This is a genomic window from Aminobacter sp. DSM 101952, from assembly GCF_001424795.1.
In the GTDB taxonomy this organism is placed as follows: Bacteria; Pseudomonadota; Alphaproteobacteria; order Rhizobiales; family Rhizobiaceae; genus Aminobacter; species Aminobacter aganoensis.
Genome location: NZ_LMCL01000032.1, coordinates 1 through 56,692, shown reverse-complemented (window position 1 = coordinate 56,692; position 56,692 = coordinate 1). Strand labels below are relative to the sequence as shown.

Sequence of the window (56,692 nt, the reverse complement as noted above, 5' to 3'; positions counted from 1 at the left end):
CAGCATGATCATGCGGTGGAACGCCTTGACGATGGCCGTGTTGAGCTCGAAGGAGCGGCGGACCTCGCCGGCCTTCATGAGTTCATCTTCCATTGCGACGGTGTTGTCGGAGGGCAGGACCGCGTGCCTGGGCTCTTCGGGCTTCACCGCAAAGCCGGCTTCGGTCGCGCCGCCGGTGAGGTGGCCCGCCTGGGTCGACGTCATGGCGACGCGGGAACGGTCGAGCACGCGCTCGAACGGCTCGATTTCGTTGGTCCGGTAGCCTGGCGTGTTGGCGTTGGCGACGTTGCCGGCGATGGCGTTCTGGCGCACCGAGAGCCAGCGTGCCTGCTGGGCGGCCAGATCGAACAGATTGACGGGGTCCATGGAAATCTCCGAGCAGATTTCCAGACACTATTGGGTCAGTCTTGCGCGGGCCTTGCGCGGTACGGCAAGCGTACCGGCGTCAGCGCGCGACCTGGAGAACCTCTTCGCGCGAGGTGACCAGGACCCACTTGCCGTTGCGCTGCTCGATCGAGGCGACCTTGCTCGAATCCGGCAGGACCGAGCCCTGCTGAACGACCCACAGGCCGGCATTGTCCTGGATCATGGCGCGGCCATTGGCGACGTGGACAAGGGTGAAGTCGATCTTGGGACCGGGGAACGGCTGTTCGACCGCACCGGGGACGCCGGCCTCGTCGTCCTTGCCGCGGCGCAGCGAACCGGTGGCGAAGAGGTCGAGCTTCATCGCCGGGATGTCCTCGACCGACATCGGCGCGCCGACGCGCTCGGGCTGCTGGCCCAAGGCGAGCGGGATCGGCTGCTCGTTCTGGCCGCCGCCCGAGAACTTCATGGCGCGGATGCCGAACTTCTCCTGGTTAAAGAAGATGTACCAGGGGAACAACGCGCAGGTGAGACCGAGCGTGATGCCGAGGCAGGCGACCACGAAGTCGCCGCTGTGGTCGCGCTTGTTGCGCCTGGCGGCCAGCGGCCTGCTCTTCGGGGCCGGCCGCAGGCGCTGGAACAGCGAGCGCGGCTTGTCATCCTTCGCCTCGATGATGTCCAGAAGCTCGCGCGCTGGGTCATTCCGCCTGAACATGGGGTCTTTCCTTGGCTCTCAGATAGCTGGCGAGGTCGGAGAACGGGTCAGGCGAAGGCCCGTCGGCAGGCGATTGCGCCAGCGCTTCGTAGATCACCGGAACCTGGCGCACGGCCAGGTCGAGTTCGGGGTCGGCACCGGCCTGATAGGCGCCGAGCAGGCGAATGTCGCGCGTGTCCTCGAAGCGCGAGATCATGGCCTTGAGCTTGCCGACGAGCTGGCGCTGCTCCGGCGTCCAGGCCTTGCCGGCGAGGCGCGAGATGGACGACAGCGGGTTGACCGGGGGATAGCGGCCCTGCTCGGCGATCGAGCGGTCGAGCACGATGTGGCCGTCGAGGATGCCGCGGACGGAATCGGCGACCGGATCGTTGTGGTCGTCGCCGTCGACGAGGACGGAGATGATCGCCGTGATCGAGCCCTTGCCTTCCATGCCGGGACCGGCGCGTTCGAGCAGCTTGGGCAGGTCGGTGAAGACGGAAGCCGGGTAGCCGCGCGCGACCGGCGGCTCGCCGGCGCCGATCGCCACCTCGCGCAGGGCATGGGCGAAACGGGTGATCGAATCGAGCACCAACAGCACGCGGTCGCCCTGGTCGCGGAAATGCTCGGCGACGCGCATGGCGGTGTCGGGGGCGCGGCGGCGCATCATCGCGCTCTCGTCGCTGGTGGCGACGACGGCGACGGTCTTGGCCATCGAGGCGACGCCGATGGTGTCTTCGAGGAATTCGCGCACCTCGCGGCCGCGCTCGCCGATCAGCGCGACGACGACGGTGTCGAAGGCGTCGGCACCGGCGAGCATGGCCAGCAGCGTCGACTTGCCGACGCCGGAGCCGGCGAAGATGCCCATGCGCTGGCCGAAGCAGAGCGGGGTGAAGATGTCGATGACGCGGACGCCGGTCATGAAGCCGGTGTCGACGCGCTGGCGGGCGAGGGCTGCCGGCGGCAGGGCTTCGACGGTGCCCTGCCTGGCGCTGCGGACCAGCGGCGCGCCGCTGTCGATGGAGCGGCCGAGCGCGTCGATGGCGCGGCCGCGCCAGCTGCCATGCGGGGTGATGGCGATCGGCCCGCGGGTGAAGACGGCGTCGCCGACGCCGACCTCGCCGCTGCTTTCATAGGGCGCGACCAGCACCTCGTCGCGGCCGATCTGGACGATCTCGCCGCGGCGGTTGCGGTCCTTGCCGCGATGCTCGACGATGTCGCCGAGGCGCGCGCTGGAGGACAGGCCGCCGACCTTGTAGTGGGTGGGCGCGATTTCCGTCACTTTGCCGCCGCGCCTGACCAGCAGGCGGTCGTCGGCGAAGCGGTGCTTGATGCGCTCCAGCGCTTCCAGACGGTTGTCGTGCACGAGCGCGGGCTCGGTGCGTATGGCGGTCAGGGACGTGCTCACTTACTTCGAACCGAGCGTCTTGATGGCGTCGGAGAACGAGGCGTCGGTCTGGCGGATCAGGGCGGCGGTGTTCTCGAAGGCGCGCTGCACCATGATGAGCTTGGTCATCTCCTTGATCGGATTGACGTTGGACTCCTCGACGAACCCCTGGACCATGCCGGCTTCCATGCGGTCGACCACCGGCTCGGGTGTCGATGGCGGCACGACGCCGGAATTGCCGTAGCGGACGAAATTGGCGCCGGGGTTGAATTCGAACAGCCCGATGGCGCCGATCAGGCGGCCGTCCTGGCGCAGCGAGCCGTCAGCGCCGGCCGTGGGCGGACCGGCACGCGGATCGAGCTGCATCGGCGCGCCGCCGGCATCGAGCACCGGGTAACCCTCGACGGTGACCAGCTGGCCGTCCTGGGTCATGGTGAAGCGGCCGTCGCGGGTCATGACGGTGCCCGCCGGCGTGTCGATGCCGAACCAGGCGTCGCCGCGAATGGCGAAATCGAACGGGTTGCCGGTCTCGCGCATGCCGCCATGCTGGGTCGAAAGGTAGGTGTCGCCCGCCGAGGCGAAGGACACCGATTTGGAGCCGAGTCCGGAGACGACGTCCTCGAACTTCACGCCGGTGGCGCGAAAGCCGACGGTCGAGGCATTGGCGACGTTGTCGGCGATGGTGTTGAGGCGCTTTTCCTGCGCGACCTGGGCGGAGAGGGCGACGTAGAGACTGTTCTGCATGGTGACCTCAGAACCTCAGCTTCTGCATGGCGAACATCAGGTCGGTCGACACGCCATAGGCTGGCGGCATGCCGAACAGGATGCCGACCGAAGCCTGCACCGGCGACGACGGGTTGTTGATCTCCCAGAGGCTGGTGAAGCGCTTGAGGAAATCGCCGAGCTTCTTGGGGTTGGAGAAATCCGAGATCTTCAGCTTCTCCTCGAACAGCTTGACCTGGCGGTCGATGTCGGCCGACGCAAAGGCTTCAGGCAGGCCGAGCGCGGTGCGCACGACCTTGGCCAGTGCGGGGTCGGCGAGCACGTCGTAGAAGCTGCCGATGGAGGATGCCTTGCGCTCGAAATAGAGCGCCAGCCGGACGCCTTCATTGTCCTTGCCGGCGTCTTCTTCCAGCGTCTGGCGCAGGAACTTGTCGGTGGACGGTTGCTGGGACGGGTTGATGGTGGTGGCGTCGGCGCTATAGGCCTCGAAGTTGAAGGCGGTGGCGAAAGCGGCGTAGCGCTTGTCCGCCATCTCGTTGGCGAAGCTTTTCGGGTCGCGGACGCCGCCGGCAAGGACCTTCTCCATCATCTCCTTGTTGGGGATGGAGGCTTCGATGCCGAAGGATTTCATCGCGAATGCGTAGAGCCTGGCGTCGGCCATCAGGTCCTTGGCCGACGTCACCTTGACGATGTTGTCGAGGTAATACTTCACTTCCTTCTGGACGGCTTCCGACTGGGTGTTGCCGCCGTCCATCCCGACCCGCAGCAGGTATTTGTCGACGGCGCCCTGCTGGGCCTTGTTGAAGACGGTGGTGCGCTCGCCCAGCTCGGCGAAATTGAAGCTCTTGACGAATTCGGCGTAGCGCTTGTCGGTCAGCTTGTTGGCGAAGCTGTCCTTGTCGGCGACGCCTTCCTTGAGCGCCTTGACCATGAACGCCTTGGCATAGGCCATGTCCTGCAGGCCGTGGGCCTTCATGGCATATTTGAACAGGCGGTCGTTCTTGACGAACTCATCAATGGTTTTCACCTTGGTGATGTTCTTGAGGTAATATTCGGTCTCGCGCTCGATGATGGGCTGCTTCTCGACGCGCTCGAGCGCCTTGCCGATGTCCCTCGCAATCAGCTGGTAGCTTGTATAGGTATTGAGCACGACAACGCCCTTCCGCCGCAGGATAGACTGGGAAGGCTACGCCCAAATGCTTGCGCGAGGCTGAATCGTTTTCCGCATCGTCTTTCAAGCCTCACACAAGGCACGGCCGCTATCTGTGCCTGATAGTGCTTTGAATGCGGAAGGACCGGCTTGTGGGCATTCTGATCGGACTCGTCGTGACGCTGGGCTGCGTGCTTGGCGGCTTCATGGCGATGGGCGGCCACCTCAACGTCCTGATGCAGCCGTGGGAACTCGTCATCATCGGCGGCGCCGCGCTCGGCACGTTCCTGGTCGCCAACCCGATGGCGACCGTCAAGGACACCGGCAAGGCGATGGTCGAGGCGCTCAAGCAGGCGGTGCCGAAAGAGCAGGACTATCTCGAGACGCTGGGCGTGCTGCACTCGCTGATGCGCGAGCTGCGCACCAAGACGCGCTCCGAGGTCGAGGCGCATATCGACAATCCCGACGAGTCGGCGATCTTCCAGGCGTTTCCGTCGGTGCTGAAGAACTACGACCTGACGCATTTCATCTGCGACTACTGCCGCATCATCATCATCGGCAATGCGCGCTCGCATGAAATCGAGGCGCTGATGGACGAAGAAATCCAGACCATCCGCTCGGACAAGCTCAAGTCCTACCACGCGCTGGTGGCCGTTGGCGACGGCCTGCCGGCGCTGGGCATCGTTGCGGCGGTGCTGGGCGTGGTCAAGGCCATGGGTGCGCTCGACCAGTCGCCGGAAATCCTCGGCGGCCTGATCGGCGCGGCCCTGGTCGGCACCTTCCTCGGCATCTTCCTGTCCTACGCGGTGGTCGGTCCCATCGCCACCAAGATCAAGACTGTGCGCGAGAAGAAGAACCGCCTCTATGTCGTGGTGAAGCAGACGCTGCTGGCCTACATGAACGGCTCGCTGCCGCAGGTGGCCATCGAGTTCGGCCGCAAGACGATCTCGTCCTACGACCGCCCGTCGATCGACGCGGTGGAGCAGAGCACGCTGAACACGGGCAACCTCGAAAAGAAGGCCGCCTGAGCCGATGAATACCACCGCAAGCCCGGCGGAACCGCGCGACCTCGTCATCGAGCGCCTGCTGGGCGACACCGGCGAGCCGGCCAAGGTGCATGCCGCCGCCCGCCGCCTGGCGGAACGTTCGGCGACCGCGATCGCCGCTGCCGTCAACGAAGTGCTGCCTTCGCCGATCTTCGTCGAAGTCGCCGAGGTCAAGCTCGGCCGCATGGCCGACGCCAAGGCCGGCAAGAACAACCAGGCCATGTGCGTGGCGGCGACCCGGACCTCACCCGACGGCCTGGTGATGACGTTCGATCCGCAGGCGATCGCGATCCTCGTCAACGTCATGTTCGGCGGCGATCCGGACCGCGACGTCGCGGCCATCGAGCGCGAGCTTTCGTCGATCGAACTCGGCGTCGTGTCGCTGCTGATCCAGGACGTGGCGCGCGCGATGAACGCGCAGGGCGCCAATGGCGGCCTCGGCGTCAAGCTGCCGGTGCCGGATGCGATGACCAGCACGGTGATGAAGAAGCACGTGTTTCGCGACGGACCCTCGGCGCGCGTCGTGCTGTCGGTCTCGACGGCGGTGTCGCGCGGGACGCTGACCCTGACGCTGCCGCAACGCGTGCTGGTCGAGGATCGGCGTGACAAGAGCGAGGCGGAGGCCGCGCCGGCGACCGAATGGAGCTCGCGCTTCTCCGATGAGCTGATGCGCTCGACCGTCCGGCTCGAGGCGTCGATGCCGCTCGGACGCATGACCCTCGGCGACCTCTCCGTGCTCGAGCTGGGGCAGGTCATCGAACTCGCCGAAAACACCCAGTCCAATGCCGTGATCTCGGCGCGCGGAAAGACACTTTTTGCCTGCGAATTCGGCAAGCTCGGCCAGAACTACACCGTCCGCATCAGGCGTCCGTTCGACGCCACCGAAGAAACAATTGAAGGGATCGTGGCGGGTTGAGCCGATGCGCTGCGACGCAGTGCCCGGCACCGTGAACGACAGAACTGGAGAACACCGATGAGCAAGGCGCAGCCCAAGCCTGAGGTCGAAAAGCCCGAAGTCGAAGTCGAGGACGACCAGCTGAACCGCGCCATCGAGGAACTGCGCGGCGTGCTGAGCGAGGAAGAGAAGCGCCCGAGCGCTGCCGCTCCCGCCGCTGCCGCCGGCAACAGCGTCATCTTCGACATCCCGGTCGAGGTGCAGATCGTGCTCGGCAGCACCGAGATGCCGGTGTCCGACCTGATGACGCTGCAGAAGGGCTCGACGGTTGCGCTCGACCGCCGCATCGGCGAACCGGTCGATGTCGTGGTCAACGGCCGCCGCATCGCGCGCGGCGAGATCACCGTGCTCGAAAGCGATCCGTCGCGCTTCGGCATCCGGCTGACCGAGATCGTCGCGGCAACCAAGAGCGCCTGAGGAGCCAGCCTGTGCTTTCCCCTGCTTCAAGAAAGGCCTCCGCATGACATTGCTGGCGACGCTGACGCGGCCGCAGAAGGCGGCGGCCATTCTGGTGGCGATGGGCAAGCCGTCGGCGAGCCGGCTGCTGAAGTTCTTCAAGCAGGACGAACTCAAGGCGCTGATCGAGGGCGCGCGGCTGCTGCGCACCATTCCGCAGGCCGATCTCGAACGGATCGTCGCCGAATTCGAGGCCGAATTCACCGAGGGTGCCGGCCTGCTCGATTCGGCCGACAAGATGGACACGATCCTCAACGAGTCGCTGTCGCCGGAAGAAATGAACGCGCTGATGGGCAAGGACGAGCCCGCGGCCAAGAAGGACACGACGCCCCCGGTCTGGCCGCAGCTCGAAAAGCTGGAGCCGGCGCAGATCGGCACCTTCCTCTCCAACGAACACCCGCAGACCGCGGCGATGATCCTGTCCAATCTCGCGCCGACCTATGCCGCAAGCGTGGTGCTGACGCTGGACAAGCCGCAGCGCAGCGAGATCATCAAGCGGATGATGGAACTGGCGAGCGTGCCCCAGGCCGCGACCAAGCTGGTGGAGGACCAGATCCGCACCCGCGTGCTGGCCGAAAGCGCCCAGAAGGATACGTCCGTCGGACAGACGCGCGTCGCCAGCGTGCTCAACGAACTCGACAAGTCGCAGCTCGAGGAAGTGATGAACGACCTGCGCGAGGTCGGCATGGCCGATCTCGACGCCATCCGCGCCCGGCTGTTCTCCTTCGACGACGTGCCCGTCATGTCGCAGAAGGCGCGCGTGGCGCTGTTTGACGGGCTGTCGAGCGAACTGATCACCCTTGCCTTGCGCGGCACGGCGCTGCCGCTTGCCGAAGCGGTGCTGTCGTCGATCGGCGCACGCACGCGGCGCATGATCGAATCCGAACTCAGCCAGGGCTCGGAAGGCGTCCAGCCGGCGGAGATCCTGCGCGCCCGCAAGACCATTGCCTCCACCGCTTTGCGCATGGCGAACGAGGGTCTCCTCGAATTGCCGTCGGCGCAGAACGCCGCCTGATATCGCGCCAGGATTCCTGAGCGATGGCGGACGGAGAAGACAAGGACTCCAAAACAGAAGAACCGACGGAGAAGAAGATCCGCGACACGATGGAGAAGGGCAAGCTGCCCGTCTCCAAGGAAGTGGCGATCTTCACCTCGTTCCTGGCGATCCTCGTCTACACCGTGTTCTTCGCCAGCAATTCGGTGGCCGAACTCGGCGTCTTTTTGTCGAACTTCCTGGAAAAGCCCGAAGCCTGGCCGCTCGGCACCGAGCGCGATGTCGTCGAGTTGTACCAGGCGGTGACGGTCGAGATCGGCCGGGCAATCGCCAGCCTGTTCCTGATGCTGGTGGTGGCCGGTGTCGGGGCATCGCTGGTGCAGAACGTGCCCCAGTTCATCGGCGAACGGGTCCGGCCGCAGGCGTCGCGCATCTCGCTGACCCAGGGCTGGAAGCGCATGTTCGGCGTGCAGGGCTTCGTCGAATTCCTGAAGTCGCTGGCCAAGCTCGGTTTCGCGATCATCGTGCTGATCTTCGTGCTGTCGGACGACATACGCGTGCTGCTGGCCGGCATGATCACCAATCCGGTGGCCTTTGGCAGTGTCATCCGCGGCGTCGCCGTCGACATCCTGGTGGCGATCGTCTTCGTCATGGGCGCCATCGGCGTCGCCGACTTCGTCTGGTCGCGCTTCCACTGGTTCCAGGAACAGCGCATGACCAAGCAGGAGGTCAAGGACGAGATGAAGCAGTCGGAAGGCGATCCGATCGTCAAGGCGCGCCTGCGCTCGATCGCCCGCGACCGCGCCCGCCAGCGCATGATGACGGCGGTGCCGAAGGCGACGCTGGTCATCGCCAACCCGACCCACTTTGCCATCGCGCTGCGCTATGTCCGCAACGAGAACGCGGCCCCGGTGGTGCTCGCCAAGGGCCAGGACCTGGTGGCGCTGAAGATCCGCGAGATCGCCGAGCAGAACGGCATCCCGGTGTTCGAGGACGTGGCGCTCGCACGCTCCATGTACAAGCAAGTTTCGGTGGATAGTGTCATTCCACCTCAGTTCTACCAGGCCGTCGCCGAGTTGGTGCGGATCGTTTACGGAAACAGGGCCCAGCGCAATCAGCCATGAAAAACCAGTCGCATGCTTTGTCCCGCGAAGTCCTTGTCGCAACCGCCATCCAGCCGGTGGTGCGCGAATTGCGCCTCATCGACATTGCCGACTACATCGCCTTCATCCGGATGGAGCATTTCGGCAACGTGGCCGACCTGGTCGATTCCGCAGCGGAGCTCTATTTCATGCCGGGCGCATTGCGGCTCGGGCTCGGCGGCGAGGCGCATGTCAGCTGGACCGGTGCGCCACGTATCGTGCTCGACCTCGAACTTCGGCCGGAAGGCGCGGTGGTCTATTTCCAGCTGTCGATGACGGCCACCAACGCCTCGGTCGAGGTACACTACGTGTCGTTCGAAAAGCCCGACCTGGAGCCCGAGAAGAACACCGAATATCTCGCCGCCGCCATCCAGCATGCGATGATCCGGCGGACGGAACCGCGGGCCGAGGCGGCCTAGGGGCCGGGCAAAACCGGGCTGACTGGAAGCGCAACCAAGCCTAGTCGATCAGGCCCATGCGCAGGGCCTTGGCAACCGCATGCATGCGGTTGACGGCGTTGAGCTTCTGGGTGGTCTGGGTGAGGTACTGGTTGGCGGTGTGGACCGACAGCTTGAGCAGCTTGGCGATCTCTTCGCTGGTGTAGCCGCGCGAGGTGAGTTTCAGGCACTCGATCTCGCGGCGCGACATCGCCGGCATGTCGGATGACCGGCCGGGGGCGAGGCCGGCAACCGCGCCGAACAGCGCAAAGCAGCGGCCGTGCAGGTCGTGCAGCGAATACGGGCTGGGTGCCAGATCGGGACCGGCGAAGACCAGCAGTCCCGCCTGGCCGCCGTCGGTATAGACGGGGAAGGCGATGCCGCGGCCGCCATGCGCCTGGGGCTCGATCCGGCTCGTCCAGGCGAGCTGCGAAAAGGCAGCCTCGGCGCCGGCATCGTCGGCCCACCAGCAGGGTGCCGTCGACTGCCTGATGTGGCGCATCAGATGTTCGCCGATGCCGCCGCCGAGCAGCCGGGCGGCGGACATGGTGCCGGGATGTTCGGAATCGAAGACGGGCGTCAGCCGGTTGCTGTCGGCGGACGAGCCGGCAAGGCAGAGCGCGAAGTCGCGCGCACCGAGATCGATCGATATCCAGCGGCAGCGCCTGGCGGCGTCGGCAAGGGTGACGGCATGCTGGCCGGTCGGAGGGGTGGCGGACGAAACGTCCTGCCCGAGGTCGGATGCGCGGCCAGGCTGTCTCGATTGGGCGTAGCTCAAATGATGCCGCTCCTGATCGCGGTCGCAATCGCCATGGCGCGGTTGCTGGCCGACAGTTTCTGGATCGCATGGGTGATGTAGCTGTTGACCGTGTTGGACGAGACGCCAAGGATCAGCGCGACCTCGTCGGTGGTCTTGCCTTCGGACACCCAGAACAGGCACTCGCGCTCGCGGTCGGAGAGCGGGTCCTGCATTGACGCCGCGGCCAGGATGGCCGGCGCCTGCGACAGCGCATAGCAGCACTCGAGCTGGGTACGCGGCATCGCGTCGGGATCGATGCGGCCGGCCTCGGCGGCGGAGAACAGCACGAACAGGCGCTGGCGGCCGACATGCAGCCTGAGGGCGAAGATCTCGGCGTGGCCGAGCACGTCGAGCAGGCGCGCTTCCTCTCCGCCGAGGACGGCGGGGGCCTGGGCGGCGATCAGGCTTTGCGGACGCACGCCGGGCGCGCTGGCGAAGGGCCCTTGGGCGAGGCCGGCGATCAGGGCATGGCCGGCGATCTGGATGGCGTCGTAGATCCAGTTGGAGGCGATGATCTGGAGATTGTCGCGATCCTGGTCCTGGGCGATGGCGACGAGCATGTAGCCGTCGGCGCCGATCTCGTCGGTCAGGTTCATGAAAAAGGCCGTGAGATCGCTGCGCGATGCGAGCCTTGCTGCGACGGTCGTCTGTTCGTTGCGGGCTGCGAGGGCGGTCATGCGGAATTTGGCCGGAATCCATTGGAGGCCGGAAAAGGCGGCTGCCCGATCCGGTTCGAAAACGCTTCACTTGAGACGAAAAACGCCACGCAGATGCCAGAGGCATCCATCGGCCGAATCCGTGCGGGTCGCGCGAAACCTGACGCGCTCTCAACCGAGAAAAATCCCGGCGTTTCAGAGAGTTGGTGGTTCGCCGCGCCCCCCGTGGACCGGCTGATTCGGGTTCAATTTAACCCCTCGCGAATCGCTCGGCAAACGGAATTGACAAAAAGTTAATTCAGAGTCCTCCGACAGACTCAGGGCGCGACGGAAGACCCGGCAAACGCTGGGGAAGTGCGGTCGAAAATCGTCATTGATCGGCCGGAGCATTCGGCTTAACGCTGCGTCCACTGCGGCAGGGGAATGCAATGAGCGACCAGTTTCGTGAAGTGACCAACGTGTCCTGGTTCGGGCGGATCAAGCGCGCGGTCGGCGGCGTGCTGGTCGGCATGCTCCTTATCGTCGCGATGGTTGTGGTGCTGTTCTGGAACGAGGGCAGGGCGGTGACCACGGCGCGTTCGCTGGCCGAGGGTGCCGGGGCCGTGGTGTCGGTGCCGGTCGACAAGATCGATGCGGTCAACGAAGGCGAACTGGTTCACACGACGGGGCCGCTGACCTCGTCGGAGGGTGTCGGCGACCCGGATTTCGCGATCGAGGCCAAGGGCGTGCGCCTGGTGCGCAACGTCGAGATGTTCCAGTGGGTCGAGAACTCCAAGTCGGAGACGAACACGAAGCTCGGCGGCGGCGAAGAGACGGTCACCACCTACAGCTATGCCAAGGAGTGGCAGGACCGGCCGATCGCCTCGGCGGAATTCAAGCAGCCGGCCAACCACCAGAACCCGTCGATGGAGCTCGGCTCGCGGTCGTTCCAGATCAGCGAAGGCAAGCTCGGCGCATTCACGCTGGACGAGCCGATGCTCGACCGCATCGGCGACACCGACCCGCTGACGATCACGCCGAGCCAGCTTGCGGGCATCACCGCCGCCTATTCCGGCACGGAGCGCGTCAGCATTGTCGATGGACGCATCTTCATCGGCGCCAATCCGACCTCGCCCGCGATTGGCGACTACCGCATCGGCTACCAGTTGGTGCCGCTTGGCGAGATCAGCGTCATCGGCCGCCAGACCGGCGACCGGTTTTCGCCCTACCAGACGGTGGCCGGCGACGAGTTGCTGATGGTCGATACCGGCAGGGTGCCGGCGGAGAAGATGTTCGCCGAGGCGGTGAGCGTCAACACGATCGTCACCTGGCTGGTGCGCGCCGGCTGCCTGCTGCTTTTGGCGCTCGGCTTCGGGCTGCTGCTGGCGCCGCTCGGCGTGCTGGCCGACGTCATCCCGTTCGTCGGCTCGATCGTGCGCATGGGCACGGGGCTGATCGCCTTCGTGCTGGCGCTGCTGCTGGGATCGGCGACGATCGCGGTGGCGTGGTTCTGGTACCGGCCGCTGCTGGCCATCGGCATCGCAGTGGCCGGAGTGCTGGTCGCCTTGCTGCTGACCCGGCTCGGCCGCCGGAAGGTGGCCGCCGCGCCGCCACAGGCGGGCGCGACGGCCTGAACGGTCACGCGCCCTCGAAGCCGGTGAGCACGCCGACGGCATTGATGCCGATCTCGTCGACGGCGTAGCCGCCTTCCATGACGAACAGGCTGGGTAGGCCGAGCCTGGCGATGCGAGCGCCGATCCTGGGATAGTCGGCGCTGGTCAGCTTGAACTGGCTGATCGGGTCCTTCTCGAAGGTGTCGACGCCGAGCGAGACGACGACGACGTCTGGCGCGTAGGCGGCGAGCTTGGCGCAGGCATCCTCCAGCGCCAAGCTCCACTTGTCCCACGAGGTGCCGAAGGGCAGGGGGTAGTTGAGGTTGAAGCCTTCGCCTGCGCCCACGCCGCGCTCGTCGGCATGGCCGAGGAAGAACGGGTACTCGGTCATCGGGTCGCCATGCAGGTTGATGACCTGAATGTCGGGGCGATCGTAGAAGATCTCCTGCGTGCCGTTGCCGTGGTGATAGTCGACGTCGAGCACGGCGACACGCCTGGCGCCCTGGTCGCGGAACCACTGCGTGGCGACGGCGGCGTTGTTGATGAAGCAGTAGCCGCCCATGAAGGCAGCACCGGCATGATGGCCGGGCGGGCGGCAAAGCGCGAAGGCGCTGCGCTCGCCTGCCTTGACGAACTGGGCCGCCGTCAGCGCCACGTCATAGGACGACTTGATGGCGTCCCAGGTGCCCTTGACGAAGCTCGCGCCGCCGTCGAAGGAATAAAAGCCGAGCAGGGCCTCGATGTTGCGCGGGGGCACATCGCCGCGCAGGCCGCGCGTCGGCCAGGCGAAGGGGATTGCCGAGCCGGACTTGCCGGCGGCTTCCCATTTCGGCCAGACGGTCGGCAGGAAGTCGACATAGTCGGCGGTATGCACGCGCTTGGCGGCTGCGAGGTCGTGGATTTCAGGCGACAGGATCGGGCCGAGCTTCTCGCTCTCGACACGCTTCTTGATGATCTCGGCCCGCGAAGGCTTCTCGAAGCCGGGCACGATGGCGCCGGCGACAAGCTCCATCTGGCCGCCGTGGCCGGCGTGGAGCGGGGAATAGACTGTCTTCATGAGGGTCCTTCCTGACGTTAGCTGAGGTCGAGATAGGGGATGACCAGGGCGAGCCACATGGTCTTGACGTCGTCCTGGATGAGATCGAAGGCCTTGCGGTCCCGCTTCAACCCCACGAGCCGGCAGACGTGGCCGACCTCCATCATGACCACGCCGAGCCGGCTGGCGACCTGGTCCGGAATCGCGGGGTTCACATGCTGCAGCCAGGCAGCGTAGAGGGCGATGATCTGGTCGTCGTATTCGTTCTGGATGGGCCTCAGGTCGGGATTGCCGGTGATGGCCTCGATGACCGGCATCAGGTTGGCGTTGTCGAGGTAAAGCCTGGACGTGTCGAGGAAGAGCTTGTCCACTTCCTGCTGAAACGCGTCGTGGCTGGTGGGGCGGGGGGCATCGATGCGCCTCGTGATGACCTCGGGAAATGCGGCGAGCCAGCGCCGGGCGAGATCGAGCAGGATGGCTTCCTTGTTGGGATAGTACTGATAGATCGAGCCGACCGACAAACCGGCGCGCTGCGCGATTGCGAGCGTCGTCGGGGTCTTGGTGCCCTGTTCCCGGGTCAAGGTCAGGGCGGCGTCGAGGATCCTGTCGACGACCTTGCTCGACCGTTCCTGTCGTGGCTGCTTGCGCGGTTTGAGCGCCGTCCTGGTTTTCCAGTTGAGACTGCGATTCACGGAATGATCTTCTCGCTCCCTAGTCGCGCGCATCATACAGCGGGGCGTCCTCCACAACGCATCCGAAAAATCCCGCATATTGACAAACGCGAATAATTAGTCGCATTTTTTCGCGGTGCTGTCTTCTGGGAAAAGCGAGGAATTCCCGGGGGCGGCGGATCGGCTTCAGCCTTCCTGTCTGGTTGCGCCACTCCCTTGGGAATTGGGGGCAGCCGATGCGAGGGCTGACGGTCTCAGTCAGTCAAGTGCGCGGAGTCGCGATGTCTGTCCAAACGGTTCGCAATGCCGACCTGATCGTCATCAACGGCCGCGTGCTGACCATGGATCCGGCCCGGCCCGCTGCGGAAGCGGTGGCCATCGCGGATGGCCTGATCGCCGCCATCGGCGACAAGGCGACGATCGAAGCGCTGCGCGGACCACAGACCATGATCATCGACGCCCGCGGGGGATCGGTGGTGCCGGGCTTCATCGAAGCGCACATGCACCTGTTTTCGGGTGCAGCGGAACTCGCCCACCTGCAACTTTCCGGCGTGCATGGCTTCGAGGCGCTTCGCGATGCGGTGCAGGCCTATGCCAGGTCGCGGCCCGATGCGCCGATGCTGGTGGGGCAAGGCGCCGACTACACCATCCTGGGCAGCGAGCGCGTGACGCGCCATCACCTCGACGCCATCCTGCCCGACCGGGCCTTCCTGATGGCGGCGCCCGACCATCACACTTACTGGGCCAACACGCGCGCGCTGGAGATGGCCGACGTGCTGCACGGGCGCGAACTCACGCCCGGCAACGAGATCGTCATGGGCGCCGACGGGCTGGCCGAGGGCGAGTTGCGCGAGAACGAGGCGTTCAACCCGGTGCTCAAGCTTGCGGGCGAGGGGCGCGTGCGGCTCGGCCTGTCGACGGGCGGCGAGCCCGACCCGATGCCCAATGCGGAAGAACGGGCCGGCGACCGCGCCATCATGCGCCGCGGCCTCGACTGGTGCGCCCGCCATGGCATCACCTCGATCCAGAACATGGACGGCAACTACTACCAGCTGGAGCTTCTGTCGGAAGTCGAGGCCGAGGGCGACCTGATCTGCCGGGTCAAGGTGCCGTTCCACTACAAGAATTTCATGACGCTCGAGATGCTGGACAAGGCGTCCGACATGGCCGAACGCTACGCCACAGAGTGGCTGTCGTCGGGCATGGTCAAGCTGTTCTATGACGGCGTGCTGGATTCCTGGACGGCGGTGATGATCGAGCCCTATGCCGACCGGCCGGACTGGGTCGGCGAGCCTCTTTTTTCGCCGGAAGAGTTCAGGCGTATCGCCGTCGAGATCGACAGGCGCGGCCTGCAGATTGCCGTGCATTCGATCGGCGACGGCGCGACGCGCGCGGTGCTCGACGGCTACGAGGCGGCGCAAAAGGCGAACGGCAGGCGCGACAGCCGCCACCGGGTCGAGCATGTCGAACTGACTACGGCGAGCGACATCCAGCGCTTCGTCGACCTCGGTGCGATCGCCTCGATGCAGCCGCCGCATCCACCGGGTGCGATGACCTTCCCGCTGGAGCCGACGGTGTCGCGCATCGGTCGCGAGCGCTGGCCCTATGCTTATCCGACGCGCAGCCTGATCGATGCCGGCGCCCATGTGGTGTTTGCCTCCGACTGGCCGGTGGCGCCGATCGATCCGATCCAGGGCATGCAGGCGGCGATGCTACGCAAGCCGTGGGCCGAGGACATGCCCGACCAGAGCGTTTCGCTGCACCAGGCGCTGGCCGGCTACACGGTCGAGGGTGCCTATGCCGAGTTCATGGAAGACAGGAAGGGCAAGCTGAAGCCGGGCTTCTTCGGCGACCTGGTGGTGTTGTCGGCCGACATCGAGGCGACGGATCCAGCCGATCTGCACGAGGTGCGACCGGTGACCACCATCTGCGGAGGGCGGGTGACCTACCAGGCCTGATCGGCATGGCGGCTTGCCTGGAGCATGATCGAGAGCCGTTGTTGCCAAGGCGCGTCGCCTGTGGTGACAATCGAACGGGGAAAAATATTCCACTGTGAAGGTGGATAAACAATGGGGCGTTTTGCGTGCCGGACACACCGGGTAAGAATGCGATTGAAGTTCGCGGAGTTCGCAAGGTCTTTGGAACGGGAGAGGCGCAGGTCGCGGCGCTCGACACCGTCTCGGTGTCGATCAGGGAAAACGAATTCTTCACGCTGCTCGGGCCGTCGGGCTGCGGCAAGACAACGCTGCTGAGGCTGATCGCCGGCTTCGACTTTCCGTCGGAGGGCGAGATCATGCTGTATGGCGAGGACATCGCGCCGCTGCCGCCGTTCAAGCGGCCGGTGAACACGGTGTTCCAGTCCTACGCGCTGTTTCCGCACATGACGGTGGCCGAGAACATCGGCTTCGGGCTGGAGATGCTGGGCAAGCCGCGCGCCGAAATCGACGCGCGCGTCGCCGAGATGCTGAAGCTGGTGCGCATGGAAAAGCTCGCCAAGCGCCGCACCAGCCAGATCTCGGGCGGCCAGCAGCAGCGCGTGGCGCTGGCGCGTGCGCTGGCGCCCCAGCCCAAGGTGCTTTTGCTCGACGAGCCGCTGTCGGCGCTCGACTACAAGCTGCGCAAGGAAATGCAGATCGAGCTCAAGCGCCTGCAGCACGAGACTGGCATCACCTTCATCTTCGTCACCCACGACCAGGAGGAGGCGCTGACGATGTCGGACCGCATCGCGGTGATGTCGTCGGGCAAGATCCTGCAGGTTGGCAGCCCGCGCGACATCTACGACCGGCCGGCGGAGCGCTTCGTTGCCGACTTCATCGGCGAGACCAACTTCCTTGACGCGCGGATCGACGGCATCGACGGGGGCAAGGCCAAGGTGACGCTGAAGTCCGGCGCGACGATCTCGGCGACGCTGCCCGACGGCTTCAAGCCGGACGGCGAGGCCACGGTGGTGATCCGGCCCGAACATGCCAAGGCCGTCAAGGGCGATGGCGACATTTCGGGCGTGGTCGAAAACGTCGTCTATTTCGGCACCGATACGCATGTCCACATCAGGCTGGACGACGGCGAGACGTTCACCGTCCGCCAGCAGAATGCGCGGGGGGCCGGAACGAGCTTCGAGCGCGGCGAGCGCGTCGGCATCGTCATCGGCGACGATGCGGCCCAGATCCTGAAGGACTGAGCCATGGCGACCGCAGCTGAAATCGAAAAGCAGACAGAGGCGCGGGAGATCAGGAACCGCTGGTTTCTGTCGGCGCCGGCGCTGATCATCATCCTGCTGGCCGCATCCGGCCCGCTGCTGATCGTGCTCATCTATTCATTCCTGACGCCGGGACCGTATGGCGACGTCCAGTGGAAATTCTCGACCGAAGGCTGGGTATCGGTCTTCCTCGAACGCGATATCTTCGACGACACGCTGTCGTTTGCCAGCGCCCACCTGACCATCTTCTGGCGTTCGCTGAAGCTTGCTCTCATGGCGACGGCGGCGACGCTGATCTTCGGCTTTCCGACGGCCTATTTCATCGCCACGCGGCCGGAGCGGACGCGCGACATCTGGCTGTTCCTGATCACCATCCCGTTCTGGACCAACCTCTTGATCCGCACCTTTGCCGTGCTGCAGGTGATCCGCAACGAGGGCATCATCAACACCGCGCTGATCAATCTCGGCATCACCGACCAGCCGATACAGATGCTCTACACCGACTTCGCCATCATGGTCGGCATGGTCTATGTCTATCTGCCGCTGATGGTGCTGCCGCTCTATGCCAGCATGGAAAAGCTCGACTTCCGCCTGGTCGAGGCCGGCTATGACCTCTACGCCACGCGCTGGCAGGTGCTGAAGCGGATCATCTTCCCGATGGTCAGGCCGGGCGTCATCGCCGGTTCGATCCTGGTGTTCATCCCGGCGATCGGCGCCTATGTCACGCCGAGCGTCCTGGGTGGCGGCAAAAACATGATGTTCGCCAACCTGATCGAGCTGCAGTTCGGGCAAGGCCGCAACTGGCCGCTGGGGGCGGCGCTGTCGATCACGGTCATGGCGATCGTGATGGTGGCGCTGCTGGTCTATGTCCGCAACACGTCCGGGTCGGAGGCGCGTCATGGCTAAGCGGTTCTCGATCCGCCAGCAGACCGGCTTCACCACCATCGCCGCGGCCTGCTTCGTCCTGCTCTACGTGCCGATCGCTGTGCTGGTGGCCTATGCCTTCAACGAGTCGACCTCGGTGTCCGAATGGGGCGGCTTCTCGCTGCGCTGGTTCGTCGCCGCCTGGAACAACGACCAGGTCATCGACGCTTCGCTGCGTTCGCTGAAGATTGCCTCCTCGGCGGCGGTGATCGCGACGGTCGCGGCAACCATGGCGGCACTGGCGACGACGCGGACCCGCGCCTATCGCGGGCTGACGTTCAAATATGCCTTCATCAACCAGCCGCTGATGGTGCCCGAGATCGTCACCGGGGTGGCGCTGCTGATCTTCTTTGCGCAGATCAAGGTCGCCACCGGCTATTCGGGCCTCGGCTACCTGATCGCCGCGCATACGGCGTTCTGCATCCCCTTTGCCTATCTGCCGATCCGGGCGCGGCTCGAGAACATGGACCTGACGCTCGAACGCGCCGCAGCCGATCTCTACGCCACGCCGTGGAAGGCGTTCCGCCGGGTGACGCTGCCGCTCCTGTGGCCCGGCATCATCGCCGGGCTGATGCTCGCCTTCGTCATCTCGCTCGATGACGTGGTCATCACGGAATTCGTCAAGTCGGGCGGTCAGGACACCCTGCCGACCTACATGCTGGGGCAGATCCGCCGCGGCATCACGCCGGAGGTCAATGCGATTTCGACCGTCTTCCTGCTCTTGTCGGTCGTCATCGTCACGCTGTTCTTCTTCTTGAGCAGGAAACGGGATTAATCAACGGGAGTGGAATGATGAACCTGAAATCCATGTCGATGGCTGCCGGCCTTGCGCTGCTCGCCTCGACCAGCCTGGCTTCCGCCGCCGGCGAACTCAACATCTACAACTGGGGCAACTACATCAGCCCCGACATGATCAAGAAGTTCGAGAAGCAGTTCGACGTCAAGGTGACGGTGACCGACTACGATTCGAACGACACCGCACTGGCCAAGGTGCGCCAGGGCGGCCACGGCTTCGACGTCGCCATGCCGTCGCAGACCTACGTGCCGATCTGGGTCCAAGAAGGCCTGGTGCTCGAGACCAATCCGGGCGGCATGGAGAACTTCAAGAACGTGGCGCCCGAATGGGCCAATCCGGCCTTCGATCCCGGCCGCAAATACACCGTGCCGTGGGCATGGGGCACAGTCGGCGTGGTCGTCAATACCGACGACTACAAGGGCGACATCAACACCTGGAAGATCGTCTTCGACACGCCTGACGAGCTGAAGGGCAAGGTCAACGTCGTTCCCGAGATGAACGACGTGATCCATGCCGCGATCAAGTATGTCGGCGGCGAGCAGTGCACCGGCGACAAGGACGTGCTGAAGAAGGTGCGCGACGTGCTCGTTGCCGCCAAGCCGAACTGGATCGCCATGGAATACAACACCATCGAGAAGATGGGCGCCGGCGACTTCAAGGCGACCAGCGACTGGAACGGCTCGGCGCTGCGTCAGCGCCTCAAGAACCCGGCCATCCATTACGGCTATCCGGTCGAGGGCTTCCAGTACTGGTCCGACAACGTCGTGGTGCTGAAGGAAGCCAAGAACGTCGACAACGCCAAGCTGTTCCAGAACTTCATGATGGATCCGGAAAACGCGGCGATGAACTCGGCCTTCCACCGCTATGCCAACGGCATCGCCGGGTCGGAGAAGTTCATGCCGGCCGACATGACCTCGGCGCCGGAAGTCGTGGTGCCGGAAGAGTTCAAGAAGAACGGCGAAATCCTGCAGACATGCGCGCCGGAAGTGACGGCGCTCTACACCAAGATCTGGACCGAACTGCAGAAGTAGGTTCTGCCCGGATTTGCCAAGGACTTGTCGCAGCCGGATCACATCCGGCTGCGACAAGCGTTTAGCCTGCCGCTGGCAGGGTCGTCACAGCTCAATAAAAAGGAGTCCCGCTGTGAAACCATTTATGTCCACCACTGTCGCGGCGATCGCGCTGCTTGCGGCCACCGGCCTCGGCCGCGCCGAAGGCCAGCTCAACATCTACAACTGGGGCAACTACACCAACCCCGAAGTCATCAAGAAGTTCGAGGACAAATACCAGGTCAAGGTGACGGTCACCGACTACGACTCGAACGAGACCGCGCTCGCCAAGGCGCGCCAGGGCGGCAGCGGCTTCGACATCGTGGTGCCGTCGCAGACGCATCTGCCGATCTGGATCAACGAAGGCCTGCTGCTGGAGACCAATCCCGGCGGCATGGAGAACTTCAAGAACGTCGCCGCCGAATGGGCCGATCCGAGCTTCGACCCGGGCCGCAAGTATTCGGTGCCATGGGCCTGGGGCACTGTCGGCGTCGTCGTCGATACCGGCGTCTACAAGGGCGACATCAATACCTGGAAGATCATCTTCGAGACGCCCGAGGAGCTGAAGGGCAAGGTCAACGTCGTTCCCGAAATGAAGGACGTGGTGACCGCTGCCGTGCGTTATGTCGGCGGCGAGCAGTGCACCACCGACAAGGACGTGCTGAAGAAGGCGCGCGACCTGCTGGTGGCCGCCAAGCCGAACTGGATCGCCATGGAATATGGCGCCGTGGACAAGATGAAGGCGGGCGACTTCAAGGCCTCGAGCACCTGGAACGGCGCAGGACTGCGCATTCGGCTGGAGCGCCCGGACGTGCAGTTCGGCTATCCCAAGGAAGGTTTTACCTACTGGAGCGACAACGTGGTCGTGCTCAAGGATGCCGCGAACGTCGAGAACGCCAAGCTGTTCCAGAACTTCATCATGGATCCTGAAATCGCGGCCGGGCTTTCGGCGTTCCACCGCTATGCCAACGGCGTCGCGGGATCGGAGAAATTCATGCCTGACGACATGAAGGATGCACCGGAGATCGTCATTCCGGAGGCCAGCAAGGCACATGGCACAATGTCGCTGATGTGCTCGCCGGAGGCCGATACGCTCTACACCAGGATCTGGACCGACCTGCAGAAGTAGGCATTTCGTAGATGGGGTTCGGCGTCCGCGCCGAACCCCGCAAACGCCGACAGCGCGAGGGTGATGCCATGAGCTCCTACCGCAACAGCGAAAATGTGCCTCCCATCATGCAGGGCTCGCCGCCGGCCATTCCGGTGCCGAAGGCGGCGTGGGACATGCCGCCGTGGAACCGCTGGGCGTTCCAGCACGTCCGCGAGATCGTGCCGACCGTCGAGGTGTGGCGCGGCGATGGACCGGTGCGGCAATTGCCGCGCGCCGAGGTAGACCTGGACAGCCTGGCGATGAGCGACAGCGCGGGCAATCCTGCAACATTGTCCGGCTTGCTCGACGAGACCTACACCGACGGCTTCATCGTGCTCAAGGACGGCAAGATCGCCTATGAGCGCTACTTCAACGGCATGACCGAGCGGACGCCGCATCTGTCGCAATCAGTGGCGAAGTCGGTGACCGGCACGGTTTTCGGCATCCTCGCGGGGCGCGGCATCGTCGACCCGAAGAAGCTGGTGACCGACTATATTCCCGAACTGGCAACGACCGGCTGGAACGGGGCGACGGTCCAGCACGTGCTGGACATGACCACCGGCGTCCGTTTCAGCGAGGCCTACACCGATCCCTATTCCGACATCGGCCAGGTCGACGTCGCCTGCGGCTGGAAGCCGGTTCCATCCGGCACCGACCCCAGGCTCAGGTGGCCGCGGCATGTGTTCGAGCTGATCCAGCGCCTGACCGGGACGACGCGGCCGCATGGCGCTGCCTTCGAATACCGCTCGATCGAGACCGACGTTCTCGCCTTCGTCATGGAGCGGGCGACCGGCAAGCGGCTGGCGCAGCTGGTCTCGGAAGAGCTGTGGCAGAAGATCGGCGCCGAAGAGAGCGCATTCTTCACCGTCGACAGCGCCGGCTACGCGCTTGCCGACGGCGGCTTCAACGCGACGCTGCGCGACTACGCCCGCTTCGGCCAGACGATCCTCGAGGACGGCGCCGGGATCGTTCCTGCCGACTGGATCGCCGAGACGCGGAACGGTACGCACGGCCCGAACTTCAGCACGTCGATGCCGGAGGGCAGCTACCGCAACCAGTTCTGGATCGAGGATCCGCGCTCGCGGGCGCTGATGTGCCGCGGCGTGTTCGGGCAACTGATCCATATCGGCTGGGACACAAGGATGGTGACGGTGAAGCTGTCGACCTGGCCCGAATTCACCTCCGTCGCCTATTCGGTGGCGACGCTCAAGGCCGTCCACGCGATTGCCGACGCGCTCGCCTGAACACTGCCACAGCAAGGAAAGTTCATGATGTCATCCACAGCGTTCGAGCGCATGTTCGGCTTCGCCCGCAAGGAGGTGAGCCTGGGGAACTGGCGCGAGCAGCCTTACAACAGCTGGTCGTTCCAGAACGCCGGCGAGATGGTGCCGAGCGCGCGCATCGCCGCGCGCGAAGGCCTGGTCGAGGATGCGCCGATCGACCTCGGCGGGTTGCTCGACGAGAGAATGGCGATCGACGGGAATGAGGAAACCGTCGCCGGGTTTCTCTCGCGCTCGTCGACCGATGCGCTGGCGGTGATGAAGAAGGGCCGTTTCGTCGGCGACTGGTTCGCTCCGACGATGACGCCCGATGCGCGGCACATCATCTTCTCGATCTCGAAGTCGCTGACGGCGATCCTGGCAGGTAGCCTCGAAGGCGAGGGCAAGCTCGACCCGAACGCGCCGGTGACCGACTACGTGCCGGAAGCGGCAGGCTCGGTCTATGGCAACGCCACCGTGCGGCATGTGCTCGACATGACCGTCAGCCTCGATTTCGAGGAAGCCTATCTCGATCCCGAAAGCCTGTTTGCGCGCTATCGCCGCGCCACGATGTGGAACCCGGGCGGCGGGGCGGAATCGCTGCGCGAGTTCCTCGTTTCGCTGCAGCAACTCGATGAGCCGCACGGAAAAACCTTCCGCTACCGCTCGCCCAACTCCGACCTGCTCGGCATCATCGTCGAGCGTGCGTCGGGCCAACGTTACGCCGAGCTGATGTCCGAGACGCTGTGGCAACCGCTGGGCGCCAGGCGCGACGGCTTCGTGACCGTCGACAAGGAAGGCTCGGCGCGTGCGGCGGGTGGCGTTTCGGTTGCGGTGCGCGACCTTGCCCGCGTCGGCGAGATGATGCGTCAGGGTGGCTCGTCGGATGGCGGGCGGATCGTGCCGCAGGCCTGGGTCGAGGACACGATCCACGGCGGCGACGCGGCAGCCTGGCAGCGTGGCACGATGACCAACCTGTTTGCCCAGGGGCGTTACCGCAACAAATGGTACCAGAGCGCCAATGCCAGCGGCGCCTATTGCGGCATAGGCATTCATGGCCAGTGGATCTATGTCGATCCCAAGGCCGAGGTGGTGATCTCCAAGATGTCGTCGCAGCCGCTGCCGGTGGACGATCCGCTCGACCTCGACAATCTCGCGTTCTTCGAGGCGATCTGCGCGCGGGTCTGAGGGGCGGCTTCGAGCAGGCTGCCCCCCTCATCCGGTCGCTCCACAGCCACCTTCTCCCAGTTGGAGAGAAGAGGAAGAGCGGCGACGCCTCGGATCTCCTCTCCTCGGCGGGAGAGGTCACCCGAGCGTAGCGGAGGGTGGGTGAGGGGCGTCCTTCTCACTCCACCGTCGAGAACCTGTATTCGGTCACCTGCGAGTAGATCTCGTCGGGCCTGAGCACGGTGCTCGGAAAATGCGGATGGTTGGCCGCATCGGGGAAACGTTGCGGCTCGAGGCAGAGCGCGCCGAAGCGGACGGGTTCGATGCCGCCGCGCAAAAGCGGGGCGACCGGCAGGAACGCGCCGTCGTAGAACTGCAGGCCGGGCTCGGTGGTCCAGAGGTCGAGGCGGATGCCGGATCGGGGGCCTTCCAGCCGGGCGGCATGCCATGGCTCGGGCGCCGGTTGCATGGCGAGCACGAAATTGTGGTCGTAGGTGCTGTGCGCGCCGTCCGGGCCGTTGCGGATGGGGCGCAGGTCGCGGAAATCGAAGACGGTGTCGTCTACCGCCAGAACCTCGCCGGTGGGGATGCCGGCCATATCGACGGGCGTATACGCCTCGGCGGCGATCCTGAGACGGTGGTCGAGGATCGAGCCCGAGCCGTCGAGGTTGAAGTAGGCGTGCGGCGCGAGGTTCATCAGGGTCGGGGCGTCGGTGCGGCCGCCGAGCGCGATGCGCAGCCGGCCCTTGTCGAGCGAATAGCGGCAGGTGACGATGACCCTGCCGGGATAGCCCTGGTCGCCGTCGGGAGAGGTCAGGCCGAGCAACACCGAGTTTTCGCTGGCATCGACGATCGTCCAGTTGCGGCGGAAGAAGCCGTCGCCACCGCCGTGCAGATGGGTGCGGCCGGCCTCGTTGACGTCGAGCTGGTGCTGGATGCCGTCGAGGCTGAAGCGGCCACCGGCGATGCGGTTGGCGCAGCGGCCGGCGATGGCGCCGAAATAGGCGCCATGGGCGAGATAACCGTCGAGATCGTCGAAGCCAAGGATCACCGAGCGCCGGCCGGCTGGCGTGGCAACCACGAGATCGGCAAGCGTGGCGCCGAAGGTGAGGACCCTGGCCTCGATGCCCTCGGCGGCGATGCTGATCGCTTCCACCGTCGATCCGTCGGGCATCCGACCGAATTCGCTGACCGGCATTTCCTGGCACCTCCGCAGTCGGGGCAGGTACCCCGACGCGGTCCAGAGTCCAGGAAACGGGACCGATTCTCAAGCGGCCTGCCCCGAAAAATCAGGCGGCAAGCAGGCTCTTCAGCTTGACGGCGGTCGAGGCCAGAGCGGCGAGATCGGGGCGGGCCGACCTGGCGATCAGCATTTCGGCCAACCTGACGTCGCGGGCAACGGCATTGTCCGGGCCGATGCCGCTGGCGGCGACGAGGCGGCCGTCGTCCTTGAGATGGAACAGGATGAAGGCGCCGTCGCCGAGATCGCGGCGGATGGTGCGGTCGCCTTCGTCGGGCAGGCCGGCGATCTGCAGGGTGAGGCCATACTGGTCGGACCAGAACCAGGGAACGGTGGCGTGGGCTTCCTCGGCGCCGAGCATGTTGCGGGCGGCGAGCGCGCCATGTTCCTGGGCGCTGCGCCAGGCTTCCAGCCGGACGCGGCGGTCGCCATAGACGGCGAGCGGGAAGGAGCAGCAGTCGCCGGCGGCAAAGACGTGGGGGTCGCTGGTGCGCAGGCGGGCGTCGACGGATATGCCGTTGTTGAGCGCTAGGCCGGCGGTTTCGGCAAGCGCGGTCACGGGGACGGCGCCGATGCCGACGATGGCGAGGTCGGCCACGACAGTCCGGCCGCTCGACAGGACGATGCGCACGGTCTCGCCGTCGTCTTCCATCGAAGCGATGCCGTCGCCGCAGACGATCTCGACGCCCTCGGCGACATGCGCCTGATGCACGACTGCGGCGATCTCCTCGGGCACGCCGCGCATGAGGATGCGGGGCTGGGCCTCGATGACGGTGACATCGGCGCCGAGCTTGCGCGCCGAGGCGGCGAGTTCTAGGCCGATGAAGCCGCCGCCGACGATGGCGATGCGGACGCCTTGGCGCAGGTGCCGGCGGATCAGGAGCGCGTCGTCGAACGTGCGGAGACAGACCGAGCGACCCCCCATTCCCTGGAGCGGCAGCTTGCGTGGCAAGGCGCCGGTGGCGAGCAGCAGCTTGTCGTAGGCGAGGTCGGAGCCATCGGCGAGGCGCACCGAGCGGTTGGCCCGGTCGATGGAAAGGACCGTGGTCGAATTCCTGAGGTCGATGCGGTGTTCGGCCAGGCGCGCGGCATCGGCGATGGTCTTGATCGACGGCGCCTGTTCGCCCGTCATCGCCTCCTTGGAGAGCGGCGGGCGCTCATAGGGCGGGTGGGCTTCCGAGCCGACCAGCGCGATGGTGCCGTCGTAGCCTGCCTCGCGCAGGGCGAAGGCCGCGCGCGTGCCGCACTCGCCGGCGCCGACAATGACCATTCCTGCGACCATTCCTGCCGTCATGTCAGTCAGCCATCCGGATGAAGACCTTGCCGTCGTCGACCTTGACCGGATAGGTGCGGAGGTTGACGCAGACGGGCGCGCCGCGGGCGGCGCCGGTCTTGTAGTTGAAACGGCCGTTGTGCTTGGGGCACTCGATGATGTCGCCCATGACCAGCCCCTGCGACAGGTGGATCTGTTCGTGGGTGCACAAGCCGTCGGTGGCGAAGAACTCGTCCTCGGGGCTGCGGTAGATGGCGAAGGTGCGGCCCGCATGGTCGAAGCGGAGCACGTCTTCCTCGTCGATGTCGTCGGCCGCGCAGGCCTCGATCCAGTCGCTCATGTCTCTCTCCTTGGGATTTCAGGAATTCGGGGCGGCTGGGGGCCGCCGCCCCGTGGGGCGCCTTGGGAGGCTATTGGGCGGCGAGGGCTGCCTCGCTGTGGAATTCCTCGCGGTAGGGCCGCGCCGTCGGCGGCAGCTCGCGCTTGATGAAGTAGTCCTCGTTCCTGAGCTGGCGGAGAAAGGCCGGCAGCATCTCGCGGTAGCCGGCCCACATGGACTGAGATGGCGCCGGCAGGTCGTGCTTGATCATCTCGTGCAGCCTGGGCAGCGCGTGATAGGGCACCATCGGGAACATGTGGTGCTCGACGTGGTAGTTCATGTTCCAGTAGATGAAGCGGCTGACGGGGTTCATCAGCACGGTGCGGCTGTTGAGGCGATGGTCGACGACATTGTCGGCGAGGCCGCCATGCTGCAGCAGGCCGGTGAGCACGTGATGCCAGGCGCCGTAAAGGCGGGGCAGGCCGACCAGCATCAGCGGCAGCCATGAGCCGAGATAGAGCGCAAGTGCGATGGTGGCCAGATAGATGGCGAGCCAGATGCGGGCGATGCGGATGGCGCGGGGCTGCTCGCTCTCGGGGATGAAGGTCGCTTCCTCTTTGCCGATGACGCCGGCGGCGTTGCGGACCATGTCGACCATGGCGTGCCAGGCATCGAGCAGGCCGAAGAAATTGAGCACGACGCGCAGGAGGTCCGGCGGGCGCATGACGGCGATCTCCGGATCGCGGCCGACGATGACGGTGTCGGTGTGGTGGCGGGTGTGGCTCCAGCGCCAGGTCACCGGGTTGCGCATGATCATGAAGCAGGCGATCTGGTAGACCGCGTCGTTCATCCACTGCGTCTTGAAGGCGGTGCCGTGGCCGCATTCGTGCCAGCGGGCATCGGTGGCCGAGCCGTAGAGGACGCCGTAGCAGAGGAAGAAGGGTACGCACCACCAGCTGCCCCACAGGGCGGCGCCGGCAGCGCCGAAGGCAACGAGCAGGCCGAGCCAGATCGCGGTGTCGCGAATGGCGGGCGCATCGGAGCGCTGCATCAGCTCCTTCATCTGCTTGCGCGGAATATCGGTGTGATACCACTCGGCGGCGGCGAGGCCGCTCTCGACGGCGCGGCGCGCACTCTCTCCCACAAGACTGTAGTCGCGCGCCGAAGGCGTCACGGTCATGGCTCTCTCCCTGGAAGTCGGAAACGGTTCCGCTGATGGCGCCGGGCATCGTTCACTGAGAGAATGGTACCTCATGATGCGATATTTTCAATCATAGTATGATAGTTTCTATCATTTTCTATCATGATGCGGTAACGTGGGTGGAAATCGCGGGAGCGGACATGAGCAAGCGGCCCACCATCACCGATCTCGCCCGCGCATCGGGTGTCAGCGTCGCCACCGTCGACCGGGTGCTGAACGGGCGGCTGCCGGTGCGCGAGGAGACGCAGCGCCGTGTCTACGAGGCCGCGACCGGCATCGGCTATCATGCCGCCGGGCTGATCGCGCAGCGGATGCGCAAGGAGCTGCCCGAATACCGGCTCGGCTTCCTGCTGCTGCGCCCCAGGGACGTGTTCTACCGCGCCTTTGCCAGCGAGTTGGAGAAGGCGATCGCACAGGCGCCGGGTTTCCGCGGGACTGCGGCCATCGACTTCGCGGAGTCGCTGGCGCCGGAAGAGATCGTCGAAAAGCTGCGCCGCCTGGCGGCGAACTGCGACGCGGTGGCCCTGGTCAGCCCCGACCATCCGACGGTGACGGCGGCGGTGGCGGAGGTGAAGGGGCGGGGCGTTCCGGTCTTTTCGCTGCTGTCCGACTTCGCCACCGGCATCCGCGAGGGTTATGTCGGCATCGACAACCTGAAGGTCGGGCGCACCGCTGCCTGGATGATCTCCAAATGCGCGCGCCAGCCGGGCAAGGTGTCGCTGTTCGTCGGCAGCCACCGGTTCCATGGCCATGAGCTGCGCGAGATCGGCTTCCGCGCCTTCTTCCGTGAGCACGCGCCCGAATTCACCGTGCTGGAGACGGTCGTCAACAACGAGTCCTACGCGATCACGCATGAGGCCGTCGCAGGGTTGCTCGGGCAGCATGGCGACCTCGTCGGCTGCTATGTGGCCGGAGGCGGCATCGAAGGCGCGATCTCGGCCTTGCGGGAGGTGAAGCCCGATCCGCTGCCGGTGCTGATTTGCAATGAGATCACCGTCGATACGCGCGCGGCGCTCGCCGACAATCTTGCCGTGATGGCGATCGCGACGCCGCTGGCGCCGCTGTGCCGCGAACTGGTCGGACTGATGGCGCATTCGATCGAGGAGGGTGCTGCCAACGCGCCGGGGCAGACGTTCCTGCCCTTCGACGTCTACCTGCCCGAAAACATCTGAGCCTCATCCCTTGAGGATACGACCAATGTTCCGCGGGATTCGCCTGATCTCCGCGGCAATCCGCTGGACCGGCGATTTGACCGGCCGCGCTGCCGGCCGGGCATCCTTCGCCGCCGTCGCGGTCCGGTTGTGCTGGATCTCGTCCCACGCAAGGCGGGCGGCAAGGTCGGCGGATGCCTGCCGAATGTGGCTGCACCATCTGGGCGTGCTGCGCATCAGATCGGCAAATGTTTCCTGTTCGGTCCGGTCGGGACCAATCGGCACGCGCAGCGCTTTTGGCCACCAGGCCGCGCTGTCGGCGATCGAGATGAACGCCGCCAACTGAGGCATGCCCGAATGCCGGGATGCCTTCCTGCGGGCGCTGAAATGCAGGACGGTCGGCGTCCGGCAATAGGCAATGGGCGATTGCGGATTGGCATCCAGGATGCGGTGCCACAGGCGCCAGTCTGCAGCGGAAGGCACATCCTCGGGCCATGCATCGCGAGCGGGGAGGGCGTCGGCCCTGTACAGGAAGCAGCTTGCCGCAATGGTGTTGCCCCGTCGAAATGCCTCGAACTCGTCCGGAAACTCCAGATTGGTCAGGAACGGCGCTACGATGCCATCGGTGGAGACCCACAGCGCCTGGCTGTAGGCGATCGCCGCGCCGTCCTCGAGGCCGCGCAGCAGGGTTTCGAAATGGTCGGGGAACAGAAGATCGTCGTCGGCCGCGAAGCCGATCAACTCGCCGCGGGATTGCCTCAGGGCGACGTTGCGATTGGCGTAGCCGAAATGCGGGGCCTTGGGCAGGTCGAAATAGCGGATCCGCGGGTCGTCGAACCGCTGGACCGCTTGCGCCGTGCCGGGGAGTGCCCCGTCTCCGACAACCAGAAGCTCGAAATCGCCGAATGTCTGGTTGAGGACGGATTCAACAGCCAGCCCGACAACATCCGGCCGGCAGTGCGTCGGCATCAGAATGGAAATGCGTGGACGGCTCACCACCCGGTGGTGTTCCCGAAGCTGTAGGGAATGAGGTCGGTGTCGAGCGGAAGGCGATATTTGTCGGGGCTCGAATGGTCGTACTGGATGGTTGGGAAATTGACCACGACAGCGTCCGTCGTGCCGATGTTGCGGTCTGCATGCCAGACGAATTTGGGCACGTTGACCAGTCGCGGGCGACTTGCCGAGAGGTAGACCTTGCAAACCTTGCCGCAAGTGCTGGATTCGGGGCGCGGATCGTAGAGGACCAGTTCCAGTTCGCCGCCGATCACGAAATAGCGGTCCTCGTGCAGTTTGTGCAGGCCCCAACCCTTCGCCATGCCTGGCCGGATCGTGAAGATGTAGGAGAAGACCAAGGGGTCGGCATGCCAGCCCCAGCGCGGGTCGAACAATTCGGTGACGCTGCCGCGGTCGTCGTCGTGGCGGATGCTGTCGTAAAACGACATGCCGTCGAGCAAAGGGACTGTGCTGCGGCGCTGTTCATCGACGGTCCGCTGGTCCTGCACGGCCGCGGCAAGGGTTTTCTCCAGGATATTCGGGCGGTTGTCGGGACCAGCGCTCACGTTCAAGCTCCTCCATGCTGTGGCCGGGGTTTGCCACGTATGGCGCCGAAACACTACAGCCGTCGCAGTGGATTTGTCGTGTTTTGCAGTGGCCTTGTGCAGCTTTCGCATCTGTCTGCGATGTTGAATCTATCAGAAATGATAGCTTGCAAGGTTGAAGCGGCTTTGACTGCCCGGCGGAGAATGACGTATATCGCCCGAAGATGATATGGAATGAATGTTCCATCGTAGCTGGAGGAATATCGCCGATGCCTGCCGTTTCGTTCGCCCTCAACCACATGGCTGCGCCGGGTCTGTCGATCGAGCCGTTCTTCGCGCTCGCCAAAACGCTCGGGATCGCTTCCGTCGAGATCCGCAACGATCTCGCCGGCAACGCCATCATCGACGGCACGCCAGCCAGCGCTGTCCGCGCGCTGGCCGCCGAAAATGGAGTGTCCATAACCAGCATCAACGCGCTGCAGCGCTTCAACGAGTGGAATGCAACGCGCGAGGCGGAAGCGATCGAACTTGCAGACTATGCCCGCGACGCGGGCGCGCAAGCCCTGGTGCTGGTGCCGGTCAATGACGGTACCGGGCAGGCGGACGGCGAACGCCAGCGCAACCTGAGGACGGCGCTGTCGGCGCTGAAGACCATCCTCGGCGAGCGCGGCGTGCGCGGCCTTGTCGAGCCGCTCGGCTTCGAGATCTGCTCGCTGCGTTCCAAGCGCGAGGCGGCCGAAGCCATCGAGGATGTCGGCGGCACCGGTGCGTTCCGCATGGTGCACGACACGTTCCATCACCATCTGGCCGGCGAGCCGGATCTTTTCCCCGGCATGACCGGGCTGGTGCATATCTCGGGCGTCGACGATCCCGGCGTGACCGTGCCCGACATGCGCGATCCGCACCGCGTGCTGGTCGATGCCGGCGACCGGCTCGACAATGTCAGCCAGATCCGCGCCCTGATCGCCGGCGGCTACAAGGGCCTGTTGTCCTTCGAGCCGTTTTCGCCCGTCGTGCACAAGCTTGCCAACCCGCGCAGCGCATTGGCCGAGAGCATCGCGTTCATCCGCGCCCGCGTCTGAGGGCCGCGGGCGGGCTTCGTCAGGCGAGCCAGCGTCGCCGAGGCATTTCTTTCACGCAAAGATTGATCGTCGGCGATGGAATGCCTCTTGACGTTCGTCCGGAATATGGAATAAACATTTCATAAATAAAAAGTACGGCCCGAACATTCTGAATTGGGCCGACATCGGGAAACGGGTGGCACATCTTGCATCGCCGAGGAGCGGTGGTGGCGCCCGTGGAGACGAGCCTGCGGCGGAGCCGCGGGCTTCCGGCACAACGGGGTGCAGCCGGGCACCATTCGTGGAGGAGAGTAATCATGAAGAAGTATCTGCTCGGCGCTGCCATGATCGCGCTGATGTCGGGTTCCGCGTTTGCCGGCGACATCGGTGTCAGCATGGCCAATTCGGACACCTTCCTGACGGTCCTGCGCAAGGGCATCGAAAAGGCCGCGGCCGATGCGAGCCAGCCCGTCGTCATCGAGATCGCCGACGACGACGTCAACAAGCAGCTCAGCCAGGTCCAGAACTTCATTGCCGCCAAGGTCGACGCCATCATCGTCAACGCCGTCGACACCTCGGCGACCGCGCCGATGACCAAGCTCGCCAACGACGCCGGCATCCCGATCGTCTATGTCAACCGCCAGCCGATCGACGTCGATGCGCTGGGCGAGAAGGGCGCCTTCGTCGCCTCGAACGAGGCCGATTCCGGCACGCTCGAGACCAAGGAAGTCTGCCGCATCCTCAAGGAAGCCGGCAAAACTGAAGCCGGCATCCTGGTGATGCAGGGCGATCTCGCCAACCAGGCTGCGCAGATGCGCACCAAGGACGTCCACGACGTGATCGCGACGCCGGACTGCGCGTTCATGAAGATCATCGACGAGCAGACCGCAGGTTGGGATCCGGTCAAGGCGCAGGACCTGATGACCAACTGGATCGCCGCCGGCCACAAGCCCGATGCCGTGATCTCCAACAACGACAACATGGCGATCGGCGCGATCAACGCGATGAAGGCCGCCGGTTGGGACATGAAGGACGTCGTCGTCGGCGGTGTCGACGCCACGCAGGAAGCGCTTGCCTACATGAAGGCCGGCGACCTCGACGTCACCGTGTTCCAGGATGCCGCCGGCCAGGGCGGCGGCGCCATCGATGCGGCGATGAAGCTCGCCAAGGGCGAAAAGGTCGAAGCCAAGGTCTGGATCCCGTTCCAGCTGGTGACGCCCGCGAATATGGATCAGTTCACCTCCAAGAACTGATATGATCCACGGAATGCGCCGTCGCCCGACGGCGGCGCATTTCCCCTGAAAGACTGTGCCCGCGCATGTCGCCGGGCCGGGTCTGGGAGGACCGATCGCCATGAATGGCACAGGCACGATGGAAGCGGCGCCCGCAGGCGGTGCCGCGATGGACGCCGGCTACCTTCTCGAAGTCGAGAACGTCCGCAAGGAATTTCCCGGCGTCGTCGCCCTCGACAATGTCCAGCTCAGGCTGAAGCGCGGCAGCGTGCATGCGCTGATGGGCGAAAACGGCGCCGGCAAGTCGACGCTGATGAAGATCGTGGCCGGCATCTACACGCCCGATTCCGGCAGCTTCAAGCTGCGCGGCGACGACATCAAGCTGCGCGGGCCGCTCGATGCGCTCGAGCACGGCATCGCCATGATCCACCAGGAACTCAACCTGATGGCGCCGATGACGGTGGCCGAGAACATCTGGATCCGCCGCGAGCCGCTGACCCGCCTCGGCTTCGTCGATCATGGCGAGATGCGCCGCAAGACGGCCGAGCTGTTCAGGCGGCTCAACATCGACATCGATCCTGACGTGAAGGTGGGCACGCTTTCGGTGGCCAGCCGCCAGATGGTCGAGATCGCCAAGGCGGTGTCCTACGAATCCGACGTGCTGATCATGGACGAGCCGACTTCGGCGCTGACCGAGCGCGAGGTCGACCACCTGTTCACCATCATCCGGGCGCTGCGCGCGCAGGGCAAAGGCATCATCTACATCACCCACAAGATGAACGAGCTGTTCGAGATCGCCGACGAGTTCTCGGTGTTCCGGGACGGCAAATACATCGCCACCAAGGCGTCGACCGAAGTGACCCGCGACGACATTATCCGGATGATGGTGGGCCGCGAGATCACCCAGATGTTCCCCAAGGAAGAGGTGCCGATCGGCGGCGTCGTGCTGTCGGTGAAGGGGCTGGCGCTCAAGGGCGTGTTCTCCGACGTGTCCTTCGACGTGCGCGCGGGCGAAATCCTCGGCATTGCCGGGCTGGTCGGCTCGGGGCGCTCGAACATCGCCGAGACCGTGTTCGGGGTGACGCCGGCGGATGCCGGCACCATCGACCTGTTCGGCAAGCGCGTGCGCATCGACAGCCCGTCGACGGCCATGAAGCACGGCCTGGCCTTCCTGACCGAGGACCGCAAGGAAACCGGCTGCTTCCTGTTGCTCGACATCCAGGAAAACACCCAGATGGCGGTGCTGCAGTCGGGCTACGTCAAGAACGGCTTCGTCAAGCAGCAGCACCTGGCCAAGGATTCCGTCGAGATCAGCCAGGCGTTGAGGGTGAAGACGCCCGACATGGCCGAACCGATCATCAACCTGTCCGGCGGCAACCAGCAGAAGGTGCTGATCGCGCGCTGGCTTTTGACCAAGCCGAAGATCCTCATCCTGGACGAGCCGACACGCGGCATCGACGTCGGCGCCAAGGCGGAGATCCATCGCCTGATCTCGAAGCTGGCGGGGGAGGGCGTGGCCGTCATCATGATCTCGTCGGAGATGCCCGAGGTGCTGGGCATGAGCGACCGCATCATGGTGGTGCACGAGGGCCGCGTCACCGGCTTCCTCGACCGCGCCGAAGCCAGCCAGGTCAAGATCATGGAACTCGCGTCGCACTGACCGGCGCCAATCAGCTCAAGGGTGGAAGAACCATGTCGACGAACGAGATTGCGGGTACCGCAAACGTCATCGGAAGCAAGAAGCGCCTGCCGCCCGAGGTGTCGATCCTGGGCGTGCTGATCGGCATCGCCATCGTCTTCGAAATTCTCGGCTGGATCTTCGTCGGCGACAGCTTCCTCGCCAACAAGCAGCGCCTCTCGATCATCATCCTGCAGGTGTCGGTGATCGGCATCATTGCGGTCGGCGTCACCCAGGTCATCATCACCGCCGGCGTCGACCTGTCCTCGGGCTCGGTCGTCGGCCTCGCCGCCATGGTGGCGGCAAGCCTCGCGCAGACATCGGCCAATCCACGCGCCGTCTATCCCGCGCTCACCGACATGTCGCCGATCTGGGCGATCCTGGCAGGCCTCGGCGTCGGCCTGCTGGCCGGCATGGTCAACGGCTCGCTGATCGCCAGGACCAAGATACCGCCCTTCATCGCGACGCTGGGCATGATGGTGTCGGCACGGGGTCTCGCCAAATGGTACACGCTCGGCCAGCCGGTGGCGCTGCTCGACGACAGCTTCACCTGGTTCGGCAAGAGCTTCAACATCCTCGGCTTTCCGCTGCCGCTGCCGGTCATCGTGTTCCTGCTGGTGGCGGTCATCTTCCACATCGCGCTGACCTATACCCGCTACGGCAAGTTCACCTATGCCATCGGCGCCAACCCGCAGGCGGCGCGCGTGTCGGGCATCAATATCGGCAGTCACCTGGTCAAGGTGTATGCCATCGCCGGCCTGCTGTCGGGCCTGGCGGGGGTGATGACCGCGGCGCGCGCCGCTTCCGGCCAGCCGGGCATGGGCGTCGCCTATGAACTCGACGCGATCGCCGCTGCGGTCATCGGCGGCACCTCGCTGTCGGGCGGCGTCGGGCGCATCACCGGCACGGTGATCGGCACCATCATCCTCGGCGTGCTGACTTCGGGCTTCACCTTCCTGAAGGTCGGCGCCTACTATCAGGAAATCATCAAGGGCATGATCATCGTGGCGGCCGTGATCATCGACCAGCACCGCCAGAACAAGCGCAAGAAGGCGTAGTGAGTTCCTTGGACATGATCCTGTCCGAATAGAAACAGGCCGCCCGGCATCCCGTCAGCGGGGCGGCCCATCCCAGAGATCAAGATTGCAGGCCCGGACGGCGCGGGCCAGGGAAATGAGGTTGTCATGACAGTTCGGTTCGGTGTCCTGGGCGCAGGCCGCATCGGCAAGGTCCACGCCAAGGCCGTGGCCTCCAACCCGCAGGCGAAGCTGGTGGCGGTGGCGGACGCCTTCGAGAAGGCGGCGAACGATCTCGCCGAAACCTATGGCTGCGAGGTTCGTTCCATCGACCAGATCGAGAAGGCGTCGGACATCGACGCCGTGGTGATCTGCACCCCGACCGACACGCACGCAGACCTGATCGAGCGCTTCGTGCTCGCCGGCAAGTCGGTGTTTTGCGAAAAGCCGATCGATCTGGACGCGGCCCGCGTCGAAAAATGCCTGGCCGTGGTCGAGAAGGCCGGCGGCACGCTGATGGTCGGGTTCAACCGGCGCTTCGACCCGCATTTCGCCGCCGTGCGCAAGGCGATCGACGACGGCGCCATCGGCAAGGTCGAGCAGGTGGTGATCACCTCGCGCGATCCCGGCCCGCCGCCGGCGGACTACATCACGCGTTCTGGCGGCATCTTCCGCGACATGACCATCCATGATTTCGACATGGCGCGCTTCCTGCTCGGCGAGGAGCCGGTGGCGGTGACGGCCACGGCTTCGGTGCTGGTCGACAAGAAGATCGGCGAGCTCGGCGACTTCGACAGCGTCTCGGTGATCCTGGTGACGGCTAGCGGCCGGCAGTGCGTGATCAGCAATTCGCGCCGCGCCACCTATGGCTACGACCAGCGCATCGAGGTGCATGGCTCGGACGGCATGGTCTCGGCCGAGAACCAGCGCGCGGTGTCGATCGAGGTTGCGGGCGCGCTGGGCTACACCCGCCCGCCGCTGCACGACTTCTTCATGACGCGCTACACCGAAGCATATGCCAACGAGATCGCGGCCTTCATCGCCTCGGTGACCAGGGGCGCCAAGATCTCGCCCGACGGCAAGGATGGCTTGATGGCGCTGAAACTGGCGGATGCGGCGCTGAAATCGGCCAAGGAAGGCAAGACCGTCCGGCTTTGAGCCAGCGGCACGGACAGCGCCTCGGGGCAATTGGCCACGGGGCGCACAGCCACAATCCGTCGATGGAATAAAAATTCCTGATGACCGATAATTGGAATTGAAATTGCATTGTGTGGCCTGTTATCTGATTTTGCGGGCAGGCCGGCGCGGCGGAGCGACCGGGAGGACAAAATGACCGACCCCAAGAACCAGCCTACACTCGACGTCATCACCATCGGGCGCGCGTCGGTCGATCTCTACGGCCAGCAGACCGGATCGCGGCTGGAGGACGTGGCGTCGTTTGCCAAGTCGGTCGGTGGCTGCCCGGCCAACATCGCCATCGGCACGGCGCGGCTCGGCCTGCGCTCGGCGCTTCTGACCCGTGTCGGCGACGAGCATATGGGCCGCTACATCCGCGAGCAGATGCTGCGCGAAGGCGTGTCCGACAAGGGGCTTGTCACCGACAAGGAGCGGCTGACGGCGCTGGTGCTGCTGTCGGTCGAGAACGACAAGACGTTTCCGCTGATCTTCTACCGCGAGAACTGCGCCGACATGGCGCTGTCGGAAGCCGACATCGATCCCGGCTTCATCAGGTCGGCGCGGGCGATCGTCGTCACCGGCACGCATTTCTCGCGGCCGAACACCGATGCCGCCCAGCGCAAGGCGATGAGGCTGATCAAGGAGAGCGGCGGCAAGGTGGTGTTCGACATCGACTATCGGCCGAACCTGTGGGGCCTGGCCGGCCATGCCGCCGGCGAAAGCCGCTACATCGCCTCCGACAAGGTGTCGAACCACATCAAGGGCGTGCTTGGTGACTGCGACCTGATCGTGGGCACCGAGGAAGAGGTGATGATCGCCTCGGGAGAGAGCGAGTTGCTCGCGGCGCTGAAGACGATCCGGTCGCTGTCCAAGGCGACCATCGTGCTCAAGCGCGGGCCGATGGGTTGCATCGTCTATGACGGGCCGATCACCGACGACCTCGAGGCCGGCATTGTCGGCAAGGGTTTTCCGATCGAGGTCTACAACGTGCTGGGTGCGGGCGATGCCTTCATGTCGGGCTTTTTGCGCGGCTGGCTGGGCGGCGAGAGCCTGGCCACAGCGGCGACCTGGGCCAATGCCTGCGGCGCATTTGCCGTGTCGCGGCTGCTCTGCTCGCCCGAAATCCCGACCTTCGAGGAACTGCAGTTCTTCCTCAGGAACGGCAGCAAGGAACACGCGCTGCGCAAGGACGAGGCGATCAACCACGTGCACTGGGCGACGACGCGCCGGCGCGAGATCCCCTCGATGATGGCCCTGGCCTGCGACCACCGCATCCAACTGGAAGACATCGCCACCCGTGTCGGCGCCGACCCGGCGCGCATCCGCGATTTCAAGGTGCTGGCGGTGAAGGCCGCGGCCAAGGTGGCCGATGGCCGTGACGGCTATGGCATGCTGATCGACGAGAAGTACGGCCGCGATGCGATGTTCGAATTCGCCCGCCATCCCTTTGGCTGGATGGGCCGGCCGGTGGAGCTGCCGGGCTCGCGGCCGCTGCGTTTCGAATTCTCGCAGGACATCGGCTCGCAGCTGGTCGAATGGCCGCTCGACCACACCATCAAGTGCCTGTGCTTCTACCATCCCGACGACCCGGCGGAACTGAAGGCCGAGCAGCAGCAGAAGCTGCGCACGCTGTTCGAGGCGGCGCGGAAAGTCGGGCGCGAGCTCTTGATCGAGATCATTGCCGGCAAGCACGGCAAACTCGACGAAAACACCATTCCGCGCGCGCTGGAGGAGCTTTATGCGCTCGGCATCAAGCCGGACTGGTGGAAGCTCGAGCCACAGGCGTCGGCCGCCGCGTGGAAGAAGATCGAGGCGATCATCACCGGCAACGATCCCTATTGCCGCGGCGTCGTGCTGCTCGGGCTCGAGGCGCCGCTGGCCGACCTCGAAGTGGCCTTCGCGGCGACCGCCGATGCGCCGGTGGTCAAGGGTTTTGCCGTCGGCCGCAGCATCTTCGCCCATGCGGCGGAAGAGTGGATGGCCGGCCGCATGAACGACCAGGCGGCGGTCGACGACATGGCCCAGCGTTTTGAACAGCTGACCAAGGCATGGCTTGCCGCGCGGGATCGCCGGGCGGCATAAAGACAATGGCTGATGCGAGGCTGCGTCCCATGGATGCGCCAGCCGCAGCGGGAGGAGAAGACGATGACCAAGACCGTTCGCCTGACCATGGCGCAGGCGCTGACGCGCTACCTGACGCGGCAGATGACCGTGATCGACGGCAAGATGGTGACGCTGTTCGGCGGCGTGTGGGCGATCTTCGGCCACGGCAACGTTGCCGGTCTGGGCGAGGCGCTGTACCAGGTGCGGGAGGAACTGCCGACCTATCGCGCCCATAACGAGCAGGCGATGGCGCATGCCGCGATCGCCTACGCCAAGACCAATTTCCGCCAGCGCATGATGGCGGCGACGAGCTCCATCGGACCCGGCGCGGTCAACATGGTGACGGCGGCGGCGCTTGCCCATGTCAACAGGTTGCCGGTGCTGCTCCTTCCCGGCGACGTGTTCGCCAACCGCGTACCCGACCCGGTGTTGCAGCAGGCCGAGGATTTCGGCGACGGCACGGTGTCGGTCAATGACTGCTTCCGACCGGTGTCGCGCTATTTCGACCGCATCACCCGGCCCGAGCAGATCATCCCGGCACTGGCGCGCGCCATGCAGGTGTTGACCGACCCGGCCGAATGCGGACCGGTGACGCTGTCGCTGTGCCAGGACGTGCAGGCCGAGGCCTATGACTATCCCGAGAGCTTCTTTGCCGAGCGCGTGTGGACGCAGCGTCGGCTACGGCCCGACCGAGACGAACTCGCGACCGCGGCAGAGGTGCTGAAGGCGGCGAAGAAGCCGCTGATCGTGGCGGGTGGCGGCGTGCTCTATTCCGGCGCATCGGAGGAACTCGACCGCTTCGTCCAGGCCACCGGCATTCCCGTCTGCGAGACGCAGGGCGGCAAGTCGGCGCTGACCGATGAGCACGGGCTCAACATGGCGGCGGTGGGCGTCACCGGCACCGAGGCGGCCAACCGGCTGGCCGAGGAAGCCGACGTGGTGCTGGCGGTCGGCACGCGGCTGCAGGACTTCACCACGGGGTCGTGGGCGCTGTTCAAGAACGTCGGCAGGACCATCATCGGCCTCAATGTCCAGCCTTTCGACGCCGGCAAGCACATGGCGCTGCCGCTGGTGGCGGATGCCAGGGAAGGGCTCGCCGAACTGGGTGCTGCGGTCGCCGGCTACAAGGCACCTGTTGCCTGGACCGAAAACGCCAAGGTCGGCAAGGCCGAGTGGCGCAAGGCGGCGGCCAAGGTGACGGCGGCGACCAACGCTGCACTGCCGTCGGACGCGCAGGTGATCGGCGCCGTGCAGCGGACGCTGGGGTCGGACGTCATCGTGCTGCACGCGGCCGGCGGCCTGCCGGGCGAGATGCACAAGCTGTGGCAGGCGGGCGGACCCGGTTCCTACCACTCCGAATACGGCTTTTCCTGCATGGGCTACGAGATCGCCGGTGGCCTGGGCGCCAAGATGGCGCGGCCGGACAAGGAGGTCGTCGTCATGATCGGCGACGGCTCCTATCTGATGCTCAATTCCGAGATCGCGACGTCGGTGATGCTCGGGCTCAAGCTGACCATCGTGCTGCTCGACAACAGGGGGTATGGCTGCATCAACCGGCTGCAGATGGCCACCGGCGGCGCGAATTTCAACAACCTGCTGCGCGACTCCAGGCATGAAACACTACCCGAGATCGACTTCGTTGCGCATGCGAAGAGCCTGGGCGCTAATGCCGAGAAGGCGGCGTCGATCGCTGATCTTGAGGCGGCGCTTGATCGAGCGCGCAAGAGCGACCGGACGACCGTGGTGCTGATCGACACCGACCCGCTGGTCTCGACCGGCGAGGGCGGCCACTGGTGGGATGTGGCGGTGCCTGAGGTAAGCGCGCGGGCGGAGGTGAATGCCGCGCGCAAGGGTTACGAGGAGAAGCTCAAGCTGCAGCGGGTGGGGGATTGAGCTTGGGGCTGTGAGGCTGGCGCTGCCCCTGTTTGAAGCGTTGGCGCCGCCCCTCACTGTCCTGCCGGACATCTCTCCCCGTAGACGGGGAGAGAGTGGCTGTCACCACCGCTCTCGCCATCATCTTCGGCGTTGGCGATTGGCGAAATCAGTGCGGGCGGCGTTTCTCTCCCCGCTTGCGGGGAGAGATGTCCGGCAGGACAGTGAGGGGCAGCGCTGACGGTAACGAATTTACGCTGTCGTTCGCGGCAGCAGGGAAAGACACTGGAGAACTGACGTGAAAGCCAAACTGGGCATGTCCCCCATCGCGTGGTGGAACGACGACCTTGCCGAACTGAGCGATGACGTGTCGCTGGAGGAGTGCCTGCGCCAGTCGCGCTCGGCCGGTTTCACCGGCATGGAGCAGGGCCGCCGCTTCCCGAGCACGCCGGAGGCGATGCTGCCGATCCTGAAGAAGGCGGACGTGACTTTGTGCGGCGGCTGGTTCTCCGGCACGCTGGTCAACGAGGACATGGCGGCGAACAAGGACCGCATCCAGCCGATGATCGACCTGTTCAAGGCGGTCGCCGCACCTTGCATCGTCTATGGCGAGGTCGGCCGGTCGATCCAGGGCGATCGCTCGAAGCCGCTTGCCGGCAAGGCTGTCCTGTCGGACGACGAGATGAAGGCCTATGCGCGCAAGCTGACCGCGTTCGGCGAATGGTGTGCCGAACAAGGCATGCCGTTGTCCTATCACCACCACATGGCGGCGGTGGTGCAGTTCGAGCACGAGCTCGACGCCTTCATGACGCATTCGGGCGAGGGCATTCCGCTGCTGCTCGACGCCGGCCATCTCGCCTTTGCCGGCGGCGATGTGCTGCGCGCCATCGACAACCACCACAAGCGCATCAGCCATGTGCATGTGAAGGACGTGCGCATGGACGTCATTGCGGCGCTTGACTGGACGAAGCAGTCGTTTCTCGATGCGGTGGCGCTCGGGGCGTTTACCGTGCCCGGCGACGGCTCGCTCGACTTCGGTGCGATCGTGCAGAAGTTTGCCGATCATGACTACGAAGGCTGGTTCGTCGTCGAGGCCGAGCAGGACCCGAGGAAGAACCCGCCGCTGAAGATGGCCGAGGTCGGCCATGCCGAGCTGATGCGGGTGATGACGGCTGCTGGCTACACGGTGGAGACACAAGGTTTTCCCGCCGCATGACCGCGTCATGCGGCGGTTCAAGGTGCCACGGCGTCCCTTGCGCGTCTGCGACGCGCGGTGCCGTAGTGCTTGAGCGTTGCGCCGTGGCCGGTTACGATCCGGACATGTTGACCGGCCAGGCAGTACGCAATTGATGAACGACCAGAACCATCCGTTCTTCAGGCCGCTGTGGCGGCGCATTGCGCTCGTCGTCTTCTGCGCCGCCTGGTCGATCTTCGAGTTCGCCACCGGATCGGCCTTCTGGGGCACGCTGGCGGGCGGCATGGCGGCGCTCGGGGCCTACCAGTTCCTGATCGCCTACAAGCCCGGCGACGACGCCGCCACCGACAAGGAGTGAGAGGCCATGTCGAAACTTCTGATCAAGCCGAAGCACGGGACGGGCCGCGTCACCCATGTGACGCCGGAGACGGCGGGCTGGACCTATGTCGGCTTCGACCTGCACAGGCTGGAGCCGGGCGACACGTTCGGCGACTGGTGCGCTGACCGCGAGACCTGCCTGGTGCTGGTTTCGGGCAAGGCGCATGTGCGCGCCGACGACCAGGATCTTGGCACGCTGGGCGAACGCATGTCGCCGTTCGAGGGCAAGCCGTGGTCGGTCTACATGCCGGCGGGCGTCGAGTGGTCGGTGCGCGCCGAGACGAACGTCGAACTGGCAGTATGTACAGCGCCGGGGCTCGACGGCGGGCACGAGACCAGAGTGATCGGGCCCGACGACGTCCAGCAGGAGGTGCGCGGCAAGGGCACCAACACGCGCTACGTGACCAACATCCTGCCGGAAGGCAAGCCGGCGGATTCGCTGCTGGTGGTCGAGGTCATCACGCCGGGCGGCCACACGTCGAGCTATCCGCCGCACAAGCATGACGAAGACAATCTGCCGGCTGAATCGCTGCTGGAGGAGACCTACTATCACCGGCTCAACCCGCCTCAGGGCTTTGCCTTCCAGCGCGTCTATACCGAGTTCAACGATGCCGGCCACCGCGACATCGACGAGGCGATGGCGGTCGAGGATGGCGACGTGACGCTGGTGCCCAAGGGCTACCACCCCTGCGCCGCCTGCCACGGCTACGATCTCTATTATCTCAACGTCATGGCGGGGCCGAAGCGGACGTGGAAATTCCACAACGCCAAAGAGCATGAGTGGCTGCAGAAAGCCTGAGCGCCCAAGGCCCCTATTTTCCGAAGTGAGGACAAGACGATGGCACGCAACAGGCCAACGGTCGCGGATCTGCGCGCATTGAAGGGCAAGAGGCAACTGTCGAAGCTGAGGGTGACGACGCTGGAGGAGGCGGAGGCCGCCGAGCGCGCCGGCATCGATCTGCTGTCGGTGACCTACGGGCTGATGCTCGATCCGCGTTTCCGTGACGCGGCGCCGACCTGCTTTGCCGTGCCCGGCGACGAGTACGGCATGATGGGGGCGACGACCGACGAGATCCTGCGAACTGCGGTGAAGCTGAAGGCTGCGGGGGCGGACGCCGTCTACTGTTCGGCGAGCGCGCAGACCATCCGCCGGCTGGCCGACGAGCGCATTCCCGTCTGTGGCCATGTCGGCCTGATCCCCACGCATTCGACCTGGACGGGCGGCTTCCGCGCAGTGGGCAAGACCGCCGAGACGGCCGAGTTCGTCTGGCGCCAGGTCAAGGAACTGGAGGAGGCGGGTGCCTTTGCTGCCGAGATCGAGGTGGTGCCGGCGGCGGTGGCCGCGGCGATCTCGAAGCGGACACCGCTTGTCATGATCTCGATGGGCGCCGGCGCTGGCTGCGACGCGCAGTACCTGTTCGCCGAAGATGTGCTGGGCCTCAACCGCGGCCACTATCCGCGCCACGCCAAGGTTTACCGCAATCTTGCCGCCGAGTTCGACCGGATCCAGCAGGAGCGGATCGCCGCGTTCAGCGAATATGCCGCCGACATCGCCAGCGGCACCTATCCTGGTGCCGGCCATATGCTCGGCATCGACGCGGGGGAGCTGCGCAGGTTCGAGGATTTTCTGAGCGGGCAGACCTAGGCCTGCCCGCTCCGAAAGGCGGTTCGCACTCCGACGCCCTAAAGCGCGGTACTCAGAACTCGCGTCACTGCCTTCCGATCCGGATTGAGCATGATGTAGCTCGGCCGGTTTTCAAACTTCAGCCGCTTGAGCATGGCCCTTGTCTTGGCCAGCAGCGAGTCGTCGCGCGACGCGGCCTCAAGCTTGGGCTGCAATCCTTCCAGCGTTGCGATGGCTTCCTCGCTGCGTTCGAGCGCGGCGAGGCTCTTGGCCAGCGCGAATTCCGCGGCTGCGAAATCAGGCGCGAGCGACAGCACCGTGCGGAACGCATCCACTGCCTCGATGTGCCGGGACAAAGCCTGCAACTCCATTCCCAGCCTGAGCCATGCCTTCGATGAGGTCGGCACGGAGGTTGCGAGCGTCTGGAAATGCGCCAAAGCCTCGCGGTGGTCGCCCTTGGCCGACAGCAGCTGGCCGATGCCATAGAGCGCGCGGGAGTGGGCGGGGTCGCTGGCAAGGATCTGACGGTAGCCATTTTCCGCCCTTGTCAGCTGCCCTTCCTGGTGGAAGCGCGTCACTTCGGCGAAGATGCTGCCGAGTGAGCGGGGGTCGAGCCGGTCGCCGGCATTGCGCCCGCTCTTGGTGTAGACCATGGCGCAGTCGACCTTGCTCTCGGTCACGCCAAACGCGAATTTGTACGGCTCGTCGCCGCGCAGGAAGTCGTAGGTCGTAAGGCCGTTCTCGATCGCCAGCTTGATGCAATGGCCGTGCAGGATCAGCCCGGTCGGGATGGAAGGCACCGCCTCGTCACGGCCGGCCATGAAGAACAGCAAGGTCTTCTTGACCGGGTCGACAAAGATGGCGAGCGCGCCCAGCGGCCGGTCGCCTAGCCACAGGATGGGCAGGAACAGCGTGCCGGCCTTGAAGCTTTCCCTCAGCACGCGCCGGTTGTTGTGCAGGATGCCGGCCAGGCGGTCGCCCTTGCGCGCACCCCATTTCACCCGCCACAGTTCCAGCAGGTTGTCGATGTCGCGTTCGTAGGTGGTGGCGTCGGCCCGGGTGATGCGCAATTCGCCGGCGTCGACCTTGCGGAGGAAGCGGCGCAGCTTCTGGCGGGTGTTGGTGCTGAGCACGTTGTCGAGATAGCCGTCGAACGTGTCGGGCAGGGCGGCCGAGAAGCAGCGGCAATTGTCGACGTTGTCGGCGGCATTGACGCGGCTGAATTCGCGCATCGCAAAGATGTCACGCGAGAACTGGCCGATGAAGGCGAAGATGCGTTCGCGCGACATGCGCAGGTTCTCGAGATTGAGCCGCGCCCAGCCCATCTGGGCGACATGCCGGCCAAAGGCCAGCAGCGCCTCTTCGGCATGCAACGGATCGCAGATCGCACCGGTGTAGTCGGCGGCATTGTTGCCGGCCATGCTGATCTCGTTGAAGAACAGCCCGGTCTTGCCGCTCATGCGGGTGCGCATGCGCAACGGCATGAGCGCGACATAAGGCGAGCCTGGACTGCCGAGACGGGCGGCGAGCACGAACCAGGCGCCCTTGTAGTAGCGCATGTACGGCACCAGCCAGTTCCACGAGACAAAGAACTGTGCCTCCGGATCGGCCGCGTAGAGCCGCTCCCAGTCCTTCTGCACATTTGCCAGCGTCTCAAGATCGGTAATGACATCGACCTGCATCTGCATCCCCCTCAAAGTCATGGCTTTTTCCTGGTTCACCGCTCCATGAATGCGCGCGACATGCTGTCGGCGATCGGCTTGGTGAGGTATCTGAAGAAGGTCCGTTCCTCGGTCTGGACCAGTACCTCCGCCGGCATGCCGGGTGTCGGCGAGAAGCTGTGAACACGTGAAATCTGTTCCGGAGGCAGGCTGACCCGGGCGACATAGACCTCGCGCGCCACCGGACCTGATGTGTCGGGAAGGGCGTCGGCGGAGACGTAGATCACCTCGCCGTCGAGCACCGGCGTGGTGCGCCGGTTGAGCGCGGTCAACCGCACCGTGGCAAGTTGCCCGACACGCACGTTGTCGATGTCGGTGCGCGAGATCAGCGTCTCGATGACCAGCGGTACGTTGGACGGCAGGATCTCGACGATCGGCTTGCCGCTTTCGATGACGCCACCGGCGGTGTGGTAGTACATGCGCACGATGGTGCCAGCGACGGGCGCGTTGATGGTCACGCGGTTGAGCACGCTCTTGGCCTGGCGCAGCTGTTCGCGAATGGTGTCGAGGTCGCCCTCGAGGTTCTGCAGCTGCTCGAGCGCGGTTTGCTTGTAGGCTTCCTGGGCCTGCGTGATCTGCTGGTCGAGCTTGATGATCTCCGACCCGATCTCGGAGACCTCGGCGCCGAGACGGCCGATCTGGCCTTCGGCATCGGCCATGGCGCGCTGGATCGCCTTGATTTCGGTCGCGCGCAGCAGGCCCTTGTCGAGCAGCGACTTCTTGCCGGCATATTCTTCCTTCATCAGGGCGAGCTGCCGCTGCACCGCGTCGTGCTGCTGCTGGTAGCCATCGGAGCGATAGCGATAGGCGGCGATGTTCTGCTTCAGCAGGCCGATTTCGCTCTGCAGCTTGCCGCGCGCGGCATCGAAGGTCAGTTGCTGGCCGTCGACGATCGGCTTGATCTCGGGATCGTTGATGTTGTCGAGGACGTTCTTCGGATAGGCGATTTCCGGGGCGCCGTTGATCTCGGCGTTCAGCCGTGCGGAGATGGCGTCCAACCGGACCTGGCGCAGGAACAGTTGGCGCTCGTTGGCCTGGGCCGCGGTTTCGTCGAGACGCACCAGCGGCTGGTCGAAGCGGACACGGTCGCCCTCGCTGACCAGCAGCTCCTTGATGATGCCGCCTTCCAGATGCTGGACGATCTTGTTCTGGCCGGCCGCCACGAACGAGCCCTGGGCGATGATCGCCGCCGCCAGCGGGGCGGTGAAGGCCCAGGTGCCGAAGCCCCCGAAGGTCAGCGCAATGAGGAGCAGGCCGACCTTGGTCTGCTTGCCGATCGAGCGCGGCACTTCGGAGTACCATTCGAGATCGTGGACCTTGACGATTGCCGAGTCGCTCATGACGCTGTCCCCTTACGGAATCTGGTGGCCGAACGAGCCGCCCTCGATGCTGAGGCCACGTTGGGCAAGTGCCTGGAGCACGTCTTGCCGCTGGCCGAACAGCGCGACCGTTCCATTGACCAGCAGCAATATCTTGTCGACGCTCTGGAGCAGTGCCGGCCGCTGCGTGATGGTGATGACGGTGATCTTGTTTTCCTTGGCGTGCTGGAGCGCGCGGGCAAGGGCTGCGTCGCCGGCGGCGTCGAGGTTGGAGTTCGGCTCGTCCAGCACGACCATGCGCGGATTGCCGAAAAAGGCGCGGGCGAGGGCGATGCGCTGCTTCTGGCCGCCGGAGAGCGGTGCGCCATCGGCGGCGACGAAGGTCTCGTAGCCATGCGGCAAGGTGGCGATCATCTCGTGGACGTCGGCGAGCTGTGCCGCCTGGTAGATTTCGGCGTCGGTCGCATCGTCGCGCATGCGGGCGATGTTGGCCTTGATGGTGGCGGGGAAGAGCTGCACGTCCTGGGGCAGGTAGCCGATGTTCTCGCCGAACTGGCGCTGATCCCAGTTGCGCAGGTCCATCAGGTCGAGGCGCACGTTGCCCGAGGTCGGCAGGATCGAGCCGACCAGCATCTTGCCGAGCGTGGTCTTGCCGGCGCCGGAATTGCCGATGACCGCGAGCGAGTCGCCGGGGGCCAGGGCAAAGGTGATGCCGTTGAGGACGACGCGCTTGGTGCCCTGCGGCACGAACAGCAGCCGTTCGACATCGAGCCGGCCTTCCGGACGCGGCAGGTTGAGCCGTTCGAAATTGAGCGGCGAGGACTGCAGCAGGCTGGCGATGCGGCCATAGGCGGCCCGCGACTGGACGACCTGGTTCCAGCCTTCGATGGCGCCTTCGATCGGGCCGAGCGCGCGGCTGGCGATGATCGAGGCGGCGATGACCATGCCGCCGCTGAGATGGCCGTCAAGCGCCAGATGCGCGCCCCAGCCGAGCATGGCGACCTGGGTCAGCAAGCGTGTGGCCTTCGACGTCGCGGCAAAGGCGATGTTGCGGTCCTGCGCGATGACCTGCGCACGCAGCGAGCTTGCCGTGTCCTTGCCCCAGATGCGCACGGCTTCCGGGATCATGGCCAGCGCGTTGATGATCTGCGAGTTCCGCGACATCGAGTCGAGGTGCAGATTGGCCTTGCTCTGGTGCGTGTTGGCTTCGCTGAAGGGGGCTGCCGTCGACCGCTGGTTGATGATGGTGATGACCAGCAGGATCAGCGACGTGGTGATGACGATGAAGCCGAGATGGGGATGGACGAGGAACACGGCCAGGACGAACAGCGGGGCCAGCGGCGCGTCGAGCAGGGTGAGCAGGGTGCCGGAGACGAGGAACGACCGGAGCTGCTGAAGATCGCCGAGCGTCTGGTATTCGCGGCCGTTGCTGTTCAGCGCCGCACGCGCTGCCGCGCTCAGGATAGGGGCGCCCAGCTGGGCTGCGACTTCCACGGCTGTGCGCATCAGGATGAGGCGGCGAATGGCGTCGAAGATGGTCTGCAGGATGACTGCGCCGATGATCACGATCGTCAGCATGACCAGCGTGTCGACCGAACGGCTGGTCAGCACGCGATCGGAAATCTGGAACAAATAGAGCGGTATCGCCAGCACAAGTATGTTGCTGGCCAGCGTGAACAGCATGACGATCAGCAGGTTGCGCTTGACGACCTTCAGTCCGGTCTTGAGCGAGGCCGAGAAATCGATTGGCCCGAGACGCTTGTGGAAGACGCCGCCCCCGCCTCCGCCGCCGCCACCACCGCCGCCACCGCTGTCGATGTCGCCGCCATTCGGGCCCTTGGCCTCGGGCAGCTTTTCCTTTGCCTTGATCGGTCCGTTGTCGGCGTCGATCACCTTGCCGACCGGCATCGAAGTGTCTTTCATTTCAGTCTTTGCCGGCCCTTGCGGTTCGCTGACCCGCATTTCGGGACGAGGCGAGGCAGCTGCTGCAGCAGCAGGCGTCGGCGAAGGTGCCTCGGCGGGCGTGGCCCGGGCCTGGGGCGCATCCTCGCGTTTTGCGGCTGCGATGGGTTCCTCCGGAGTTGCATGCGGGGCTGGTTGGGACCGCATGCTCGGCGCTGCTGCGGCGGGCGCAGACGCTGGGGGGCGTTGAGCCGTAGCGCTCCGCTCCGGAGGTATGATCGAAGGCTCGGCCATCGGCGGCCTTCCTGATGGCTGCTGGGTGCTTGCCGGCCTTGCCTGCGCAGATGTTGCAGGCGCGGGTGAAGGGGCGGCGACGCTTGCCGAGGCAGGGATTGCCGGAGCAGCCGCCTTGTCGCCTGCTTCTTCATGCAGCCGCCCGACGACCTTGTCGATGTAGCTTTCGAGATGGTCGAGCGCGCGTTCCTGCGACGCCACGGCGGTCGACAGCCTGGCTTCCGGCGCAGGCTTGCCTACGTCCGATGCCGGCTTGCTCGCTGCCTGTGCGGGTCTTGCCTCCGAATGCCTCGGGAGCGCCTGCTGGCTGTCCTGGCTGTCGCCGTCATCCGGCACATTCTGAAAACCACTCCAGCCTTCACGGTCGTCGTTCATCTTGCGCCCCTCTGAAACGGATCAGCCCAGCATGTGCTGCATGACGTCGGCCGATCCGGAATCGGCTGGCTGCGGTGCGATCGGGTTGGTGTTCGAAGCGTCGCCGGTGTCGTCGCCACCGTCATCGAGAAATACGACGGCTTCGGTGACGAGTATGTCCGGGTTCTGCGCGCCGAGATCCGGCTCGCTCGACACCAGGTTTGCCTGGATCAGGATCTCGTCGGAGTAGCTGTCGCCGCCGACATAGATCTTGGACGTTCCGTCGACGTCGACGATGGTCGCGTCGTTGACCAGCTGGTTGCCGCCCGTCGTGATCGTCCATTCGGCGTCGGGGTTGGCGACCAGGTTGTTCATGGCAAGCGCCACCTGGTCGCTGTCGCCGACCACCGTGGTCTGCTTGATGTAGTTGAGGTTGTAGATGTCGCCCGAGATGTAGAGCACGCGCAGCACGCCGATGCCGGCGAATGCGGCGTCCTGAAGGATGGAGTCGGGCAGTTCCTTGTTGCCGGCCGCGAGGTCGCCCGCTGCCTTGTTGTAACCGTCGGGCAGAGCTTCGGCGGTCGCGTTGCCGACGTTGACGATGCTTGCCTGGTTCCAGAGCAGATTGTCGCCGGTCGAGACGGAGCCTTCGCCGGTCGTCTCAAAACCGGAGACCGCGCCGATGACGTCGTTGTCGAGCAACAGGTTGATCTGGTGGATGATGCTGGCGTCGTAGACGTTGCCGCCGATGATGATGAGGTCGTAGTAGTTGCCGATCTCGTTCAGGCTGAGCCCGTTGAAGGCGGTGTTGTCGCCGGTCGAGACGACCGACTGCACACCCGACGACGAGGCGATGACCACGTCGTTGTCGGTCACGAACGCATATTGCTCGATCCAGTTCATCATGATGAGGTCGCCCGAGATCTCGGTGACCACGTAGTAGGCGGGGAAGCCGGTAGGAGCCTCGGCAGGCGCTTGATCGCCGCCCGAGGTGTCGATGTGCTTGAACATCGCGATGTTGAAGCTGAGGTTGTTGTCGCCGCCGCCCGGATCGAAGGGCCAGCCGCCGACCGCCGCGCCAACGCTGTCGGCGTCACAGGTGCCGTTGATCTGGATGATCGCGTTGAGCGAGATATGGTCGCCCATGACGGCCATGACCTCGGCCGATGCCCAGTCGTTGACCACGACGGCGTTGTTGATGACGGTGTTGCCGCCGGTGCTGATCTCGACGCTCGGATTGGCCGTTCCGTCTCCCCAACCATCCATGAAATCGCTGGAGTCCGGAGGCGTGTCGACATCGAGCGGAGCGTCAGGCCCCTTGGCGTCGTCGTCCTGCTCCTTCAGGAAGTTGATGTAGTCTTCCATCTTGGGAGCGTCGGCTTCGTCGATCAGCTGGCCGTTGAAATAGGTGCCCTCGATCGTTTCGGCCTTGACGCAGAAGACGTTGGCGTTGCCGTGGTCGTCGGCATCGAAGTCGTTGAAGCGGGCTTGCGCCGTGGTGACGAACGTCGCCATTTCTTCGGTCGAGCCCGGCAGGGTCAGGTCGTCGATCGGCGACAGGTCGGCCGCAGCCTGCTGCATCTCGACCAGCGGGCTATCGTCGACGGGCGGCGCATTGAACTTCAGGCCGCTGCCGCCAAAGCCGACATAGTCGTCGTCGGACAGGCGGATCTCCTGGTTGACGATGACAGCCAGGTCGCCCGGCGGCAGGATCTGCGGCAGGACGATGCCGCCAGAACCAACAGTGCCTTGCGGCAGATGAGCATAATTCTGGAGGAACGGTCCGTCGGGGACGGCTACGTCGGGAGGCGTGAAGGCGACCTTGGACCAAACCGTGATCTGTTCGATCTCGGGCCTGACGCCGACATACTTCAAGCTCGGGTCAAAATCTTCCAGGGTGTGGGAGGTGTCGACCTTGAGGGCGGCAGTCTGGTGTTCCGGCAGATGCTCGTCGGCCTGCTGCTTGGCCCTGAATTCGTCGTAGGCCTGCTTGAGGCGAGCCTCCTCGCTCGCGGTGTCGAAGAGGCCGATGAAGTGAGCGATCGTCTCGCTGATCCTGTCGAAATACGCGGCATACATTGTCGTGCCTCCGCCCGAAATTCAGGCACGGTGAGGCGCAGATGTGCTCCACCGGCCAAGATGGACTGCGCGGGGGTTACCCGCGCAGTCCGGCTCACTGGCTCCGCAAACGCGGAGCCTCATGCCGATGGCTAGAGCGTGCTGTGGTCGTTGGAGTCTTCGCCGGTCAGCGTCTCGTGGAAGTTGCCGCCCACAACGGTCATGTCGACCGTATTGCCTTGCAGGTTGGCACCCATCACGATCTGCTGATTGAAGGCGCTGGTGTCGATGATGGCATCGGCGCTGGCTTCGCTGGAACCAGTGACGTAGCCGTCGTCGCCATTGCTCGATCCCCAGGTGCCGCCTGCGCCACCGGCGCCGCCAGCTCCTGCCCATGCATCGCCAGCAGTTCCGCCGCCGCCGCCGCCGCCAGCCCAGGCTGCGCCGCCAGTTGCGTTGCCGCCGGTGCCGTCAGCCCAGGCGCCGCTCAGCGCGCTGCCGCCGTCGCCGTCGCCATAGGCCCAGGTGCCGCCGCTCGTGCTGGCACCGCCGGTCGCTGCGCCGGCCGTCGCGGAACCACCGGTTCCCGAGCCGCCGCCGCCTGCGCCGCCGCCGTTGCCTTCGCCCGAGCCGTCGCCGTCGCCGTAGCCGACGCCTGCGCCGAGGCCGAAGCCGAGAGCGTCACCGGTATCGCCATTGGCATCGCCGGCATTGGCCTTGGCGTCGCCGCTGTCGGCATCCGCATTGCCGGAATCGGCGTCGCCGCCGCGGCCAGTGTCGGAGTTGGCGTTGCCGCCGTCGCCCTTGGCGTCGCCGCCTTCACCGAAGTTCAGCACCGGGATCACGGGAACGAATGCATCGATGCCGTCGCCGCCGTCGCCCTTGGCGTCGCCGCCTTCGGTGTCGTCGATGTCGCCGCCGTTGCCGGCGTCAGCCTTGCCGCTGTCGGCATCGGCGTCGCCGCTGTCGGCCTTGGCGTTGCCGCCATCGCCCTTGGCATCGCCCGATTCAGCTCCACCGGCGCCGAGGCCAAGTCCGGCACCGAGGCCGAGGCCGAGGCCGAGGCCTACGCCTGCGCCGCCGTCACCACCCCTGCCGCCGTCGCCCTTGCCGCCGTCAGCGTCGGTGTCGGCGTTTCCGCCCTTGCTGTCGCCGCCTTCAGCCTTGGTGTCGCCCTTGGAGTCGCCACCCAATGCTGCGCTCAGCGCCAGGCCACCTTCGCCCTTGCCGCCGTCGGCTTCGCCGCCCTTGGCGTTGCCGCCGTCGCCGCCGTCAGCTTCGCCGCCCTTGGCGTTGCCGCCGCTTGCGCCGCCGCCGCCTGCGTTGATGCCGTCGCCCGCATCAGCCTTGCCGCCCCTGTTGTCGAACTCCTGCTTGAAGTCGCCGTCGTTCTTGACGGTGGCTTCTTCAAGCTTGTCGTTGTCGACCATGTCGGCAGTCTGGTTGATGAGGAAGGCGTTGCTGTTGGCGCCCATCGAGCCGTTCAGGATGTCCTTGAAGTTGATGTCGTCGCCTGGATCGTAGGTGACGTCGCCGTCCTTGCTGAACAGCACATCGCCCTTGATGTCGCCGCCGCCGGTGTCGATGTCGGCGAAGTCGTTGTCTTCCTTGTAGTCGCCGAGGCGGCCTTCGAGATCGACATCAACGTCGACGTCGACGTCGACCTTGGTCTCGGTCTTGTTCTCGTTGGTGTTCTCGTTCTTGGACTCGTTCTTGTTCTCGTTTTCGTTTTCGTTCTTGGATTCGTTCTCGTTCTTATTCTCGGACTCGTTCTCGTTCTTGTTCTCGGATTCGTTCTTGTTTTCGTTTTCGTTCTTGGACTCGTTCTCGTTCTTATTCTCGGATTCGTTCTTATTCTCGTTCTCGTTTTCGTTCTTGTTTTCGTTCTCGCTGTCGCCGCCCAGTTCGATTTCGTTGCCGACGAACTGCAGGCCAAACGCGTTGAGATTGTTGCTGTTACGATCAGACATCGTCTTGTCCTCGGTTGGGACCGCGATTGCCGGACCGTTTTCATCTCTCACACGGTCTTGGGGTCACGCGGACTACGGGTTGATTTACGAATGCACTGAAAGTCAGGAATTGGGGGCTGGAGGCTGAAGGGGACTAAGCAGCCGGAAGCCCCGAAGCTGTCTGGATGGCTGAAACCTCCCTTTTCTGGTTCGGGCGGCGGCCGGGAATTCTCACAATTTCGTGATCTTCGGGCGTATTCTGAAGGCCCTGGTCACATGCAATCGGAGTCCCGGAAGCGTCACGCCTGTGTTGGCTGAACCGGCAAAGGGTGCGACCAGGGCCGTGAAATTGGTAGCTGACAGTTCGCGCTAGGCTGTTCGGCTAAGCGGGCCAAGAACTTTCGGCGTTGATCTAGATACTGTCGCCGGCATTTCGGCGCGAATTACTAGATGCTTGCCGGATATGTACAATTGCCAGTCATTCGCAGGTAGAGCGCCGTGGTTCCGGCTGCTTGTGCCTGCGAAAAATCTGCCGCTTCGAATGCTTTGTGAGAAAATCCGGCTGGGCCGGAGGCTAGATCACGCGGTTGCCCGACTATTCGGACGGACTACCAAAACGCCTCCGATAGCTCATCTTGCTTATACCGAACCGTTAACAGGAGGTGTATGATCAACCAATAATGTTCCCCATCAGGCGGCAAGTGGGGAAAATCGCGCATAGTTGCGAACATTGGGCGGGAGATCTCATGTATCGGGTGGCAATTCCCAGCGCGCGCCGCGCTAACGGAGCTGGTGGCTCCGTGCAGAAAACCTGCAAGACTTTGCTGATTGTCGCTCCGGCGGACTTCGTGTCGGAGTGCCTGGTCTTTGCAATTGAACGCGAATTTCCGTCGATCGCCGTCGAGCAGGTCGCGACCCTGGCGGAGGCCTGCGAGGCCTTCGAATGCCCGGTGTCGCTGATATTGCTCGATGCCGGGCAATTGCCTGACGTGGCGGGCCATTCCGAACGCATCTCGCACCTGCATCCTGGAGCGCAGATCATGCTGATCCAGGAGGATGGGCGGCATGAGGTTTCGATCCGCGACGTGGTGACCGCGCGCAACGTGCGCGGCGTGCTGCCGATGAACCTGAAGCTCGACGTCTGGCTTTCGGTGGTGCGCCTGGTGCTGCGGGGCGGCGAATACTTTCCGCTGTCGCTGTTCGAGCCGATCATCGAGCGGCGCACGACGGTCGCGACCGCCTTCACCGAAGCGACGGCCAAGCCCCAGGCTCCGGCCGACAGCGACACCGACGACTTCGACGAACTGACCGATCGCGAACTGCAGATCCTGGGCATGGTCGCGCGCGGCCTGCAGAACAAGCTCATCGCGGCGGCGCTCGGTCTATCCGAGCACACCGTCAAGATCCACCTGCACAACATCATCACCAAGCTCGGCGCACACAACCGCACCGAAGCGGCCGCGATCTTTCACGGGCGCAGGGGCGAGGCGGCGGGCGAACGCGACATCGGTGCAGGTGCGATCCAGGCGCAACTGCCCCTGGGGGTGTGAGCGCGCAAAATGCCGCGATTCCAGGACGTTCTGCTTACCGTTGGCCAGCTCAACTATACCTGGACCAATACCGAGAGCCTGCTCATCTATCTGATCGCGGGCCTTGCCAAGGTCGACAAGGAAACGGCGATCATCATCTTCCTGACGCTGAACACGACGCGGGCGCGGCTCGACCTCGTTGAGCGGCTGGCCAAGATGTCCAAGACTCCGCTCTCATGCCGGGAGGCGGTGCTCGCCGTGGCCGAGCAACTGACGCACCAGGGCAAGTTGCGCAACAAATACAGCCATTGCATCTATTCGTTCGACGAGACCGGAACGCGCGCCAGCACCCAGCTGATGCGTATTTTCGACAGCAAGGATGCCGTCCGCTACGGCAAGAACGAAGAACTGGACGACAACGAGATGCACCGCATCTCCGCCTCGATCGAAGCGATCCGGGACATCAACCGGCAGATATGGAAGATCGTCGAGGACAATGCGTTTCCGCATTGAACGCCGCGCCATGGATTGCCTGGCGCGGCGCTGCAAGCTGGCGCATCACGCGCCGATGCGGGACCACCTGCCGGTTTCGAACTGCGACTGGCGCGCAAAATAGCGATAGGGCGTGCTCTTCCAGTTTCTGACCGAGCCCGTGAGATTATCCAAAATGAGGTCGCCCTTGTCGGTGCGCACGGTCAGAACCGTGTGTCCGGCGCCGCGATAATGGGCAACGGTCAGCAGCAGGGTCGATGCCGGCCAGCCGCGCTTGCGCAGCTCGCTCTTCTTGAGAATGGCGATGTCCTCGCAGTCGCCGACCGTCGTCGGCAGCCGCCAGTTGTCCGAGCCGCTGGCGGTTACCGCGTCGTTGCGCTGGGTGATGCGCCGGTTGACCGAGGCGTTGACCTGTTTGAGGTCGTTCATGCGTTCGTCGGTAAGAGCCATGACCGCGGTCTTGCCGGCGGTGCTGCATAGCCCGGGCTGGCGGGCGCAGAAGGTGTTTGCCGCCGGCGGCGCGAATGCGTAGCCGACGGTCGTCATGCTTGGTCCGGGAGTGGTTGACTGGCTGCAGCCAGCAGCGATCAAGGCGATCGCAAAGAGCGCCACGAATTTGTGCACGTGCTGTCCCCTCTCTCAATGGGTGACCAGCAAACAGCATATTAGAGCTAGATAAATCAACCCCGACGGGAGGACTTTGCACCGTTTTCAAAAGGATGTATGATTAAAAAAGTGTTTCCGATGGTCGGAACATTTGATCATAGCGCCAGTTTGGGGACGGGCGCATTTTTTCCCTCAGGAGGAAGAAATGACGACGTACCCAACCTGCGTTCGCGGGATCTACTCGATTCTGCTGGCCTCCTCGGCTCTCGTGGCCGTCAGCTTCACCACCCCGGCATCGGCACAAAGCAATATCCGGCCGGTCATGTCGGCTGCGCAGTGCCAACCCCTTACCCAAGGCAACTATGAGATGTGCTGCATCGCGCTCAACCGCGGCAGCATCATGTCGGACGACCAACTGGCGCAATGCCCGCCGCTGACGACATCGCTGGTCTCGGCCGTCCTGGCCGGCAGCGAGAACAATGGCGGGACCGGCGGCGCGGGTGGCACCGGCAGTGAAAATGACGGCGACGACGGCGATGATGGTGACGACGGCGATGACGGCGACGACGGTGACGACGGCGACGATGGTGACGATGGCGATGACGGTGACGACGGCGATGACGGCGACGATAACGGCGGCGGCGGCGGCGGCGGCGGCGGTGGCGGCGGTGGCGGCGGCGGTGGTGGCGGCGGCGGCGGCGGCGGTGGTGGCGGCGGCGGTGGCGGCGGCGGCGGTGGCGGCGGCGGCGGCGGCGGCGGCGGCGGCGGCGGC

The 56,692-nt window shown here is 65.0% G+C and carries 51 protein-coding genes (1 of these 51 cut by a window edge); 30 read left to right on the top strand and 21 right to left on the bottom strand.

Annotation, left to right across the window (positions count from 1 at the left end):
• The 5 genes from flgB to ASC75_RS20305 all read right to left on the bottom strand — a co-directional run.
• A protein-coding gene (gene flgB / locus ASC75_RS20325) for a flagellar basal body rod protein FlgB (RefSeq protein WP_055979454.1) crosses the window boundary here: on the bottom strand, positions 1 to 366 show its 5' portion. Its footprint begins 15 nt before the window's first position; only the first 366 of its 381 coding nucleotides appear in the window; its start codon is at positions 364 to 366; its stop codon lies beyond the left edge, outside the window.
• A 79-nt stretch (positions 367 to 445) separates the two neighbouring features.
• Complete coding sequence (locus ASC75_RS20320; RefSeq protein WP_055979451.1) at positions 446 to 1,078, bottom strand: hypothetical protein; 633 nt, start codon at positions 1,076 to 1,078, stop codon at positions 446 to 448.
• Positions 1,062 to 2,462, bottom strand: a complete 1,401-nt coding sequence (gene fliI / locus ASC75_RS20315) for a flagellar protein export ATPase FliI (RefSeq protein ID WP_055979447.1) — start codon at positions 2,460 to 2,462, stop codon at positions 1,062 to 1,064. The genes ASC75_RS20320 and fliI overlap by 17 nt, the downstream gene beginning before the upstream one ends.
• The gene (gene flgF / locus ASC75_RS20310; protein ID WP_055979444.1) at positions 2,463 to 3,185 is read right to left on the bottom strand and encodes a flagellar basal-body rod protein FlgF; all 723 of its coding nucleotides are present in this window, start codon (positions 3,183 to 3,185) and stop codon (positions 2,463 to 2,465) included. It lies immediately after the preceding gene.
• A gap of 7 nt (positions 3,186 to 3,192) precedes the next feature.
• Positions 3,193 to 4,314 (bottom strand): DUF1217 domain-containing protein, encoded by a 1,122-nt coding sequence (locus tag ASC75_RS20305; RefSeq protein ID WP_055979441.1) that lies wholly within the window; start codon positions 4,312 to 4,314, stop codon positions 3,193 to 3,195.
• A gap of 152 nt (positions 4,315 to 4,466) precedes the next feature.
• Here ASC75_RS20305 and motA point away from each other — a divergent pair, with 152 nt between their 5' ends.
• From motA to ASC75_RS20275, 6 genes are read left to right on the top strand one after another with little or no spacing between them, the layout of a single operon-like run.
• On the top strand, positions 4,467 to 5,342 hold the full coding sequence (gene motA, locus ASC75_RS20300; RefSeq protein ID WP_055980236.1) for a flagellar motor stator protein MotA: 876 nt from the start codon (positions 4,467 to 4,469) through the stop codon (positions 5,340 to 5,342).
• Positions 5,343 to 5,346: 4 nt separating this feature from the next.
• Entirely contained in the window at positions 5,347 to 6,276 is a 930-nt protein-coding gene (locus tag ASC75_RS20295) for a FliM/FliN family flagellar motor switch protein (protein ID WP_055979440.1), read from the top strand.
• Between the two features lie 57 nt (positions 6,277 to 6,333).
• Positions 6,334 to 6,732 (top strand): flagellar motor switch protein FliN, encoded by a 399-nt coding sequence (fliN, locus tag ASC75_RS20290; protein ID WP_055979435.1) that lies wholly within the window; start codon positions 6,334 to 6,336, stop codon positions 6,730 to 6,732.
• Positions 6,733 to 6,775: 43 nt separating this feature from the next.
• The gene (locus ASC75_RS20285) at positions 6,776 to 7,786 is read left to right on the top strand and encodes a flagellar motor switch protein FliG (protein ID WP_055979433.1); all 1,011 of its coding nucleotides are present in this window, start codon (positions 6,776 to 6,778) and stop codon (positions 7,784 to 7,786) included.
• Positions 7,787 to 7,809: 23 nt separating this feature from the next.
• Positions 7,810 to 8,889, top strand: a complete 1,080-nt coding sequence (gene flhB, locus ASC75_RS20280; protein ID WP_055979428.1) for a flagellar biosynthesis protein FlhB — start codon at positions 7,810 to 7,812, stop codon at positions 8,887 to 8,889.
• On the top strand, positions 8,886 to 9,326 hold the full coding sequence (locus ASC75_RS20275) for a hypothetical protein (RefSeq protein WP_055979425.1): 441 nt from the start codon (positions 8,886 to 8,888) through the stop codon (positions 9,324 to 9,326). The genes flhB and ASC75_RS20275 overlap by 4 nt, the downstream gene beginning before the upstream one ends.
• Positions 9,327 to 9,366: 40 nt before the next feature.
• Here the strand turns inward: ASC75_RS20275 and ASC75_RS20270 are convergent, their stop codons facing one another.
• Both ASC75_RS20270 and ASC75_RS20265 read right to left on the bottom strand, forming a co-directional pair.
• Positions 9,367 to 10,122, bottom strand: a complete 756-nt coding sequence (locus ASC75_RS20270; RefSeq protein WP_055979422.1) for a LuxR C-terminal-related transcriptional regulator — start codon at positions 10,120 to 10,122, stop codon at positions 9,367 to 9,369.
• Positions 10,119 to 10,820, bottom strand: a complete 702-nt coding sequence (locus tag ASC75_RS20265; RefSeq protein WP_055979420.1) for a helix-turn-helix transcriptional regulator — start codon at positions 10,818 to 10,820, stop codon at positions 10,119 to 10,121. Before ASC75_RS20265 ends, ASC75_RS20270 begins: the two co-directional genes overlap by 4 nt.
• Before the next feature lie 407 nt (positions 10,821 to 11,227).
• Here ASC75_RS20265 and ASC75_RS20260 point away from each other — a divergent pair, with 407 nt between their 5' ends.
• On the top strand, positions 11,228 to 12,412 hold the full coding sequence (locus ASC75_RS20260; protein WP_055979417.1) for a TMEM43 family protein: 1,185 nt from the start codon (positions 11,228 to 11,230) through the stop codon (positions 12,410 to 12,412).
• 4 nt (positions 12,413 to 12,416) lie between these two features.
• Here the strand turns inward: ASC75_RS20260 and ASC75_RS20255 are convergent, their stop codons facing one another.
• Positions 12,417 to 13,448 (bottom strand): histone deacetylase family protein, encoded by a 1,032-nt coding sequence (locus ASC75_RS20255; protein WP_055979414.1) that lies wholly within the window; start codon positions 13,446 to 13,448, stop codon positions 12,417 to 12,419.
• A 17-nt stretch (positions 13,449 to 13,465) separates the two neighbouring features.
• Entirely contained in the window at positions 13,466 to 14,119 is a 654-nt protein-coding gene (locus tag ASC75_RS20250) for a TetR/AcrR family transcriptional regulator (protein WP_055979412.1), read from the bottom strand.
• A gap of 260 nt (positions 14,120 to 14,379) precedes the next feature.
• Between ASC75_RS20250 and ASC75_RS20245 the strand changes: the two genes are divergently transcribed.
• From ASC75_RS20245 to ASC75_RS20210, 8 genes are all read left to right on the top strand, one after another.
• The gene (locus tag ASC75_RS20245; RefSeq protein WP_055979409.1) at positions 14,380 to 16,056 is read left to right on the top strand and encodes an amidohydrolase; all 1,677 of its coding nucleotides are present in this window, start codon (positions 14,380 to 14,382) and stop codon (positions 16,054 to 16,056) included.
• Positions 16,057 to 16,181: 125 nt separating this feature from the next.
• Positions 16,182 to 17,276, top strand: a complete 1,095-nt coding sequence (locus ASC75_RS20240; protein WP_055979406.1) for an ABC transporter ATP-binding protein — start codon at positions 16,182 to 16,184, stop codon at positions 17,274 to 17,276.
• 3 nt (positions 17,277 to 17,279) lie between these two features.
• Entirely contained in the window at positions 17,280 to 18,200 is a 921-nt protein-coding gene (locus ASC75_RS20235) for an ABC transporter permease (protein WP_055979403.1), read from the top strand.
• Positions 18,193 to 18,993 carry an ABC transporter permease gene (locus ASC75_RS20230; RefSeq protein ID WP_055979395.1) on the top strand — a complete coding sequence of 267 codons (801 nt, stop codon included), beginning with the start codon at positions 18,193 to 18,195 and terminating at the stop codon, positions 18,991 to 18,993. Before ASC75_RS20235 ends, ASC75_RS20230 begins: the two co-directional genes overlap by 8 nt.
• A 17-nt stretch (positions 18,994 to 19,010) precedes the next feature.
• The gene (locus ASC75_RS20225) at positions 19,011 to 20,045 is read left to right on the top strand and encodes an extracellular solute-binding protein (RefSeq protein WP_055980233.1); all 1,035 of its coding nucleotides are present in this window, start codon (positions 19,011 to 19,013) and stop codon (positions 20,043 to 20,045) included.
• Positions 20,046 to 20,169: 124 nt separating this feature from the next.
• Entirely contained in the window at positions 20,170 to 21,192 is a 1,023-nt protein-coding gene (locus ASC75_RS20220) for an extracellular solute-binding protein (protein ID WP_055979391.1), read from the top strand.
• Positions 21,193 to 21,260: 68 nt separating this feature from the next.
• Positions 21,261 to 22,457, top strand: coding sequence for a serine hydrolase (locus ASC75_RS20215; protein ID WP_055980230.1), 1,197 nt, complete (start codon positions 21,261 to 21,263; stop codon positions 22,455 to 22,457).
• Positions 22,458 to 22,481: 24 nt separating this feature from the next.
• Complete coding sequence (locus tag ASC75_RS20210) at positions 22,482 to 23,660, top strand: serine hydrolase (RefSeq protein WP_055979389.1); 1,179 nt, start codon at positions 22,482 to 22,484, stop codon at positions 23,658 to 23,660.
• Positions 23,661 to 23,817: 157 nt separating this feature from the next.
• Here the strand turns inward: ASC75_RS20210 and ASC75_RS20205 are convergent, their stop codons facing one another.
• The 4 genes from ASC75_RS20205 to ASC75_RS20190 all read right to left on the bottom strand — a co-directional run bounded on the left by ASC75_RS20205 (position 23,818) and on the right by ASC75_RS20190 (position 27,651).
• Positions 23,818 to 24,837 (bottom strand): aldose epimerase family protein, encoded by a 1,020-nt coding sequence (locus ASC75_RS20205; protein WP_055979386.1) that lies wholly within the window; start codon positions 24,835 to 24,837, stop codon positions 23,818 to 23,820.
• A gap of 91 nt (positions 24,838 to 24,928) precedes the next feature.
• Positions 24,929 to 26,149, bottom strand: coding sequence for an FAD-dependent oxidoreductase (locus ASC75_RS20200; RefSeq protein ID WP_244487895.1), 1,221 nt, complete (start codon positions 26,147 to 26,149; stop codon positions 24,929 to 24,931).
• A 25-nt stretch (positions 26,150 to 26,174) separates the two neighbouring features.
• Positions 26,175 to 26,492, bottom strand: a complete 318-nt coding sequence (locus tag ASC75_RS20195; protein ID WP_055979380.1) for a MocE family 2Fe-2S type ferredoxin — start codon at positions 26,490 to 26,492, stop codon at positions 26,175 to 26,177.
• A 70-nt stretch (positions 26,493 to 26,562) separates the two neighbouring features.
• Positions 26,563 to 27,651: a fatty acid desaturase family protein gene (locus ASC75_RS20190; protein ID WP_055979376.1), complete on the bottom strand. Its 1,089-nt coding sequence runs from the start codon at positions 27,649 to 27,651 to the stop codon at positions 26,563 to 26,565.
• A gap of 161 nt (positions 27,652 to 27,812) precedes the next feature.
• Here ASC75_RS20190 and ASC75_RS20185 point away from each other — a divergent pair, with 161 nt between their 5' ends.
• Positions 27,813 to 28,844 carry a LacI family DNA-binding transcriptional regulator gene (locus ASC75_RS20185; RefSeq protein ID WP_055979372.1) on the top strand — a complete coding sequence of 344 codons (1,032 nt, stop codon included), beginning with the start codon at positions 27,813 to 27,815 and terminating at the stop codon, positions 28,842 to 28,844.
• 3 nt (positions 28,845 to 28,847) lie between these two features.
• Here the strand turns inward: ASC75_RS20185 and ASC75_RS20180 are convergent, their stop codons facing one another.
• Together ASC75_RS20180 and ASC75_RS20175 are read right to left on the bottom strand one after the other, a co-directional pair.
• Positions 28,848 to 29,792, bottom strand: a complete 945-nt coding sequence (locus ASC75_RS20180) for a glycosyltransferase family 2 protein (protein WP_055979369.1) — start codon at positions 29,790 to 29,792, stop codon at positions 28,848 to 28,850.
• 23 nt (positions 29,793 to 29,815) lie between these two features.
• A complete protein-coding gene (locus ASC75_RS20175) occupies positions 29,816 to 30,382 on the bottom strand; it encodes a dTDP-4-dehydrorhamnose 3,5-epimerase family protein (protein ID WP_244487894.1) in 567 nt (188 codons plus the stop codon).
• A 248-nt stretch (positions 30,383 to 30,630) separates the two neighbouring features.
• Here ASC75_RS20175 and ASC75_RS20170 point away from each other — a divergent pair, with 248 nt between their 5' ends.
• From ASC75_RS20170 to ASC75_RS20120, 11 genes are all read left to right on the top strand, one after another.
• On the top strand, positions 30,631 to 31,443 hold the full coding sequence (locus ASC75_RS20170; RefSeq protein WP_055979367.1) for a TIM barrel protein: 813 nt from the start codon (positions 30,631 to 30,633) through the stop codon (positions 31,441 to 31,443).
• A gap of 296 nt (positions 31,444 to 31,739) precedes the next feature.
• Complete coding sequence (locus ASC75_RS20165) at positions 31,740 to 32,675, top strand: substrate-binding domain-containing protein (protein ID WP_055979364.1); 936 nt, start codon at positions 31,740 to 31,742, stop codon at positions 32,673 to 32,675.
• 94 nt (positions 32,676 to 32,769) lie between these two features.
• Complete coding sequence (locus ASC75_RS20160) at positions 32,770 to 34,314, top strand: sugar ABC transporter ATP-binding protein (protein WP_162244951.1); 1,545 nt, start codon at positions 32,770 to 32,772, stop codon at positions 34,312 to 34,314.
• 32 nt (positions 34,315 to 34,346) lie between these two features.
• Complete coding sequence (locus tag ASC75_RS20155; RefSeq protein ID WP_055979358.1) at positions 34,347 to 35,390, top strand: ABC transporter permease; 1,044 nt, start codon at positions 34,347 to 34,349, stop codon at positions 35,388 to 35,390.
• A gap of 126 nt (positions 35,391 to 35,516) precedes the next feature.
• Entirely contained in the window at positions 35,517 to 36,506 is a 990-nt protein-coding gene (gene iolG / locus ASC75_RS20150) for an inositol 2-dehydrogenase (protein WP_055979355.1), read from the top strand.
• 171 nt (positions 36,507 to 36,677) lie between these two features.
• Positions 36,678 to 38,606 carry a 5-dehydro-2-deoxygluconokinase gene (gene iolC, locus ASC75_RS20145; RefSeq protein ID WP_055979352.1) on the top strand — a complete coding sequence of 643 codons (1,929 nt, stop codon included), beginning with the start codon at positions 36,678 to 36,680 and terminating at the stop codon, positions 38,604 to 38,606.
• 63 nt (positions 38,607 to 38,669) lie between these two features.
• Positions 38,670 to 40,520, top strand: coding sequence for a 3D-(3,5/4)-trihydroxycyclohexane-1,2-dione acylhydrolase (decyclizing) (gene iolD, locus ASC75_RS20140; RefSeq protein WP_055980224.1), 1,851 nt, complete (start codon positions 38,670 to 38,672; stop codon positions 40,518 to 40,520).
• Positions 40,521 to 40,797: 277 nt separating this feature from the next.
• Complete coding sequence (iolE, locus tag ASC75_RS20135; RefSeq protein ID WP_055979350.1) at positions 40,798 to 41,715, top strand: myo-inosose-2 dehydratase; 918 nt, start codon at positions 40,798 to 40,800, stop codon at positions 41,713 to 41,715.
• Between the two features lie 133 nt (positions 41,716 to 41,848).
• Positions 41,849 to 42,052 carry a hypothetical protein gene (locus ASC75_RS20130; protein ID WP_055979347.1) on the top strand — a complete coding sequence of 68 codons (204 nt, stop codon included), beginning with the start codon at positions 41,849 to 41,851 and terminating at the stop codon, positions 42,050 to 42,052.
• 6 nt (positions 42,053 to 42,058) lie between these two features.
• On the top strand, positions 42,059 to 42,871 hold the full coding sequence (iolB, locus tag ASC75_RS20125; protein WP_055979344.1) for a 5-deoxy-glucuronate isomerase: 813 nt from the start codon (positions 42,059 to 42,061) through the stop codon (positions 42,869 to 42,871).
• A 39-nt stretch (positions 42,872 to 42,910) separates the two neighbouring features.
• Positions 42,911 to 43,717: a 3-methyl-2-oxobutanoate hydroxymethyltransferase gene (locus tag ASC75_RS20120; protein WP_055979341.1), complete on the top strand. Its 807-nt coding sequence runs from the start codon at positions 42,911 to 42,913 to the stop codon at positions 43,715 to 43,717.
• Between the two features lie 38 nt (positions 43,718 to 43,755).
• Here ASC75_RS20120 and ASC75_RS20115 read toward each other — a convergent pair whose 3' ends face one another.
• The 5 genes from ASC75_RS20115 to ASC75_RS26195 form a co-directional block, all read right to left on the bottom strand.
• The gene (locus ASC75_RS20115; RefSeq protein WP_244487893.1) at positions 43,756 to 45,399 is read right to left on the bottom strand and encodes a GNAT family N-acetyltransferase; all 1,644 of its coding nucleotides are present in this window, start codon (positions 45,397 to 45,399) and stop codon (positions 43,756 to 43,758) included.
• 14 nt (positions 45,400 to 45,413) lie between these two features.
• Positions 45,414 to 46,757 carry an HlyD family type I secretion periplasmic adaptor subunit gene (locus ASC75_RS20110; protein WP_055979338.1) on the bottom strand — a complete coding sequence of 448 codons (1,344 nt, stop codon included), beginning with the start codon at positions 46,755 to 46,757 and terminating at the stop codon, positions 45,414 to 45,416.
• Between the two features lie 12 nt (positions 46,758 to 46,769).
• The gene (locus ASC75_RS20105; RefSeq protein WP_055979335.1) at positions 46,770 to 49,307 is read right to left on the bottom strand and encodes a type I secretion system permease/ATPase; all 2,538 of its coding nucleotides are present in this window, start codon (positions 49,305 to 49,307) and stop codon (positions 46,770 to 46,772) included.
• Between the two features lie 21 nt (positions 49,308 to 49,328).
• Positions 49,329 to 51,365 (bottom strand): hypothetical protein, encoded by a 2,037-nt coding sequence (locus ASC75_RS20100; protein WP_055979332.1) that lies wholly within the window; start codon positions 51,363 to 51,365, stop codon positions 49,329 to 49,331.
• Between the two features lie 131 nt (positions 51,366 to 51,496).
• Positions 51,497 to 53,314 carry a hypothetical protein gene (locus ASC75_RS26195; protein ID WP_055979329.1) on the bottom strand — a complete coding sequence of 606 codons (1,818 nt, stop codon included), beginning with the start codon at positions 53,312 to 53,314 and terminating at the stop codon, positions 51,497 to 51,499.
• A 779-nt stretch (positions 53,315 to 54,093) separates the two neighbouring features.
• On the opposite strand from ASC75_RS26195, the gene ASC75_RS20090 reads away from it, so the two are divergent.
• Together ASC75_RS20090 and ASC75_RS20085 are read left to right on the top strand one after the other, a co-directional pair.
• Positions 54,094 to 54,843 carry a response regulator transcription factor gene (locus ASC75_RS20090; RefSeq protein WP_244487892.1) on the top strand — a complete coding sequence of 250 codons (750 nt, stop codon included), beginning with the start codon at positions 54,094 to 54,096 and terminating at the stop codon, positions 54,841 to 54,843.
• A gap of 9 nt (positions 54,844 to 54,852) precedes the next feature.
• Positions 54,853 to 55,335: a hypothetical protein gene (locus tag ASC75_RS20085; protein WP_055979323.1), complete on the top strand. Its 483-nt coding sequence runs from the start codon at positions 54,853 to 54,855 to the stop codon at positions 55,333 to 55,335.
• A gap of 45 nt (positions 55,336 to 55,380) precedes the next feature.
• Here ASC75_RS20085 and ASC75_RS20080 read toward each other — a convergent pair whose 3' ends face one another.
• Positions 55,381 to 55,860: a transglutaminase-like cysteine peptidase gene (locus ASC75_RS20080; RefSeq protein ID WP_156381337.1), complete on the bottom strand. Its 480-nt coding sequence runs from the start codon at positions 55,858 to 55,860 to the stop codon at positions 55,381 to 55,383.
• A gap of 265 nt (positions 55,861 to 56,125) precedes the next feature.
• Here ASC75_RS20080 and ASC75_RS26505 point away from each other — a divergent pair.
• Positions 56,126 to 56,692 (top strand): hypothetical protein (locus ASC75_RS26505; RefSeq protein WP_055979316.1); only part of this gene is annotated, 567 nt, incomplete at its 3' end.

Excerpts from the sequence above, each read along its gene's own strand:
- ASC75_RS20320 (WP_055979451.1), bottom strand. The coding sequence starts at position 1,078 with ATGTTCAGGCGGAATGACCCAGCGCGCGAGCTTCTGGACATCATCGAG.
- flgF (WP_055979444.1), bottom strand. The coding sequence starts at position 3,185 with ATGCAGAACAGTCTCTACGTCGCCCTCTCCGCCCAGGTCGCGCAGGAA.
- ASC75_RS20295 (WP_055979440.1), top strand. The coding sequence starts at position 5,347 with ATGAATACCACCGCAAGCCCGGCGGAACCGCGCGACCTCGTCATCGAG.
- fliN (WP_055979435.1), top strand. The coding sequence starts at position 6,334 with ATGAGCAAGGCGCAGCCCAAGCCTGAGGTCGAAAAGCCCGAAGTCGAA.
- ASC75_RS20285 (WP_055979433.1), top strand. The coding sequence starts at position 6,776 with ATGACATTGCTGGCGACGCTGACGCGGCCGCAGAAGGCGGCGGCCATT.
- flhB (WP_055979428.1), top strand. The coding sequence starts at position 7,810 with ATGGCGGACGGAGAAGACAAGGACTCCAAAACAGAAGAACCGACGGAG.
- ASC75_RS20275 (WP_055979425.1), top strand. The coding sequence starts at position 8,886 with ATGAAAAACCAGTCGCATGCTTTGTCCCGCGAAGTCCTTGTCGCAACC.
- ASC75_RS20265 (WP_055979420.1), bottom strand. The coding sequence starts at position 10,820 with ATGACCGCCCTCGCAGCCCGCAACGAACAGACGACCGTCGCAGCAAGG.
- ASC75_RS20260 (WP_055979417.1), top strand. The coding sequence starts at position 11,228 with ATGAGCGACCAGTTTCGTGAAGTGACCAACGTGTCCTGGTTCGGGCGG.
- ASC75_RS20255 (WP_055979414.1), bottom strand. The coding sequence starts at position 13,448 with ATGAAGACAGTCTATTCCCCGCTCCACGCCGGCCACGGCGGCCAGATG.
- ASC75_RS20245 (WP_055979409.1), top strand. The coding sequence starts at position 14,380 with ATGTCTGTCCAAACGGTTCGCAATGCCGACCTGATCGTCATCAACGGC.
- ASC75_RS20235 (WP_055979403.1), top strand. The coding sequence starts at position 17,280 with ATGGCGACCGCAGCTGAAATCGAAAAGCAGACAGAGGCGCGGGAGATC.
- ASC75_RS20230 (WP_055979395.1), top strand. The coding sequence starts at position 18,193 with ATGGCTAAGCGGTTCTCGATCCGCCAGCAGACCGGCTTCACCACCATC.
- ASC75_RS20225 (WP_055980233.1), top strand. The coding sequence starts at position 19,011 with ATGAACCTGAAATCCATGTCGATGGCTGCCGGCCTTGCGCTGCTCGCC.
- ASC75_RS20220 (WP_055979391.1), top strand. The coding sequence starts at position 20,170 with ATGTCCACCACTGTCGCGGCGATCGCGCTGCTTGCGGCCACCGGCCTC.
- ASC75_RS20215 (WP_055980230.1), top strand. The coding sequence starts at position 21,261 with ATGAGCTCCTACCGCAACAGCGAAAATGTGCCTCCCATCATGCAGGGC.
- ASC75_RS20210 (WP_055979389.1), top strand. The coding sequence starts at position 22,482 with ATGATGTCATCCACAGCGTTCGAGCGCATGTTCGGCTTCGCCCGCAAG.
- ASC75_RS20205 (WP_055979386.1), bottom strand. The coding sequence starts at position 24,837 with ATGCCGGTCAGCGAATTCGGTCGGATGCCCGACGGATCGACGGTGGAA.
- ASC75_RS20200 (WP_244487895.1), bottom strand. The coding sequence starts at position 26,149 with ATGGTCATTGTCGGCGCCGGCGAGTGCGGCACGCGCGCGGCCTTCGCC.
- ASC75_RS20195 (WP_055979380.1), bottom strand. The coding sequence starts at position 26,492 with ATGAGCGACTGGATCGAGGCCTGCGCGGCCGACGACATCGACGAGGAA.
- ASC75_RS20190 (WP_055979376.1), bottom strand. The coding sequence starts at position 27,651 with ATGACCGTGACGCCTTCGGCGCGCGACTACAGTCTTGTGGGAGAGAGT.
- ASC75_RS20185 (WP_055979372.1), top strand. The coding sequence starts at position 27,813 with ATGAGCAAGCGGCCCACCATCACCGATCTCGCCCGCGCATCGGGTGTC.
- ASC75_RS20180 (WP_055979369.1), bottom strand. The coding sequence starts at position 29,792 with ATGCCGACGCACTGCCGGCCGGATGTTGTCGGGCTGGCTGTTGAATCC.
- ASC75_RS20170 (WP_055979367.1), top strand. The coding sequence starts at position 30,631 with ATGCCTGCCGTTTCGTTCGCCCTCAACCACATGGCTGCGCCGGGTCTG.
- ASC75_RS20165 (WP_055979364.1), top strand. The coding sequence starts at position 31,740 with ATGAAGAAGTATCTGCTCGGCGCTGCCATGATCGCGCTGATGTCGGGT.
- ASC75_RS20155 (WP_055979358.1), top strand. The coding sequence starts at position 34,347 with ATGTCGACGAACGAGATTGCGGGTACCGCAAACGTCATCGGAAGCAAG.
- iolG (WP_055979355.1), top strand. The coding sequence starts at position 35,517 with ATGACAGTTCGGTTCGGTGTCCTGGGCGCAGGCCGCATCGGCAAGGTC.
- iolC (WP_055979352.1), top strand. The coding sequence starts at position 36,678 with ATGACCGACCCCAAGAACCAGCCTACACTCGACGTCATCACCATCGGG.
- iolD (WP_055980224.1), top strand. The coding sequence starts at position 38,670 with ATGACCAAGACCGTTCGCCTGACCATGGCGCAGGCGCTGACGCGCTAC.
- ASC75_RS20130 (WP_055979347.1), top strand. The coding sequence starts at position 41,849 with ATGAACGACCAGAACCATCCGTTCTTCAGGCCGCTGTGGCGGCGCATT.
- iolB (WP_055979344.1), top strand. The coding sequence starts at position 42,059 with ATGTCGAAACTTCTGATCAAGCCGAAGCACGGGACGGGCCGCGTCACC.
- ASC75_RS20120 (WP_055979341.1), top strand. The coding sequence starts at position 42,911 with ATGGCACGCAACAGGCCAACGGTCGCGGATCTGCGCGCATTGAAGGGC.
- ASC75_RS20115 (WP_244487893.1), bottom strand. The coding sequence starts at position 45,399 with ATGACTTTGAGGGGGATGCAGATGCAGGTCGATGTCATTACCGATCTT.
- ASC75_RS20110 (WP_055979338.1), bottom strand. The coding sequence starts at position 46,757 with ATGAGCGACTCGGCAATCGTCAAGGTCCACGATCTCGAATGGTACTCC.
- ASC75_RS20105 (WP_055979335.1), bottom strand. The coding sequence starts at position 49,307 with ATGAACGACGACCGTGAAGGCTGGAGTGGTTTTCAGAATGTGCCGGAT.
- ASC75_RS20100 (WP_055979332.1), bottom strand. The coding sequence starts at position 51,365 with ATGTATGCCGCGTATTTCGACAGGATCAGCGAGACGATCGCTCACTTC.
- ASC75_RS26195 (WP_055979329.1), bottom strand. The coding sequence starts at position 53,314 with ATGTCTGATCGTAACAGCAACAATCTCAACGCGTTTGGCCTGCAGTTC.
- ASC75_RS20085 (WP_055979323.1), top strand. The coding sequence starts at position 54,853 with ATGCCGCGATTCCAGGACGTTCTGCTTACCGTTGGCCAGCTCAACTAT.
- ASC75_RS20080 (WP_156381337.1), bottom strand. The coding sequence starts at position 55,860 with ATGACGACCGTCGGCTACGCATTCGCGCCGCCGGCGGCAAACACCTTC.